The organism is Planktotalea arctica (assembly GCF_002105285.1).
GTDB lineage: Bacteria > Pseudomonadota > Alphaproteobacteria > Rhodobacterales > Rhodobacteraceae > Planktotalea > Planktotalea arctica.
In genome coordinates this window covers 170,528-228,198 of record NZ_MUHR01000006.1, presented here as the reverse complement: position 1 = coordinate 228,198, position 57,671 = coordinate 170,528, and the positions used below count along the sequence as shown (strand labels likewise).

46 protein-coding genes (2 of these 46 running past the window's edge) are annotated in these 57,671 nt (G+C 56.1%); 29 read left to right on the top strand and 17 right to left on the bottom strand.

The annotated features are described in order from the left end of the window. A protein-coding gene (locus B9P63_RS08340; RefSeq protein WP_085308092.1) for an ArdC family protein crosses the window boundary here: on the bottom strand, positions 1-329 show its 5' portion. It extends 550 nt beyond the left edge of the window; only the first 329 of its 879 coding nucleotides appear in the window; it begins with the start codon at positions 327-329; its stop codon lies off the left edge, out of view. Positions 330-932: 603 nt separating this feature from the next. Between B9P63_RS08340 and B9P63_RS08335 the strand changes: the two genes are divergently transcribed. The 9 genes from B9P63_RS08335 (at position 933) to B9P63_RS08295 (ending at position 17,273) form a co-directional block, all read left to right on the top strand. Further along, a complete protein-coding gene (locus B9P63_RS08335) occupies positions 933-1,829 on the top strand; it encodes a BrxR family helix-turn-helix transcriptional regulator (RefSeq protein WP_085308091.1) in 897 nt (298 codons plus the stop codon). Further along, positions 1,826-2,284, top strand: a complete 459-nt coding sequence (brxF, locus tag B9P63_RS08330; RefSeq protein ID WP_085308090.1) for a BREX-3 system P-loop-containing protein BrxF — start codon at positions 1,826-1,828, stop codon at positions 2,282-2,284. Before B9P63_RS08335 ends, brxF begins: the two co-directional genes overlap by 4 nt. Positions 2,285-2,298: 14 nt before the next feature. Further along, positions 2,299-6,030, top strand: coding sequence for a DUF6079 family protein (locus B9P63_RS08325; RefSeq protein WP_217806501.1), 3,732 nt, complete (start codon positions 2,299-2,301; stop codon positions 6,028-6,030). A gap of 127 nt (positions 6,031-6,157) precedes the next feature. Beyond that, complete coding sequence (locus B9P63_RS08320; RefSeq protein WP_139816226.1) at positions 6,158-7,384, top strand: hypothetical protein; 1,227 nt, start codon at positions 6,158-6,160, stop codon at positions 7,382-7,384. A gap of 13 nt (positions 7,385-7,397) precedes the next feature. Continuing rightward, positions 7,398-10,172 carry a DNA methyltransferase gene (locus B9P63_RS08315; protein WP_085308088.1) on the top strand — a complete coding sequence of 925 codons (2,775 nt, stop codon included), beginning with the start codon at positions 7,398-7,400 and terminating at the stop codon, positions 10,170-10,172. Then, complete coding sequence (locus B9P63_RS08310) at positions 10,169-12,982, top strand: DEAD/DEAH box helicase (RefSeq protein ID WP_085308087.1); 2,814 nt, start codon at positions 10,169-10,171, stop codon at positions 12,980-12,982. Before B9P63_RS08315 ends, B9P63_RS08310 begins: the two co-directional genes overlap by 4 nt. After that, on the top strand, positions 12,979-14,964 hold the full coding sequence (pglZ, locus tag B9P63_RS08305) for a BREX-3 system phosphatase PglZ (RefSeq protein WP_085308086.1): 1,986 nt from the start codon (positions 12,979-12,981) through the stop codon (positions 14,962-14,964). Before B9P63_RS08310 ends, pglZ begins: the two co-directional genes overlap by 4 nt. Position 14,965: 1 nt before the next feature. Then, entirely contained in the window at positions 14,966-15,688 is a 723-nt protein-coding gene (locus B9P63_RS08300) for a hypothetical protein (RefSeq protein ID WP_085308085.1), read from the top strand. 175 nt (positions 15,689-15,863) lie between these two features. Next, positions 15,864-17,273, top strand: coding sequence for a DUF6880 family protein (locus tag B9P63_RS08295; RefSeq protein WP_085308084.1), 1,410 nt, complete (start codon positions 15,864-15,866; stop codon positions 17,271-17,273). Positions 17,274-17,427: 154 nt separating this feature from the next. On the opposite strand, the gene B9P63_RS08290 is transcribed toward B9P63_RS08295, so the two are convergent. The 4 genes from B9P63_RS08290 to B9P63_RS08275 all read right to left on the bottom strand — a co-directional run bounded on the left by B9P63_RS08290 (position 17,428) and on the right by B9P63_RS08275 (position 20,493). Further along, complete coding sequence (locus tag B9P63_RS08290) at positions 17,428-17,625, bottom strand: hypothetical protein (protein ID WP_085308083.1); 198 nt, start codon at positions 17,623-17,625, stop codon at positions 17,428-17,430. A 269-nt stretch (positions 17,626-17,894) separates the two neighbouring features. Next, a complete protein-coding gene (locus tag B9P63_RS08285; RefSeq protein ID WP_085308082.1) occupies positions 17,895-19,196 on the bottom strand; it encodes a type II toxin-antitoxin system HipA family toxin in 1,302 nt (433 codons plus the stop codon). Position 19,197: 1 nt separating this feature from the next. After that, positions 19,198-19,449 carry a helix-turn-helix domain-containing protein gene (locus B9P63_RS08280; protein ID WP_085308081.1) on the bottom strand — a complete coding sequence of 84 codons (252 nt, stop codon included), beginning with the start codon at positions 19,447-19,449 and terminating at the stop codon, positions 19,198-19,200. A 180-nt stretch (positions 19,450-19,629) separates the two neighbouring features. Continuing rightward, complete coding sequence (locus tag B9P63_RS08275) at positions 19,630-20,493, bottom strand: hypothetical protein (RefSeq protein ID WP_085308080.1); 864 nt, start codon at positions 20,491-20,493, stop codon at positions 19,630-19,632. A 469-nt stretch (positions 20,494-20,962) separates the two neighbouring features. Between B9P63_RS08275 and B9P63_RS08270 the strand changes: the two genes are divergently transcribed. From B9P63_RS08270 to B9P63_RS08260, 3 genes are all read left to right on the top strand, one after another. Continuing rightward, a complete protein-coding gene (locus tag B9P63_RS08270) occupies positions 20,963-22,402 on the top strand; it encodes a DUF6880 family protein (protein WP_085308079.1) in 1,440 nt (479 codons plus the stop codon). A 202-nt stretch (positions 22,403-22,604) separates the two neighbouring features. Beyond that, positions 22,605-22,820, top strand: coding sequence for a DUF2805 domain-containing protein (locus tag B9P63_RS08265; protein ID WP_085308078.1), 216 nt, complete (start codon positions 22,605-22,607; stop codon positions 22,818-22,820). 8 nt (positions 22,821-22,828) lie between these two features. After that, positions 22,829-24,163: an ABC1 kinase family protein gene (locus B9P63_RS08260; protein WP_085308077.1), complete on the top strand. Its 1,335-nt coding sequence runs from the start codon at positions 22,829-22,831 to the stop codon at positions 24,161-24,163. Between the two features lie 332 nt (positions 24,164-24,495). Here the strand turns inward: B9P63_RS08260 and B9P63_RS08255 are convergent, their stop codons facing one another. Next, positions 24,496-26,025, bottom strand: coding sequence for an Ig-like domain-containing protein (locus B9P63_RS08255; protein ID WP_085308076.1), 1,530 nt, complete (start codon positions 26,023-26,025; stop codon positions 24,496-24,498). Between the two features lie 583 nt (positions 26,026-26,608). Between B9P63_RS08255 and B9P63_RS08250 the strand changes: the two genes are divergently transcribed. Both B9P63_RS08250 and B9P63_RS08245 read left to right on the top strand, forming a co-directional pair. Beyond that, positions 26,609-27,529, top strand: a complete 921-nt coding sequence (locus B9P63_RS08250; RefSeq protein ID WP_085308075.1) for a bifunctional 5,10-methylenetetrahydrofolate dehydrogenase/5,10-methenyltetrahydrofolate cyclohydrolase — start codon at positions 26,609-26,611, stop codon at positions 27,527-27,529. Continuing rightward, positions 27,517-28,524, top strand: coding sequence for a GlxA family transcriptional regulator (locus B9P63_RS08245; RefSeq protein ID WP_245830588.1), 1,008 nt, complete (start codon positions 27,517-27,519; stop codon positions 28,522-28,524). The genes B9P63_RS08250 and B9P63_RS08245 overlap by 13 nt, the downstream gene beginning before the upstream one ends. Here the strand turns inward: B9P63_RS08245 and B9P63_RS08240 are convergent, their stop codons facing one another. Further along, positions 28,525-29,382: a DMT family transporter gene (locus B9P63_RS08240; RefSeq protein ID WP_085308074.1), complete on the bottom strand. Its 858-nt coding sequence runs from the start codon at positions 29,380-29,382 to the stop codon at positions 28,525-28,527. It lies immediately after the preceding gene. Between the two features lie 186 nt (positions 29,383-29,568). On the opposite strand from B9P63_RS08240, the gene B9P63_RS08235 reads away from it, so the two are divergent. The 3 genes from B9P63_RS08235 to B9P63_RS08225 are packed head-to-tail and all read left to right on the top strand — an operon-like array spanning position 29,569 to position 32,821. Beyond that, positions 29,569-31,938 carry a trimethylamine N-oxide demethylase gene (locus B9P63_RS08235; protein ID WP_085308324.1) on the top strand — a complete coding sequence of 790 codons (2,370 nt, stop codon included), beginning with the start codon at positions 29,569-29,571 and terminating at the stop codon, positions 31,936-31,938. Continuing rightward, complete coding sequence (locus B9P63_RS08230) at positions 31,935-32,411, top strand: hypothetical protein (protein WP_085308073.1); 477 nt, start codon at positions 31,935-31,937, stop codon at positions 32,409-32,411. Before B9P63_RS08235 ends, B9P63_RS08230 begins: the two co-directional genes overlap by 4 nt. Continuing rightward, a complete protein-coding gene (locus B9P63_RS08225; RefSeq protein WP_085308072.1) occupies positions 32,408-32,821 on the top strand; it encodes a group II truncated hemoglobin in 414 nt (137 codons plus the stop codon). Before B9P63_RS08230 ends, B9P63_RS08225 begins: the two co-directional genes overlap by 4 nt. A 119-nt stretch (positions 32,822-32,940) precedes the next feature. Here B9P63_RS08225 and B9P63_RS08220 read toward each other — a convergent pair whose 3' ends face one another. Next, positions 32,941-34,275, bottom strand: a complete 1,335-nt coding sequence (locus B9P63_RS08220; RefSeq protein WP_085308071.1) for an NAD(P)-binding domain-containing protein — start codon at positions 34,273-34,275, stop codon at positions 32,941-32,943. 182 nt (positions 34,276-34,457) lie between these two features. Between B9P63_RS08220 and B9P63_RS08215 the strand changes: the two genes are divergently transcribed. Continuing rightward, positions 34,458-34,799 (top strand): RidA family protein, encoded by a 342-nt coding sequence (locus B9P63_RS08215; protein ID WP_085308323.1) that lies wholly within the window; start codon positions 34,458-34,460, stop codon positions 34,797-34,799. A 44-nt stretch (positions 34,800-34,843) separates the two neighbouring features. Here B9P63_RS08215 and glnT read toward each other — a convergent pair whose 3' ends face one another. The 4 genes from glnT to B9P63_RS08195 form a co-directional block, all read right to left on the bottom strand. Then, a complete protein-coding gene (glnT, locus tag B9P63_RS08210; RefSeq protein WP_085308070.1) occupies positions 34,844-36,178 on the bottom strand; it encodes a type III glutamate--ammonia ligase in 1,335 nt (444 codons plus the stop codon). Positions 36,179-36,252: 74 nt separating this feature from the next. Then, a complete protein-coding gene (locus B9P63_RS08205; protein WP_085308069.1) occupies positions 36,253-37,599 on the bottom strand; it encodes an FMN-binding glutamate synthase family protein in 1,347 nt (448 codons plus the stop codon). Between the two features lie 11 nt (positions 37,600-37,610). Next, positions 37,611-38,294 (bottom strand): GltB/FmdC/FwdC-like GXGXG domain-containing protein, encoded by a 684-nt coding sequence (locus tag B9P63_RS08200; protein ID WP_085308068.1) that lies wholly within the window; start codon positions 38,292-38,294, stop codon positions 37,611-37,613. Next, positions 38,295-39,224: a class II glutamine amidotransferase gene (locus B9P63_RS08195; protein ID WP_085308067.1), complete on the bottom strand. Its 930-nt coding sequence runs from the start codon at positions 39,222-39,224 to the stop codon at positions 38,295-38,297. A gap of 208 nt (positions 39,225-39,432) precedes the next feature. On the opposite strand from B9P63_RS08195, the gene B9P63_RS08190 reads away from it, so the two are divergent. The 6 genes from B9P63_RS08190 to B9P63_RS08170 all read left to right on the top strand — a co-directional run bounded on the left by B9P63_RS08190 (position 39,433) and on the right by B9P63_RS08170 (position 45,042). Continuing rightward, positions 39,433-40,839: an ammonium transporter gene (locus B9P63_RS08190; protein WP_085308066.1), complete on the top strand. Its 1,407-nt coding sequence runs from the start codon at positions 39,433-39,435 to the stop codon at positions 40,837-40,839. Positions 40,840-40,860: 21 nt separating this feature from the next. Continuing rightward, positions 40,861-41,031: a hypothetical protein gene (locus tag B9P63_RS19165; RefSeq protein ID WP_176219124.1), complete on the top strand. Its 171-nt coding sequence runs from the start codon at positions 40,861-40,863 to the stop codon at positions 41,029-41,031. 161 nt (positions 41,032-41,192) lie between these two features. Further along, a complete protein-coding gene (locus B9P63_RS08185; RefSeq protein ID WP_085308065.1) occupies positions 41,193-42,341 on the top strand; it encodes an aminomethyl transferase family protein in 1,149 nt (382 codons plus the stop codon). Positions 42,342-42,404: 63 nt separating this feature from the next. Next, a complete protein-coding gene (locus tag B9P63_RS08180; protein ID WP_085308064.1) occupies positions 42,405-43,001 on the top strand; it encodes a dimethylamine monooxygenase subunit DmmA family protein in 597 nt (198 codons plus the stop codon). Next, on the top strand, positions 42,998-43,960 hold the full coding sequence (locus B9P63_RS08175; RefSeq protein WP_085308063.1) for a PDR/VanB family oxidoreductase: 963 nt from the start codon (positions 42,998-43,000) through the stop codon (positions 43,958-43,960). Before B9P63_RS08180 ends, B9P63_RS08175 begins: the two co-directional genes overlap by 4 nt. A gap of 14 nt (positions 43,961-43,974) precedes the next feature. Continuing rightward, on the top strand, positions 43,975-45,042 hold the full coding sequence (locus B9P63_RS08170) for a heme-dependent oxidative N-demethylase family protein (protein ID WP_085308062.1): 1,068 nt from the start codon (positions 43,975-43,977) through the stop codon (positions 45,040-45,042). A 36-nt stretch (positions 45,043-45,078) separates the two neighbouring features. Here B9P63_RS08170 and B9P63_RS08165 read toward each other — a convergent pair whose 3' ends face one another. From B9P63_RS08165 to B9P63_RS08145, 5 genes are all read right to left on the bottom strand, one after another. Continuing rightward, the gene (locus tag B9P63_RS08165; protein WP_425439736.1) at positions 45,079-45,738 is read right to left on the bottom strand and encodes a helix-turn-helix domain-containing protein; all 660 of its coding nucleotides are present in this window, start codon (positions 45,736-45,738) and stop codon (positions 45,079-45,081) included. A 127-nt stretch (positions 45,739-45,865) separates the two neighbouring features. Continuing rightward, on the bottom strand, positions 45,866-46,432 hold the full coding sequence (locus B9P63_RS08160) for a sarcosine oxidase subunit gamma (RefSeq protein ID WP_176219123.1): 567 nt from the start codon (positions 46,430-46,432) through the stop codon (positions 45,866-45,868). Next, complete coding sequence (locus B9P63_RS08155) at positions 46,425-49,364, bottom strand: sarcosine oxidase subunit alpha family protein (protein ID WP_085308061.1); 2,940 nt, start codon at positions 49,362-49,364, stop codon at positions 46,425-46,427. Before B9P63_RS08155 ends, B9P63_RS08160 begins: the two co-directional genes overlap by 8 nt. Next, positions 49,361-49,648 carry a sarcosine oxidase subunit delta gene (locus B9P63_RS08150; RefSeq protein WP_085308060.1) on the bottom strand — a complete coding sequence of 96 codons (288 nt, stop codon included), beginning with the start codon at positions 49,646-49,648 and terminating at the stop codon, positions 49,361-49,363. Before B9P63_RS08150 ends, B9P63_RS08155 begins: the two co-directional genes overlap by 4 nt. Beyond that, positions 49,648-50,898: a sarcosine oxidase subunit beta family protein gene (locus B9P63_RS08145; protein ID WP_085308320.1), complete on the bottom strand. Its 1,251-nt coding sequence runs from the start codon at positions 50,896-50,898 to the stop codon at positions 49,648-49,650. The genes B9P63_RS08150 and B9P63_RS08145 overlap by 1 nt, the downstream gene beginning before the upstream one ends. Positions 50,899-51,190: 292 nt before the next feature. Between B9P63_RS08145 and B9P63_RS08140 the strand changes: the two genes are divergently transcribed. The 5 genes from B9P63_RS08140 to B9P63_RS08120 all read left to right on the top strand — a co-directional run. Then, positions 51,191-52,132 (top strand): ABC transporter substrate-binding protein, encoded by a 942-nt coding sequence (locus B9P63_RS08140; RefSeq protein WP_085308059.1) that lies wholly within the window; start codon positions 51,191-51,193, stop codon positions 52,130-52,132. A gap of 74 nt (positions 52,133-52,206) precedes the next feature. Beyond that, positions 52,207-53,229, top strand: a complete 1,023-nt coding sequence (locus tag B9P63_RS08135; RefSeq protein ID WP_085308058.1) for a quaternary amine ABC transporter ATP-binding protein — start codon at positions 52,207-52,209, stop codon at positions 53,227-53,229. Further along, a complete protein-coding gene (locus B9P63_RS08130) occupies positions 53,226-55,205 on the top strand; it encodes an ABC transporter permease (protein WP_085308057.1) in 1,980 nt (659 codons plus the stop codon). The genes B9P63_RS08135 and B9P63_RS08130 overlap by 4 nt, the downstream gene beginning before the upstream one ends. Positions 55,206-55,455: 250 nt before the next feature. Further along, positions 55,456-57,252, top strand: coding sequence for an IlvD/Edd family dehydratase (locus B9P63_RS08125; protein ID WP_085308056.1), 1,797 nt, complete (start codon positions 55,456-55,458; stop codon positions 57,250-57,252). A gap of 9 nt (positions 57,253-57,261) precedes the next feature. Beyond that, on the top strand, positions 57,262-57,671 hold the 5' portion of the coding sequence (locus B9P63_RS08120; protein WP_085308055.1) for a class I SAM-dependent methyltransferase. 193 nt of this gene lie beyond the right edge of the window; only the first 410 of its 603 coding nucleotides appear in the window; it begins with the start codon at positions 57,262-57,264; its stop codon lies beyond the right edge, outside the window.

Below are 57,671 nucleotides of genomic sequence, written 5' to 3'. Positions count from 1 at the left end.
AGTTCCTCCTCAACGCCCAAATCGTTCTCTCGAGTGAATGTGCCGTATTTGACAACGGTCGAGGATGTCTGTCCCTTGAGAACCTGACCACCCAATTCCTGCGCCTGTTTATAGGTCATCCAGCGGCTGGACACGTACCCGTTCTTTGCCGCCATGATCCAGAGCATCAGAATATTGATCCCGCGATACTCTTCGCCATTGTGACGGGTTGGCAAAGCAATGCCGGACGCGCTACCAGTCCACGGCTCACGCCATGGCGGCGTGCCTGCTTCGATCTCTGCAATAATGGTGTCGGTGACATGGGCATAAACATCAAATTTCGGTGCCATTTGTGGCCTCCTGTTCAAAGTGACGCGGGCAAGGCTTGGTGCCTTCCTTCCGCAGATGGGCTGCGCCTCGGCCACCTGATCTGACCGAATACGCATGTATTCGGCGGAACAGAGTGGGAGAGGGCAAAGCCCGACCCATGGCCCTGAACGGGGCTGTCAATCGGCCACATTTGCGAAGAAAATGTCTGCGCCAAAAACCGACGCCAATTTGCCGCGCGAGGAATGGCTCGCTTGCGAGACAGGGGAAATTGGTGGCTGTTTTTGGGGATGGACTAAGGTTGACCGCCACGGTCAGGGATGTTGGGCGGACAAAGAATTTGATTAACGTCAGCGCTAAGGTGAGCAGACGAAGTGAGCTCACCTTAGTGCTGTCCATTGAATCAATCAGAGCCGCGCGCACGAAGCACAGCTAGGTTAGTTTGCCGGTAGAAAAAATGAAACCTGGCGTTAGAGACGAAGTATTTTTACAAGCAGCATGTCCACTAACCTACCGACAAACTTAGAAAGTTCGCTTGCAAAGGCAACATCACGCAGCTAGCGTTCCACCAGACTAAAAAATGTGCGCGCATACTTTTCATACGTATAGAATACTCGGAGGCCATCTTGAATAACGAAAAGTCGGAACTTCGATGGGGCGTCGAGCAAAGGCTTGAGTTTATTGAGTTTCGTCTATTCTGGGATGGTCATGTGAACCGAAGTGATTTGATGGAGCAGTTCGGGCTGTCGGTGAATCAGTCGTCATCCGACCTTAACCGCTATATCGGCTTCGCTCCGGGTAATATGGTCTATGACAAGAGCGCTCGTAGCTATGTGCGCGGCTCAGCGTTCAAACCTCAGTTTCTGGAACCAGATGCGAGCCGCTATCTGGCACAGTTGAGATCAGTGGCCGAGGAGATTCTTGATTGCGAAGATTCATGGATTGCGGATCTCCCTCCATTTGCTTCTGCGCCAACGCCCGTTCGCGGGGTAAACGCAGCGACGCTTCGGTCAGTGGTTGGCGCAATTCGGCGGTCTGAAGCTATCGAGTTGAAGTACCAATCTCTGTCCAGTCCAGAACCCAGCTGGCGTTGGATTGCGCCGCACGCTATCGCCTTTGATGGCTTTCGCTGGCACTCCAGAGCCTTCTGCCTGACTGATGAATGCTTCAAGGACTTTCTGCTTTCACGTGTTCTCGAGATTCGTGCTGTGCGTGAAAGCCAAGTGACGTCGACCGATGACGAAGACTGGAACTCTGAAGTCACTTTGGAAATTGTGCCCCACCCTGCACTTTCGGAAACGCAGGCAAAGGTCATCGCTCTTGACTACGGTATGCGCGGGGGCAAAGCGAAGATTAAAGTTCGGCGGGCGCTGCTATATTACGCGTTGAGACGGTTAGGACTTGATACAGACCCGGCAGCGCGTCGCCCGCAAGACCAGCAAATTGTCCTTTTGAACTCATCCGAGTTCGGGATTCCAAATACCGGTGCGTCGGGTTTAGGGATCGAGGGGGCCGGTGCATGATTGATTCACTTGAGCGCGTTGTCGAAGACCTTGTCGTGGTAAACAGCAAACTGCTGTTGTTGATCGGCGCACCAAACTCAGGAAAGAGCCGTTTGCTCCGGCAGTTTGCCAAACGCAGGGACCTGCAAATCTTGAACGTGGGCGCTGCTCTAGGGCGCGAATTGCTTACAATTCCAAGTCCGAGGAGGCACCTACAGGCGTCTGATCTGTTGAAGGGATTGGCGGGCGAGTTTACGTCCAACGGTCTCCTGCTGATGGATAACCTAGAGATTTTGTTCGACCAAGGACTGCAGCTTAGTCCCCTCGATTTGCTTAGACGGCACGCGCAGGCGCGACGCGTTATAGCTGCTTGGCCAGGGGCCCTCACGGAAAACAGATTGTCCTACGCGACGACAGGACACCCAGAATATCAGGACTATGGCTGTGATGGCTTGGTCCCGTTCAGAGTTAATTGAAAGGAAACCACGAGATGGCAATGCGCTACGGCGATCTCATTCAATTTGAGCCTATTGAGTCAGTTATTCAGCTTCTCGACGCCGATCGGCCCGATGAAGCCAAGAAGCTGGTATCGACCTATGTCATCTCTGATGACATGGCGGAGCGGATATCAAAGCTCATGATCCCCCAGCTTTCGTTCGATGAAGCCGTCGATCACAAGGGCGTTCTGGTGGTTGGTAACTATGGCACCGGTAAGTCGCACTTGATGTCGGTGCTATCTCTCGTCGCCGAAGACGAGTCATATGTTTCGATGATCCACCATCCGCAGGTTGCTGAGGCGGCAAAGGCAATTGCAGGCCGGTTCAAGGTGCACCGGATCGAGATTTCGAGCCAGATGTCGTTGCGGGATATCATCACCCAACAACTTGAGGTCTTCCTCGAGAAGCATGGCGTGAGTTATTCTTTCCCGCCGGCTGACAAGGTCGTCAATAACAAGGCTGCCTTCGAGGAAATGATGTCGGCCTTTGCGGAAGTTCATCCTGATCAGGGCGTGCTCTTGGTGGTCGACGAATTCCTTGAGTTCTTGCGCTCACGTAAGGATCACGAGCTGGTTCTCGATCTTTCATTCCTGAGAGAAATCGGAGAGGTGACCAAACATCTCCGGTTCCGGTTTGTCGCGGGCGTTCAGGAAGCAATTTTTGACAGCAGTCGCTTCCAGCATGTGGCAGACAGCCTGCGTCGCGTGAAAGACCGCTTCACGCAGGTTTTGCTCGCTCGACAAGACGTGAGCTTCGTTGTCGCTGAGCGCCTTCTGAAGAAGTCTTCTGATCAGCAAGACAAGATCCGTGCCTATCTTGGGCCATTTACAAAATTCTATGGCTCAATGAACGAGCGTATGGACGAATATGTGCGGCTGTTCCCGGTCCATCCTGACTACATAGGGACGTTCGAGCGTCTCGTCTTCACCGAAAAGCGCGGCGCGTTGGTCACGCTGCGTGATCAGATCCAAGCCATCCTTGGCGACGAAGTGCCGTTAGACCGCCCAGGGCTCATCGGTTTCGACAAGTTTTGGGATACTGTTGCTACGAATTCTGTCCTTCGTTCTGATCCGAACATCGGGCCGGTGCTCAAAGTATCCGAAGTATTGTCGGAGCGTGTGTCCAAAGCCTTCACGCGCCCGGCCTACAAGTCGATGGCGCTACGCATTATTGATGGCCTTTCTGTCCATCGACTGACAACGGGTGGCGACATCTATGTGCCCGTTGGCCCGACCGCTGCGGAACTGCGCGATACGTTGTGTCTGTTTCAGCCTGGCATTGAAGACATGGGCGGGGATCCATCTGATGACCTGCTGACAGCGGTCCAAACGACGCTGCGTGAAACTCTGAAGACTGTAAACGGCCAATTCATATCGAAAGCGCCGGACACGGAGCAATACTATCTCGATCTCAAGAAGGACGTGGATTACGACGCCCAAATTGAGAAGCGCGCAGAAGCATTGTCCGAAGATGCTCTCGATCGTGCCTACTATGGGGCAATTCGCCAACTCATGGAGCGGACCGACGATTCCAGCTACGTGACGGGGCACCAGATTTGGCAATACCAGATTGAGTGGCAGGAGCGCCGCGTTGAGCGCATCGGCTATCTGTTCTTTGGGGCTCCCAACGACAGACCGACCGCGCAGCCGGAGCGGGATTTCTATCTATACTTCATTCAGCCGTTCGATCCACCACGTTTCCGTGACGAACAGAAGGCCGACGAGGTGTTTTTCCGCCTGAAAGCCCCGGATGAAACTATCAAGCGATTACTCGGCTTCTACGCTGCGGCGCAGGAGCTCGCGTCTACCGCAAGTGGCGGTGCCAAAGGCGTGTATCTTGACCGCGTTCGCGACACGCTGCGCGAAATGAGCAAATGGCTGCAGGAAAAGCAGCTGGAAGCTTTCGAGGTCACCTTCCAAGGGAAATCCAAAACACTCAGGGACTGGACGAAGGGCATTTCTCTTCGGGACAAAGCTCGTTTGGGGCCTGATGAGCGCATCAACTTCCGTGATGTTGTCAACGTGATCGCGGGGATCGCATTGAGCAGCCGGTTCTCCGATGTATCACCAGAATACCCAACTTTCTCTGCGCTAGTTACTGAATCCAACAAAAAACAACTAATCGGAAACGCTCTTCGTGCTCTTAGCGGCAGCACCCGTACAAAGGACGCTGTGATCGTTCTGGATGGTCTGGAAATGCTCGACGGGGATCGTATCGATCCTGTCCAATCGCGATATGCGCAAGAAGTTCTGACCCGCCTAAAGGCCAAAGGGCACGGACAAGTGCTCAATCGCAGCGAGTTACTGGTTGGCAATGCGGACATCGAATATTTTAGCCCGGACAAGTATCGGCTCGAAACTGATCTTTTGGTCGCGGTACTCGGATCACTGGTCTATTCGGGCGACATCGTCTTGGCGATTACCGGCGACAAGATCGACTCCGGCAAAATCAGCCTGCTTGCTGACCGCTCACTTGAAGAGTTGAAACAGTTCAAACACGTTGAAGCTCCTAAGGAAATCAACGTGGCTGTGCTGCGCTCGTTGTTCGAAATGCTAGAGCTACCCCCGGGACTTGCACAGCAGGCAACTCAGGGATCTGATGAACCCGTTAAGGCACTTCAGGAGGAGGTGAACAAGCTCACAAAGCGTGTTCTTGCGGCATCCACTGATATGGCAAACAGGCTCAGCTTCTGGGGGCAACCTCTTCTGCGCGACGAGGAAATCCGCGACTGGCGCTCAAAGCTCGATGAACTCAAAGCATTCTCGGAAAGCCTGTCGCCCTACAACACTGTCGGCAAGCTGAAGAACCTGCGCATCGGGTCTGACGATATCGCAGCGCAAAAGAAGAATATTGAGGTTCTGAACTCTGTTGACGGGCTTAATGGCTTGATCGGTGAACTTGGGAATACGGCAAGTTACCTAGGCCAGGCCGAGTTGGTGCTTCCGCCGGACCATGCTTGGGTGAAGCAAGCCCAGGACACCCGCAAAAATGTCCTCGAGTCCCTGTCCACCGGCCGCACTAACCAGAATGGTTCTGAACATCGGCAGACCCTCAGCAAGCTCAAGAAGGACTACCTGACGGCTTACGTCAGCCTGCACAGCAAGGCACGTCTTGGGGTTTCTGAAGACAAGACCAAGAATGCACTGCGAAAGGACTCTCGCCTCGTTGCAATGCGGGCATTGGCGAATATCTCCTTGATGGCGACTAGCCAGCTTACAACGTTCGAAGAGAAGCTCGACAAGCTGAAAAGCTGCGCTTCGCTGATTGATTCAGAACTGTCGGTCAGCCCGGTCTGCCCGCACTGCAACTTCCGCCCGGCGAATGAGCAGGGCGACATGCTTCCCGCTGCCAATGTTCTCCAGCAACTGGATGACGAGCTCGATCAGCTGCTGGATGGCTGGGTACAAACGCTTCTCGACAACCTCGAGGATCCGATCATCCAGTCAAACTTCGAACTGCTAAAAGAGGGCTCACGCAAGATCGTTACAGGCTTTGTCGAGACGAAGTCCCTGCCCGAACCTGTCACTCCCGAGTTCATCAGTGCTGTGCAAGAGGCGCTGTCCGGGCTCGATAAAGTTGTCGTCTCGGGCGACGATATCCGCCAAGCCTTGCTTCAAGGTGGCTCGCCCGCGACACCAGAGGATTTGCGTAGGCGATTTGACGCCTTCATGAATGAACGCTGCAAGGGAAAGGACACCACCAAGCTACGCTTTGTGGTGGAGTGACGGCATGTCCAATCAGGCAGTAACTGACATCGACGTTCTTTCGCTTTCTGTCCGCGATCAAGAGTCTCGGCGACTCATCGAGGAGGCCATTACTGCGTACCGGGGGGGGGCCTTAAGGTCTGCAATAATGTCAGCATGGATCGCAGTAGTTCATGATGTTTTCTCGAAAGCCCGGGAGTTGGCCGCGCAAGGCGACGCCGCGTCCATAACATTTGTTTCAAAGATAGATAATGCCATTGAGCACAAGAACATTATTCAAATGCAAGCGCTTGAGCGCGAATTGCTGGATACAGCAAAAGACGAACTTCAACTGGTAACCCCACATGAGCACGAGACGCTTAAAAGGATTCAAGATGATCGGCACATGTGTGCCCATCCGGCTTTTATCACGGAAGATGAACTTTTTCAGCCATCCCCAGACCTAGTCAGATCGCATCTTGTACACGCCCTGCAGTGCCTACTCATTCATGCCCCTTTGCAAGGCAAGAGTGCTCTCAATCGGTTCAAAGCAGACGTGCTCAGCCCGTCTTTTCCATCGACCCAAGACGGCATCAGGACATTCGTTTTTGCCAAGTACCTGAACCGCTCCAAAGATGCTCTCGTGGCAAATCTGATCAAGGTCCTCTTGAAAGCGCCCTTTCTTGAAGGCGAAGATGAACTTCTAAGAAAGAAACGACAGTTAGCTTGGACGTTAAGCGAGGTCGCGGCACGGAAAACCCCCATCTTCGAAGAAATCGCCCGCCCATTTGTCGGCCAATTCTTTGACGGCGTGGCAGACGAAAGGTTGCTGAGCATCTGTACGTTCCTCGGGGCAGAACCACAGCTATGGGCGTGGCTCACCGAACCCGTCAAGCTTCGCTTAGTCCGCCTCATAGAACAATGCCCCATTGAGGATCTTAAAGAACACCTTGTTTTTGATGCGTTTGCGGTCCCCGACCTTGCCGATCCTCTGCTTGCAAAATTTACAAGTTATGGAATGGAAGAACGTATTCAGCTAATCTCGGACAACCCTGGCAAAGAGTTTGTCTCCTTTGGAATTGACATCTACTCCGCAGTTGGAAGCTATCGAGAAGCGGAGTTACTAGGACAGACCGTTGTTATCCCGCTGGCATCGCACTTTGGCGAGGAAGATATCCGCAGATTGCTGAACGCGATCCTGGGCAACAGCCAGATCTCATACGCATCTGGTACCTCTGATGTTCTTGTTGAAGTCTTCAAACTAACCGCATCAATATTTCCTATGTCCCGCGCACATTGGCAGCACTTTGTTGATGAGATGACGGCGCAGCATGGCGGCGAGCCAGACACGCCTTACTCCTATCCCAGCATTCGCGCTAAGCTCGACGCAGCGTAAAAGGTATAATCAAATGAACGACCTATTAGACCAAGCAACAAAAGGTAATCAGTCGAGTGAAGTAGAATGCCTCGGACTTACGTTCTCGAGTGATGACGCGCGACGGGATCATTTTTTGGCCCTACTGGCTGAGAAACTGCAAGATCCCACTTTTCGTGATCAAGAAGGCTTCCCGGTGGGGGCCGATGAGTCGATCCTCGCCATGTCAGATCCGCCCTACTACACCGCTTGCCCTAACCCATGGCTGACAGAGTATGTCGAGCACTATGGCAAGCCATACGATCCTGCCGTTGAATACGCACGCGAACCGATGGCGATCGACGTGTCGGTGGGTAAAACCGATGCGATCTATAAGGCGCATAGCTACCATACGAAGGTGCCCCACCTTGCCATCGTTCCGTCGATCCTACATTTCACCGAGCCGGGCGATGTTGTTCTCGACGGATTTTCCGGGTCTGGTATGACAGGCGTTGCCGCGCAGTGGTGCGGGACCGCCCCTTCTGCGTACCGCCACCAGCTTGAAATGGAATGGAAGAAGGCTGGGACAGCCGCCCCAAAATGGGGGGCGCGACGTGCAGTGCTGAACGATCTGTCGCCTGCTGCAACGTTTATTGGTGCCAATTACAACTTGCCATTCGACGTCGACGCTTTTGCAACGGCAGGTAAACAGCTGCTGCGCGATGTCGAGCGTGAAATCGGTTGGATGTACGGAACTTTGCATTCTGACGGTAAGACTAAAGGCCGCATTGAGTTCACAGTCTGGAGCCAGCTCTACAGTTGCCCTGAATGTGCTGGAGAAGTGAATTTTACTGACGAAGCTCTCGACCCAAAAACGAAGCGCGTTCGAGATAACTTTCCTTGCCCACATTGCGGCTCGGAGCTTACAAAGAAAGCCCTTGATAGACTGAGTATTTCGCAAATTGACCCCTCCACGGGGCAGCCAATTGATGTTCCCAAACGTGCTCCTTCGCTGGTCATCTATAAGGTAGGCAAAACAAGATATGAGAAGAAGCCTGACGCAGCCGACTTTGAGGTCTTAAGGCAGATATCGGAACTCAGTCTTCCCGCTGACATGCCAACTATTGAAATCCCGCCAATGCATATGACGCACGAACGAGCCCGCATGGACCTCGCCGGGGTCACACATCTTCACAATTTCTTTTTACCTCGAGCTGCACAAGCCGTTGGTCTACTCTGGAAGTTGGCCAAATCTCACCCAAACCTACAAACGCGACGGAACTTATTGTTCATGGTTGAACAGTCTATTTGGACAACTTCACTGCTGAACAGATATCGTCCGACAGGTTTTTCTCAGGTAAATCAATTTATGACTGGAGTGTACTACGTCGCCTCACAACACGCAGAACCCAGTCCGTGGTACGTACTAGAAGGCAAGCTAAAGCGCCTTGAAACCACATTTTCGAGATTTAGAACCCAAACGGGGTTTAGTGCCATAAATACTGGAACAGCAGCCAATTTACCTCTTCCAAAATCGAGTGTTGACTACATCTTCACAGACCCACCGTTTGGCGAGAACATTTACTACGCAGACCTAAATTTTTTAGTCGAGTCGTGGCACGGTGTAACAACCGACGCCGAACCAGAAGCCATCATTGATCGTTTCAAAAAGAAGGCGCTGCCAGAATACCAACATCTAATGCAGAGTTGCTTTGCAGAATACTATCGCGTGTTAAAGCCCGGCCGATGGATGACAGTCGTCTTCTCCAACAGCAAGGCGTCTGTATGGAACGCGATCCAAGTTGCGCTGCAACAAGCGGGTTTCGTCGTAGCCGAAGTGACTGCATTGGATAAGGTCCAAGGCAGCTATCGCCAGGTTACCTCAACAACGGCAGTCAAACAAGATCTGGTGATCTCCGCCTACAAGCCCAATGGTGGCCTTGAACAGCGCCTAGCTGAGCGTGGTGCAGCGCCAGACTCAGCATGGGATTTTGTACAGACCCATCTTCGACAGCTTTCCATCTCAAAGACAAAGAACGGCGTGCTGGAGTTTGTTGTCGAACGAGATCCCCGCAGGATTTACGATCACATGGTCGCATGGTTTGTACGCCACGATTTTCCAGTTCCACTTTCTACCGAAGAGTTCCTGGACGGTTTGCGAAGTCGTTTTCCCGAACGTGATGGAATGGTCTTCCTCTCAGAACAGGTTACTGAGTACGACCGCAAACGCGCTCAGTCGGCCCAAGCGCCCCAGATCGAGCTGTTTGTTTCTGACGAACGCTCTGCAATTGACTGGCTGACCGATTTCCTGCGCAAACGGCCTTCCACCTATCAAGAAGTGCACCCTGATTTTACAACTCAGGTCGGAGCTGGATGGAAAAAGCATGAAGAGAAGCCCGAGCTTTCAGCCCTGCTAGATGAAAACTTCCTGCGCTTCGACGGAAACGGCGAGGTGCCAAGCCAGATCCACAGCTACCTTTCGACCAACTTCAAGGACCTCCGTGGCCTTGAGAAGGAAGATCCGCGCCTGAAGGCGAAGGCCAAGGACCGTTGGTTCGTACCCGACCCTAACAAGGCAAAGGATCTTGAGCAAAAGCGCGAGCGCTCGCTGCTGAAGGAGTTTGAGGCTTACAAGACAGCGACAAAGCGTGAGCTAAAGGAATCCCGCCTTGAAGTGCTGCGCGCTGGCTTCAGGACGGCTTGGGGGGCGAAGGACTACAAAACGATTATTGGCATCGCCGAGAAGTTGCCTGACGCGACGCTGCAAGAGGATGAAAAGCTCCTGCTCTGGTATGATCAGGCGCTAACGCGCACAGAGGCTGATGCGTGACACAGGCCCCCCAAGACTATGGCATCGGCGCGTGGTGCTGGCATGAAAGACATGCCGCACCCTGCCGTGTCGTGGACCGGGAGGAAATGTGGGGCGAGACCTCATATCGGGTTTGGCTGCAGGGCAAAGACGCTGTCGTTCGTGCCCGGTCGGGTGAGCTAGGGCCGCTCGACGCAGTCCGACCTACCGTCGACCAAATCTTGCACACGGCTGCAGCGGCAAAGCTCTTGGATGCCCTAGAGGACAACCTGCTTCTGGCACCTATCCAATCGAGCGTCGTGCCACTGCCCCACCAGCTTTACGCTCTGAACCGCGCAATGAGCCGGGACCGGATCCGCTATCTGCTGGCGGATGAAGTTGGGCTTGGCAAGACCATCGAGGCCGGGCTGATCCTGCGCGAGCTCAAGCTTCGCGGCATGGCAAAGCGGATTCTTGTCGTGGCACCGAAAGGGTTGGTGCGGCAATGGCAGGCCGAAATGCGCCTTCACTTTGGTGAGAATTTCCAATTCATCGAGCCGTCCGAGTTTTCCGCATATCGGCAATTTCGCGATGACGAGGAAAATCTTTGGCGGCTGCACGATCAAGCGATTTGTTCGCTGGATTCCGTGAAGCCGCTTGAAGGTCGGCGCGGCTGGAGTGCGGAGCAGCTGAGCACCTATAACCGTGAACGCTTCGAAGACTTGATATCGGCATCCTGGGATCTCGTGATCATAGATGAAGCCCACCGAATGGGCGGGAGCACCGACCAGGTTGCGCGTTACAAACTTGGCGCAGCACTTGCCGAAGCTGCGCCATATCTCTTGCTTCTCTCCGCAACGCCACACCAGGGCAAAACCGACCAATTCCACCGCCTGATGCAGCTCCTCGACCGTGACTCCTTTCCGGATGAGAATAGCATATCCAGTGATCGTGTCCGCCCCTTCGTCGTCCGAACCGAAAAACGATTGGCAATTGATGCCGAAGGTAAACCTTTGTTCAAGCCCCGGGTGACACGTACACAAGCAGTTGCATGGCTGGATCGCCACAGCGCGCAGCAAGGCTTGTACGAAGCAGTCACTGAATACGTTCGTCACGGCTACAATCAGGCCATGGCATCCAAGCAAAGACACATCGGCTTTCTGATGATCCTGATGCAGCGGTTGGTGACATCTAGCACTGCGGCCATCCGTGCAACCTTGGAAAGGCGGCTTCTTGCTCTGGATGATGATCACCGTCAATTGCAGCTTTTTTCTACGGACGGTGTCGGAGATTGGCATGAGCTGACGGGTGATGATCAGATTGATGTCGCCGTGGCATTTGAAGCTTTGGGCGATGAGCGAAAAGACGTAGAGGCACTCCTATTTCTCGCGCAAGAAACCGAGGCACAGGGAACTGATGCCAAAGCCGAAGCGCTCTTGGAGCAGATCTACAAGATTCAGCAGGAAGAAAACGATCCTGAACTGAAGGTCTTGGTCTTCACCGAGTTCGTTCCAACACAGGCTATGCTCGCGGAGTTCCTTGAGAGCAGGGGCTTCTCGGTCACGACGCTCAATGGGAGTATGGATCTGGAAGCACGTGGCCGGGCTCAGCGGGCATTTTCAGGGGACGTACGTATTCTGGTCTCCACGGACGCTGGCGGCGAAGGGCTCAACCTCCAATTCTGCCACATCATCGTCAACTTCGACATGCCGTGGAACCCTATGCGGGTCGAGCAACGCATTGGCCGCGTGGATCGTATCGGTCAGCCTCATATTGTGCGGGCAATTAATTTCGTGCTCGAAGACACGGTCGAGCATCGCGTTCGGGAAGTACTCGAAGCCAAACTTGCGATAATCGCCGAAGAGTTTGGCGTGGATAAAGTTGCTGATGTGATGGATTCGGTCGAGTCGGAGCCTCTCTTCGATGAGCTTTTCGTTCAGGGGCTTCAAGATCCTGCTTCGATCGAAACCGAGTGCGATGCAGTCCTGAAGCAGCTTCGAACCACGCTGACGGAAAGCCGGAAGAGTAGCGATCTTTTAGCTGACGGGCACGATCTGGATGCGGATGACGCGCGAAAGTGGCGTGACCATCCTGCTCAGTTCTGGCTTGAGCGCGCAATTACGACTGGACTGCCAGCCCGTGGAGGAGAAGCTACAAGAGAAGGTGATGCCTGGCGGATACGTTGGGCCGATGGCAGCGAGACAGCCGCCGTATGCTTTGACGCGCGAACCGCAGCAGATCGACCTGAAATCGAATGGGTGACGCTTGAAGACCCTCGGGCACAGGCGTTGATTGCGGATCTGCCTCGATGCATCTCTGGTCAGCCTGTACCTGCCGTGCGCATAGTTGGACTTCCTGAGAGCGTCAGAGGTGTTTGGTCACTTTGGGAAATCAGCCTAGCCGCTGACGATTTCAGCCGTCGCCGCTTTCTATCCGTGTTCGTCAATGACGAGGGTCGTGCCTTCCAGCCCACTGCAAAGCGCATTTGGGACCTCCTTCTCACGGAACAAGTCGAACAGATCAAAACTGATGCAACACAAGACCCACACGACTGGTTTAGGCGGTCGAAATCCGCTGCCATCGCTCAAGGTGAGCGCGTGTTCTCTGATCTTGTTACAGAGCACAAGACAAGGATTGAGGAAGAGCGCGGACGCGCGCTCTACGCTTTCGAAGCTCGCCACCAAGCAATAGGAAGGGTTGGGCTTCAAACGGTTCGTGATTATCGTAGGAAACGTCTCCAGAGCGAGCATGAGGCGCGGATGGCGCAACTAGAGGCAGCGGCATCCTATTCGCCAGATCTGCATGCACTTCTCGTTTTGCGCGTTGGCGAGTTAGCGGATGGTGAGAAATGAGTGTTTGGACCGACCGCATCCTGCAGGAGTTCCCTGCCGATCTTTCACGCTTCTGGATCGCTCGTGATCCGGATGGACTCCTTTTGGATGAACGCATCTTGCACGGCCTTCGTGAACGCGGATTTGAAGTCCTGCCCTTCGAAGACTCTGTTTCGTTCAGGACTGAGTATGAGGAGCGCTACCGGGCGGCATGGGATACTGGCAGGGAAGGAACGGCAAAGGCGCTGGTCTTGCAACTGCGAGGCACAGACCTCAACTCACTCCCCTGGGACTACATCAGATCAGCCCGCACACTTAATCTGAGCCTGGCTGATCTTTTCCCCAAGCTGAGCTATGGTGTCGTCCGGCAAATCGACTCCGAACACCACGAGGCCTTGTTTCAAGCTTGCAAAAAGCATACGGCACAGCCTCTTGGGGAGGGGGCGACCAAAGATTTCATCCTTACCCATATTTTTAGGCTCAGCCCTTATTTACTGAGCAGGCCAGAGGATTTTTGGCGCGAAGTTCTGCGGCTCCACTATCGTGGTACAGGGCTACCCGAACTTCTCGCACAACATGTTGCAGCAGTCTTAAGGGATACGCCTCTAAATGCCTTGCCAATTGATGAACTACTTAAGTCCAAAGCCTTTATGGTTCGCACAGTTCAGGATGCGTGGTCCCGCTTCATTGTGCGGTATGGCGTCGAGACACCCAGTAGCGAGGGGAAGCCAGCTGAAAGCAATACGCCCATAGTACCATTCGATCACCCCGATGTGCGGGTCATCATTGATACCATGTTCCTCGAAGGCGCTCTTCAGCCCATAGAGGCACATATCCAACCTGACGATCTGCCCGATTGGATAAGGGTGGGGCTGATCGATGACCCACAGGCACTTACCCACTTGGTGTCAGAAGGCGCGAAACGGATCGCAACAGATCTGCCTTCGACCGGCGCTTCGCATCGAGACTGGGTGGAAGCGGCCCGTCGTCTGGCTGAGCTCTTATATCGCTTTAATGAGCTGAAAGCTGCGGATGCAGACGGCCTGCAACGGCAGATCGAAACGTTGCAGAAGGAAGCCGACGTACGCCTAAAGGATTGGGTATTTAAGCACTTTGCGGATTTGCCTTCTCTGCCAGTCGCTAAGGCACCCGTGATGGTACATCATGTGCCGCGCTATCTGGCCATGCGCCGAGACTCTGGGGAAGAGCGTATCGCCCTTTTAGTGTTTGACGGTCTAGCACTGGACCAGTGGGTTCAAATTCGGGAGGACTTGGCGGCTAGGTCCCCCGGGTTTTCCGCTGAGGAAGGTGCCTGTTTCGCTTGGTTACCAACGCTGACATCTATCTCTCGTCAGGCGCTTTTTTCTGGACTTAAGCCGCGAGAATTCCAGAAATCGATGGCCACGACTGCTCAAGAGCCTTCACTCTGGGCAAAGTTCTGGCAAGAGAACGGGCTTCGAAAGACCGAAGTCATCTTTCAGAAAGGGCTCAAGCGATCCGAACAACTGGAGGCGCTCGAGGAGGCTCTCTCGAAGCCAACGACAAAAGTGGCCGGTCTGGTAGTCGACATGATCGATGAAATCGTCCACGGAGCAATGCTCGGCAAACGCGGGATCACAGGCCAAATTCGCGAATGGTGCGATACCGGCTTCATCGAAAAGCTCTTTCTCATGCTCAGTAAGCACGGGTATCATATCTATCTGACTGCTGACCACGGCAACGTTGATGCTGAGGGCATTGGACGGCTCAGCCAGGGTGTTGTATCCGAATTGAAGGGTGAGCGAGTCAGAGCCTATCGAAGCGAAGACCTTGCCTCCTCTGTTCCGCCCGGGATTGATGCATTTCAGTTCGGCGGACCTGGGCTTCCAACCGACTTCCTGCCGCTATATGCAAGTGGACGAGGCGCGTTTGTGCCCAAAGGAAACAAGATTGTTGCTCACGGAGGGATGGCGTTAGAGGAACTGATTGTGCCGTTCGTGAAGATTAAAATGAAGAAAGAATGACATGAGATCCACAGCACCTCAGATCGGATTTGACCGCTTTATTCGACTCGACTGGGCGAGAAAAGCGATGGAAGTCAGAGCGGGTCTCGCCGAGACCGACGAACTTGAAGCCATGTTGGATGAAGCGCATTCAGGACTAGCTGCCAAAAAGAAAACAAAAACTGTACTGAACCGACTTTGGCTTGAACCGCGGAAAGAAGTTGAGCCGTTTGCGCAAGGAGCCGTTGAACTTTTTCAATCAGTGCCGTCCACGTCGCCAGCCGCTCTCACATGGGGGATGGCAATCGTGACCTATCCCTTCTTCGCAAAAGTGGCTGAAATCGTCGGGCGATTGACCTCACTTCAAGGCGACTGCACCACGGCTGAGGTGCATCGTCGGATGGCCGAAATCTACGGTGAACGTGAAGGAACGAGAAGAATGACGAACATGGTCATTCAATCTCAAATCGATTGGGGAACACTCGATCGCAGTGATAACCGCAAGACACTCACCCGAAAGAAAATCGTCGCTCTGGAAGGACCGGATCTGGTGCGCTGGATGACCAAGGCGGTACTTAAATCTGTTGGGCGTCCTGTCGGGCTCGGGACGTTGGAGGCGCAACCGGTGATTTATCCATTTGGACTTGGCGAGAACCTTGGTTTTGTCCTGTCTTCCGCACCAGACATCGACTTACGTGCGGATAGCACTGGAAACCAAATTGTTTCGCTGATCACAGAACAGTAGAAGCAGCGATGGTTGCGATAGCAATGTGACCTATGTCAGGCAAAAGTAGATCGAAGGCACTCCCCCCAAATTCAGAAAAGTATTAACCATGTTCCGCGTTGATTTGAACCAGAACCGTTTGTCCCGCCTGTCCCAGAACCGCCAGGTTCGGTCGCAAGAAGAAGTGATCTGAGCTATGCCCCGAAAATCCGCTCTTTCTATCGAAAAACTGGCCGAGCTGCCTGCTGCAAAGCTTGCCCAACTGGTGCTGGATGAAGCCGAGCGCAACGCTGGCTTTCGCCGTCAGGTCAAAGCGGCACTAGCCGCGAAATCCGGGCCTGAAGGGATTGCAAAGCTGATCGACCGACGGCTGTCGGGGCTGGAACGTGCCAAAAGCTTCATTGAATGGGACAAAGCCCGCGCCTTTCGTGATGACCTGCAAAGCCTGACAGACACAATAGAAGCGGAACTGGCACCGGCCGCTCCAGATATGGCGATAGACCGGTTCATTCGTTTCATTGCCACCCATGAACACGTGTTTGAACGGGTCGATGATTCATCGGGCCACGTTCAGGATGTCTATTACCTTGCTATCATCAGCGCCGGGAAATTGACTGCACAGCTGAGCGCGTCCGAAGCAACCTTGCTGCCTGACAAAATAATGGCGCGCCTTGGTGAAACAACCCATGGCTATCTGGCGGATCTTGCCAAAGCCGTCGCACCCCATTTGCCCCAGCCTACACTTGCGCAGTGGGACAAGGACCTGAACGCCACAATTAAAGAGCGCAAGGCTGAAGAGGCCAAGCTTTCGACAGATCGCTGGCATTATTCGATGACCTCGCAGTGGTCAGACATGCGGCAGACGATTGCAGAGGCGCGCGGGGACATTGACCTGCTGATTGCGCTGGAAAGCGCCAAGGAACTGCATTTGCAGGACGTGCAGGGTATTGCCGAACGTCTTCTGGGTGTCGGGCGTGCAACTGAGGCGCTGGACTGGGTGCGCAAGCCCGGATCACGCGCTAGGGGGCAGGATGATGAATTGTCGCCGAGGAAGATCCAACTCGAAGCGCGCATTCTGGAGGCATTGGATAACAAACCTGCTGCGCAAGCCCTGCGCTGGCAATGTTTTGAGAACCGGCTGTCGGCTGACATTCTGCGCGAATATCTGAAAATATTGCCGGATTTTGACGATATCGACGCCGAAACACAGGCCTTAAAACTTGGCCTGTCTCACCCAGTCCCGGAAACGGCACTGCGGTTTTATCTCGATTGGCCACGGCTTGACCTGGCTGCACAGGTCATCCTTCAAAATTACTCAAATTGGGATGGAAGCCATTGGCATAGTTTGCCAAAAACGGCAGGCACACTGGAGCATGAGCATCCTGCTGCTGCAACAATCCTCTATCGCGCATTACTTGACGATATCCTCAAGAGTGCACGATCCAAAGCCTATGGGCACGGCGCGAAGTATTTGGGAAAATTGACCCTATTGGCCCAAATCGCCGACCCCTTGTTGCCAAGAGATGTTATGGGCCATGAGGCATATCTGTCTGAACTCCGCAAAAAACATGGCCGCAAAACCGGATTTTGGGGACGAGTTGAGTAGATGGGTCATCTAGGAAATCGCCCGGAAGTCGGTTGGGTTGGTCATGACCTGAATATTGCGTTTGCCGTTGGCTCGAGACCAGAGTGCATGGAGATCTTGATCCCAAAAACATTGCAAGCCTGCCAGGGCGGGAAACCCGCCCCCGGCGCACTGCTCACTCGGTGACCGGATCATCGATGCGGCGCGGGAAGGCGACCATTTCGGCGTCTGGGAACATGCTATGTTTGACGTTGATCGACGTGATGTTGCCGCTGTCATCGGTGTTGACGAAGAGGACGCCGCAGCGGTCCCAAAAGTTCTTACCGTCTTTTTCGCCGGATTTGACGTTCAGTTTCAGAGTTTGAGTAGCCATTTTTTGATCCTCACTTTGAGTGTTTCGATGAACATGCCCAAAGCGGGCACCAAGGGGATGTCAGCGGGAAAATTGGTTCGCGAGGAATGCGCTAGCGCAGGGGGATTTTCCTGTTGAAGCGGTGCTCACATCGCGTCTTGCACGGCTGCCCACTTATGTTCAGCAATCAGAAACACGACTTTGAGGATCCAGCTATGGCTAAGTGACCTGACCTGATTTTGTTTGATCCGGAAAAGTCGCATCTTCGCATCAGACAAGCGCGATTAAATTCAAATCAACAGGTGCAATCTTGCCTTCAGCGCGCCGTCGATCGAGCCCAGCAACGCCTCTGGGAAACCCTCCGGAAGCTGGTTGAACGTGGCCTCAACGATCGCGTGCGAGGTCTCCTGTAGTTCTTCGAACAGGCCATGCACGACTGCGCGGGATAAGCCAGATTGAACTCCGGTCTCCACGATGTGGCGGCCCACGATATTCGCCACCTTGTAGTGGTTCGAGTTGCCGAAATTCATAGCGAGCTTGAAATATTTTCGCTCTATCTGCCTCGCGTCGACTGTCGGCTGCACCGTCAAAACGTCGTAAAGCGGCGTCATGTGAAAACGCCCTCCGGGCAAAAGACTGACGCTGAAATTCTTGCCATGCCCGTCCGTCGCGCCAAGCAGCCAGAACAGGACGTTGGCTTTGAAAAAATCGTACCGGTCTTTGTTGGGATCGTCGCTACCCAACAAGAGTTCCATGATGTCCGAGATACCTGGGCCGCCTTCGTTCTGGTACTTTTGCGTGGGCACAACAGATAGCGCTTGGCAGCAATCTTCCTGCGGCAGACGGATCAAGCGACCATCTGACGTCCAGCGCCGATCAAAACGCTCAACAACCAAGGCTTTCTTGTCGCCAAATTTCGCCATCTCGACATTCGCAGCCCGAAGCCCAAACGCCTCCATTAGCTTGAGGCACAAGTATTCATTTTCAACGCTGTCGGACAGGTCCATCCCGTTGGGCAGCCTGCCGATTTGCGGCTTGATGATGTGGGTGGTTGGCGTTGTGCCGGTTGGCTCAATCCACTGGCCGTCTTTGCGAAGAAGGGCCGTTTTTTCCTGTGCGCCAGCGACAGAAATTCGGAAGTCATTCTCGCGGCGAATACCAAGAGGCGCGAGATCGAGGTCGCTCAAGATTGCTCCGATCTGATCCTCGTCAACAGGTTCCCCAGTCAACTCAGACATCGGTTGTGGCTCTTGCCCATCGGGTAGAAACTGAAGCGCTCCAACACAGTCGCGTCCAATTTGTGACAGCAAGCTGAAGGCATCTACGCCCTCGGCTCCAACACGTTCCGCGACCCTTCGGCGGATGAGGTCACTGTCGGGCAACAGGTTGTCAAAGACGGCCATCACAGGTGCGCCGCTGTAGCGGGTCTCTTGCAATGGCAACGACAACGACACCGGCATCCGGTGTTCCCAGTCGAGCCAAGCTGGTGAATAGCTGAAACTGACGCCGCCAGACGGCTCACGGACCAACTGGCCCACGAGCCGCGAGTTCAGAAATACGTTCAGAGGTGTGTAGCTGCGCTTGCGGCCCATGTCAGAATATGTCCTCAAGCCCGTCTGATGCGCCCTTGCTGCGCTCGGTCACCGTGATCTCTAGGTCCAGGGCCGCGATCAAATCAAATAGCGTTTCTAGCTTGGTGCCACCGCTGCCGTTCTCGATCTTGGAGATCGTCTCCTGCCAGACCCCGCTCATCGAGGCGAGCTCCTTCTGGGTCATGTTCTTGGCCTTCCGAGCCTCGCGAATAGCGTGGCCCAAATTTTTTGACGTGCGAACGAGGTGCTTCATGACTGTTCTCCCGTCAATCAATATGACCTTTAGATCATAACGTGTCAATATGATCCACAAGTCATAGCTTAGATATATGATCCGAAGACCATATCTGATAACTTCAACATGAGCCGTATCTCAGAAAACAATAGAGTTTCTGACATAACGACAACCCTATCTCGAATTGAGCCACAACTCTCATGCCTGCAGCCCCGCCGCACGCACCTTCTCAGGCGTCACTAGCTTTACAGAGATCAAATCCTCAATCTGCCGGTTGGTGATATGGCGGCACATAGGATGACGCTCATGGATCCAGCTAGCGAGCCGGGTACGGCCGTTGACTTCGGCCTCTCGAGCATTCTCGCGATCCGCCTGTATCTGGGTAAGCCCCTTCTCCCATCGACGCATCTTGAACCAGTTGTCCGAGAAACAGACCTTGCTGCGCGTGTAGCCCTCGCTTTCCTTGGCATAGGCTTTGACCGCCTGAAGCAGGTCATCGGGCTCAACGCCTGCCTTCAAGGCCGCTGCGACCAGACGCAGACTGGTCCGTCGATCTCGGATCCTGTCCTCAGGATAGGCCGCCAGGATCTTCTCAGATTCAAGATCTTCAACCTCCTCCGCCGCCTCGCGCCTGCGCGTAGGTGGTTTATGGATGGTTTTAGGATGGTTTGGGGTCCGCCGTGAACCCCGTACCCCGTTCACCGTGGACCCCGTACCGGGTTCAGGCTGGACGGGGTTCACAGTGACCCCCGTCAAAATATCGGGTTCCGCAGTGGTTTCCATCGAAGCCACGCGTTCGAGAACAATGCGGTAAATGACCGTGTAACCGTTCTTGCAGTGCCGCCGCCCTGTCTCGATCAAAATGCCTTCCCGCAGGAAGTCGATGATGGTGCGTTTGACGGTGCTTTCGCTAAGCTCTGTGTGGCGCTGGATCGTTCCTTTGGAGCACCATATGCCCGAGCCGTCATCGCTCGCCTTGTCGGCCAGGAACATGATGATCTGCTTGCGCGCGGCGCTGCCAAAGCGACGCTCTGCGCATTCATTTGCGATACGCCAACTCATCGGGCCACCTCACCATCTACAGAGGCGACGAAAGCCAATCGAACAATTGCGATGCGGCCTGAAATCGTGCTATGAATCTCTGAAAGCTGACAGGCTTTTTCTAACAGGCCCCGGTTCACAGTTGCCGCTGTGACGGGGTCTTTTTTGTTTTGAAATAGCGAAATCAGATTTGAAACTTTCGCCTTCTGTTCCCTGCTTGTCAGAGCGTATTTTGAACCCCTAAGTCCTTGTTTTCGGTTAACTTCCTTCCGGATTGCAAATCCGCGTACACCGGTTCGATTCCGGTACTCGCCTCCAGTGTTTTCAATGACTTCGATTCAAGGTGCCGCCAGTTCAATAAGATTGAAAGCCGTCACTTTGCGTGACCACCCTAGCGAGCATGCTGCTAAAACAGTGATTTATCTAATTTCTGAGTTGCCGCTGCGGCCAACCTCTTTCCTTCACTGCGCTCGGGTGCGAAACTGTCGAGATGTCCAAGAAAACATTGAACCAAGCGAATCTCAGCGCGCTCGGGGCAAATCGCCTTGCAGATCTGTTGTTAGAAGTAAGCGGCGGTAGCGCAGATATAAAACGGCGGTTGCGACTGGAGTTGAGCCACGTGCTTGGTCCGGCAGAACTTGGCCGTGACGTGCGCAAGAGGCTGGTCTCGCTGCGGCGCTCCACCAGCTTTGTTGGATGGCGTAAGCGCAAGGCTCTCATCAAGGATTTGCAGACCCAAGTCGATATGATCACGGACAAAATCGGACCAACGGATCCAACACTGGCATTCGATCTGCTTTGGCAGTTTTGTGAACTCGCACCGTCTATCTATGAACGCACGGATGATAGCCGCGGCGATATCGGCGACGTGTTTCGTGCCGCCATATTAGCCTTTGACGACATTGCAGAGAATGCCGTGCTTGATCCAGCGACCCTTGCCAATCGCGTTTGGGAAGCAGTTTCTGAAAACAGTTATGGCGAGTTTGATGGAATAATTGGGCATGTTGCCCCTGCACTGGGCGAAACGGGATTTAGCCACCTCAAATCATTGGTTGCGGCCTATGCTGACGCACCAATTGATCAGCTCGATAATGAGCATGAAGCAATCCATTTTATCCGCGAATTACGGAGCAATAACAGCAGTTACCTCGCCGATCAAAAGGCGATGCGGGTTAAGACCGTCCTGCAAGACATTGCCATCGCAGAAGGTGACATCAACGCATATGTCGCGCAGTATTCTCAGCATGATCTGACCCGCCCTGACATCGCAGCCGAAGTCGCTCAGCTCTTGCTTGCCGAGGGTAAATCACAAGAGGCGCTCGGATTGCTTGAGGCCGCTGATTTTGATGGGATCGTCTATCGGCAAGAAGCATGGGACGACGCGTTTATCGCCTGCCTGATGGCGCTTGATCGATTGAATGACGCCCAAACTCATCGCTGGGGACGGTTTTGCAAGACACTGAAAAGCAGCTATCTGCGCTCCTACATAAAAGCCCTACCTGACTTTGAGGACATAGAGGCCGAGGATAACGCCCGCGCCCACGCGCTCCAATTCACCGATGCAACGTCGGCTTTGTGGTTTTTCCTGGAATGGCCAGACCATGCGAGTGCAGCCGCACTGATACTGGAACGCGTTAACGAATTGGACGGCAACCACTACGAGATACTCACACCCGCAGCTGAAGCCCTGCGCGAACGTTATCCGCTGGCCTCGGTTCTTCTTTGGCGTGCCATGATCAATTATACGCTACGTGAAGGTCTCGCGGCGCGCTATGTCCACGCGGCAGAACATCTGCTAGATTGCGGGTTGCTTGATGCACAGATTGCAGATTACGGGCACTACCAAACACATCAGAGCTATTTCCATGCGTTGGAAATCCGTCATGATAGAAAATCTTCATTCTGGAGCAAAATCTCGTCTGCCCGCTAGAGCCGAGGCTTCTCGATCAAGTGACAGATACCCTTGCCAAGGCCACGTTGTCCAAGGAGGGCATCGAGTTGCAACAGACACGGCGAGCCTACGATAATCCTACTAGGACATATGCAACTGCTGGCGCCATCAAGCTAAGGAAGAAAATCCCACAAATCCTGCCTGACCTTGATTTGGGGTGGTGCGCTGCTACTTCCCTCCCATGACTAAAACATCACAATTAGGCCCTGAACACATCAGTGACATCGTGCAGATGGCGCTGTCCGATCACGTCAGCTTTGCAACAATTCAGGCTGAATACGGGATCGGCGAAAAGGACGTGAAAGCATTGATGCGCAACACCCTAAAACGCGGGAGCTACCAAACTTGGCGCAAACGTGTGCGCGATTTTGGGGACCGCAGGGAAACCTATAAATAACCTCCCGCATGGATAGAAAACCGCATCATAATAAATCAGTCATGATCCCTTCAGGGCGGATTGCACGTTTGGGTCATATTGGCTCTATGGCAAGCAATGTGGCCGGAAACATGATGCTGGGAAGCCTGATGCAGCTCGGTCGCGGCCAGCGTCCCGTTATGAAAGATCTATTGCTGACGCCACGAAACATCGAACGCGTGACAGAACAACTTTCGAAAATGCGCGGCGCGGCGATGAAGATTGGCCAACTCGTCTCAATGGATACTGGTGACATTTTACCGCCAGAGCTTGCACAAATCATGTCTCGATTACGCGATGCCGCCTACGCAATGCCGCCCAAACAGCTAAAGCAGGTTTTGAATGAACATCTGCCAGATGGCTGGGCGAGGCTTTTTCGTACATTCGACGTAAATCCGATTGCAGCGGCATCAATTGGGCAGGTCCACCGCGTACACCTGAAAGACGGACGCGATTTGGCGTTAAAAATCCAGTACCCCGGGGTGGCAAATAGCATCGGGAGTGACGTCGCAAACGTCGGTGTCTTGATCAAGATGTCGGGCCTGCTCCCCGACGGGTTTGAACTGGCCCCCTACCTTGAAGCCGCACGCCAACAACTTCACGATGAAACCGATTATATCCAAGAGGCACGCCAGCTAATCCGGTTTGGACAGCTGTTAAAGGATGAACCCCAGTTTGCCGTTCCCGCCGTTCATACCGATTGGTCCAATTCAAAAATACTCGCAATGGATTATATGGCCGGGGGTGCGATCGAGGATGTCGCAGCGGAACCCCAAGCCATTCGCAACCAGGTGATGACTGATCTTATCAGTCTTGCCTTGTCCGAATTATTCGAGTTTGGCGTGATGCAGACCGATCCGAATTTCGCAAACTATTTATATGCCCCCCAAACCCGCAAAATTGTCCTGCTCGATTTTGGGGCAGTGCTCAAAATTGATCCGAGGACCGCAGATAAATACCGCCGGTTGATTTGCGCTGGGCTTCAAGGCGATACCGATGACCTGATGATCGCAGCTCAAGACATGGGGGTGATAGATGCCACCACAGGCGGCGCACATCGCGCACGCATTGTTCAAATGATCCACCAAGTCTTTGATATGATCCGCGATGGGGGTGCGATTGATTTCACCGATCAAACGCTTTCAAAACAACTGCAAGCCGAAGGTCTCGCACTATATAAAGACGGGTTTCTTCCACCAGTATTGCCCGTTGAAATCTTGCTGATACAGCGCAAGTTTGCAGGGTTATTCTTGCTCGGCGCTCGACTTGGTGCCGAGGTAGATGTCGCAGATATTTTACGTGCTCATAGCGGTATTATACGATGACCCAAGATGTTAAAATCGCCTGTTTCAAGAGGGATTTACACATTAACGACCGTTGCCCTAACTGTCCGCATCGCGGCATGAAGGGCCACTCGTCACGCTCTACATTGGGACACCTCACGACTGGTGACTTCGGGTAGCAGCTTTTTACGGCGCGGCGACATAGGCACTACATCAGCAACAGCCTAACCGTTCTCAACACCGCGCTGACAGGTTTGGGCCAGCCGCTGGTTAGCGAATTAGGTCAGGCCTGTGATTTACCTAAGCAGCTCTGTCAAACGCCAACAAAAAAGGCGACCGAAGGGCCGCCTTTTCAACTCTGCACAGAGAATAGCTTAGAAGCGATGCTCTACGTTGAGCACAACGCTCGAGCGCGTGCGATCGCCCACCCGGTCCATGATGACCTTGACGTTTGCAGAGCTAAAGCTGTCCTTGGACGTGCTCGTAAAACCAAGCTCAGCGCCGCCACCGCAGTGCTGGACCACCGCACTTGTTATTGTGCGCTCACAAATCAGGCGCGGCGCAAACGAGATATACGAATTGCTCTCGCTTACACTGTCACCGTCAAGACCAAACACCACTTCGGGGCGCAGCGCCAGATTTGCGATGGCAACGGTGCCCGCATCAAGCCTTAGCGTGTCGTCTGTCAGACCATAGGCCGTGCCCTTAAAATCGACATCACCAAGCCAGGTTTTGCCATAGCTGAAGGCAAGTTCGGGGCGAAACTCGGAGCGGCCAAGCGCATAAACGCCGCTGAATGCGCCGCCAATTGTTGCGGTGCGCGTCAAGTAATCGCTTTCAAGCGCAAGCACATTATCGGCCATTTCAAGGTTGTTCTTGCCAACACCGAACGACACGAAACCGTCGGCAAAAACGTTCGCGCCAAGCGCGTGGACGGCGTAGCCACCAGCGGTCAGACCGAACCGGGATTGAGTGCCGGTAAAGCTGCCGTTGATGTTGCTATGCGCAATATCACCGCCAACAAAGCGGCCCAGCAATGTATTCGCAGACACCATACGCTCCCATGCGACACGCGCGGTCAAGGTCGCGGTGCTAGAACCCGTATCACTATCGCGTTGCACGCTGAAATTACCAAAGAACAGGCGGCAATATGTGCCTTCAAGGTTGCCAACCTGCTGGAAAAATTCGCCCTGCGTGCTGATTGCTCCACCACTCGCCTGTGCGGAGCCATCCACATCAAAGGGAACAACATTGCAGCTAGCCAAACCTGATCCGCAGGTGCCCGGGGTTTGTCCACACACAGCACTCGGCTGGGCCTGATCAGCAAACCGAAGCCGCGCATTGCGCACAAGGTTTTGGTTGGCACTGACAGTGCTTCGCAGGCCACGGATGGCATCATCAACAAGCACAGCTTTGATATCAGCTTTGCGTTCGTCAAAAGCCGACGCAGGAGAGCCCGCTTGCACATCAAGCACATTCGACAACAGGTTCCCATTCCCAACCGCATCTGCTGCTTTGTCGGCAGCGACGGATATGGACACCGTTTTGCCCACCTCTGGGGTAATGAGCATCGTGTAGCTGGCGCCAGAGCCTGCAAAGACGCCTTTGGTTCCATTGACGACGACGATGTCCTCAGGCGCAAATCCTGTCACGGTTTCTGAGAACTCGAAACTGACCGTGAAGTCGCCGGTGACAGCATTTTTTGGGCCACTAAGCACGACCGTCGGCGCGGTTGTGTCCAGCGCCGCAGGGTCCAGGGTTCCACTTCCGATAATGAATTCCACCCAAGTGCCAGTGGTCGTGCGGTAGCCAAAGCCCATGAAGTCCTGATCAGCGAAAGACACCGCATCCGCACCTTTTTGCACCAATGAAAATGCAGAATAATCAGCAAAGCACACGTTCATTTGTGCTTCCGTAATCGGTGACCCAAAGTTCACAGACCCATTTTGCCACGAACTCCCCCCCGAATATGGCACATTACTATTTTCAAAAAGCCTAACCTCCGCTTGAGGTGCGATAAATCCCGTTACGTCCACAGTTTTAATAACCGAACACGGTGCACCACTTATGTTCTGGGATGTCTGCACCACGTCTGAACTATCAAGGGCTAGTCCAGCGGACCCGACTGCGCAGGTCGGCCTTCACGCCCTTATGCGCCAGAGCTCCTGCTCTCTCGGTCATTCTCATAAGGTGCCCGAGATCAGCGCGCTTACCCCGATTTCGGGTAAACAGGTTCAGTTCCGCAAAGCGCATTTAGCGCCTTAAACGAAAGATGTCCGGAGCTTCCGCGGCGCTTGGCCCTGCCCCGCCCCTCGGCCTGTACCTCGCTTGTTGCGTTTCCAGACGCGGTGCGTTTAACACAGAATTGCCCCTACCGCGTGAGTGCCACGGTCGGCGGGGACACCAATGCAGCCTGCGTGAAATAAGTTTCATTATAGGAATATTTATTGCACTTTATGAAATAATGTGCCTTGAATACCTTTGCTTATGTGCGCGCAAACCGACACCTCCGGAGACCAGAACTTGACGAGCAACCCACATCACCACAAGGCTATTGATGGCCGCAAAACGGCCGCAAGAATACTTCTTGAATGCCGCGATTACACCACTGCGCAACCGCGCCTTGGCCGCTTGCTTTCAATCTGCATCGGAGATGTGCCGGAAACGGCCGTCTACGTGCGCAATCAGGCGCGCGGCGCTGAGCGCGCGGGCATCCCCTTCGAGCAAGCAACCTGGGATCAAAACATCACCCAGGACGAGGCAAAACAGAAAATCCACGCAATGAACGATGATCCTGATATCCTTGGCGTCATCCTGCAACGTCCTGTGCCGGATCACATCAACATCCGCTCGCTGCAATCTGCGGTGCATCCGCTCAAGGACGTGGAGGGGATGAACCCGGCCTCCATCGGCAATATCGTCTATTCTGATGTGGCTCTGGCACCCTGCACGGCCGCCGCGAGTGTCGAGTTGATCAAGGAAACAGGTCTATCGCTTGAAGGGCTCGAAATTGTGATGATCGGCCATTCGGAAATCGTCGGCAAACCGGCGGCGATGATGCTCATGGCCGAGGGGGCCACAGTGACCGTGTGCCATCATCTCACCCGCTCGGTCGCCATGCACTCGCGGCGCGCTGATGTGGTCGTGGTGGCCGTGGGCATCGCCCATTTCCTTGGCCCCGACATGATCAAACCAGGCGCTGCGGTCATTGATATCGGCATCAATCAAATCACTGATGCGGATGGTACGCACAAGATTGTCGGCGATGTGGATACTGACGCCGTGCGCGACATTGCAGGCTGGATCACGCCTGTACCCGGCGGCGTCGGTCCGGTCACTGTTGCGATTCTGATGCGCAATGCGATCGTTGCGCACAAGCGGCAGATTGCAGCAGGATGGATGGCCTGAACCGAGCGCCGCAGATGGGCACAGGCTCTAGCGGCGCGCCCTCTAACCTCGCAGTGATGCGCGCCAGCATTGCCCAAATCGACATTTTCGTCGGCAAAGGGTTTTGCGGCCATGAAGTCTCTACGATCGCGCGCACGCTGGACTGTGCGAATGATGTGCTGGGGATCCGCGCCTTTCGCTGGCGCTATATTTCCGAAACGCCCGGGCTTTTGAATGGCGCGCACGGCATGATCGTGCGCGCAGAACCAGCGGTGAAAGATCACCACCTTGCAGATGTGCTATTTGTCGTCGGTGGGCGCAGCGGGCGCGATGCGCAATGGTTGGCCCGCATGCGCCAGATGACACGGCTGGCGCGGCCTTGCGTTTTGCTCTCGGACGCCGCAACCAGCTATATCAAGCGCACCAAATCGCCCAGCGGCAATGTGACGACCCATTGGCGCGACGCCGCCGCGCTGGCCGAAGCGCAAACGCATCCGCGCCTGACCAACCGCCTTGCGGAGCGCTCGGGCAATGTGATCACCGCCGCAGGCGGCGGCGCGACGGCCGAGCTTGTCATCGAGCTAATCGGCCCACAGCTAAAACCTGCGGACCTTGCGGAACTGGGCAACCGGCTGTTGCTGCCGGTCATGCGCAAGGCTTACGCAGATCAACCCAAAGACATCACATCCCTGCCCGCCCTGTCCGACACACGTCTGAAAGCCGCAGTCACGGCGATGGAAGAATCGCTGGATGCGCCATTCAACATCAACGAGCTTTCGCGCAAGATCGGCGTTTCGACCCGCCATCTGGAGCGTTTGTTCAAAAACGTTTTCGAACTGACGCCTGCGCGCTTTTACAAACAACTGCGCACCAAACGCGCGCGTGCCTTGATCGAGGAAACCCAAATGCCAATGATCGAGGTTGCGATTGCCACGGGCTTTGGCTCGGGCAGCTCGCTCAATGAGGCAATCAAGCAGGAATACGGTCTCACCGCTTCCCAAATGCGCAAACGCTGATCACAGCGCAAGATAGCCGATCCCGCAAAATGCGGCGGCGCAGCCCAGCCATTGCAGCGCGCTCATCCGCTCTTTCAGAAAGGCCCAGGCCAGCACGATCGTAAGCAGGCCAAAGGTCGAACTGGCCACAGCCGCATATTGCGCATCCGCCAAATGCCCCGCCGTCATCACACACAAAAGCGCAATTCCATCTGCAAGCCCCATGAGCGCGAGGATCGGCAGGGCTTGGACACCTGGCCAAAAGGGCAGCCTAAACGCCAACATTCCCGCGCACAGCAGGCCAATGGCGACCAGACGTGTCACCAAAGTCACAGGCATCTCGCCCGCAGCCGCGCTCGCCATTTGGCCCAGCGCGAAGGTGCCCGCAAAGCCCAAGGCCGCTATGCTCGCATAAAGGATCGTACGCCCCTTTGGCACCGCCTCGAGCGTGTTGTCACCTGCGCTGTCATCAGCCAGCGCCGCAACAGTGGACACGCCGATGATGATCAACGCAACCGCGCCCCACTGCACAAGCGATATCTGCGCCCCGCCAAGAGCAGCCCAGCCTACCGACAGAATTGGAAAGCTGGCAATAATCGGCGCGACCAGCCGCACGGGTCCACGCTGGAAAGCGCCATATAGGCCAAGGCTGGCAACCAGAAAGAACACACCGGACAAAGCAGACACGCCCACAACAGGCGCCGGCAGCGCAGCAAAACTGCCCTGCGCGAGCATGAGCGTCAGATGAAACGCCGTCCCCACGAACAAGACCGTCATCAACGACGCCATCAGCGGCACTTTTTGACTGACAAAGCGCACGCAAATATCGTGAAACCCCCACATCAAGGCCGCGATCAATCCCAGCGTCAGCGCGCTCATGAGGGCGCACCGCCCGAAAAACGTTTGACGCGCAGGCCGCTGCCGGCAGTGATCCGTGAATTACTCAATCAAAGGCTCCGATTTCATTTGCCGACTCTGCAGCTTTACGATTATTCTTTTAATTAAACAATTATTCCACAGATGCAAATTGGTGGTTGATTTGAAAGATCACCAAGGGAGATGATGATGCTTGATGACTATCCTCAGGTAAGACCGGGACCGCCAAGACCCAGCACAATTATTCAGCCCAATATCTTTTCGTTGCCGCCCGGCAGCGAACGCTATGTGGTCGAGGGCGCGGGTGCAATCTTGGTTCCTATCCACGCGGGCGACAGGATTGCGATCACCAATGACGAAGGTGGCCAGCCCTGCGAGATTGTCGCCGTCAATAAATTGGGCCGCCTCTCGCCAGAGATTTTAGGCCAAAGCAGCAGCGCCTCGGCGGATGGCCTCAAAGCGCTGCTCACCAGCTCTGATCAGTCCTTGCGCGGTCTGCGCATGGGGATTGAGGCGCGCGGTATCGACCTCGCTCAAACTGGGGCGATTACCTTGTTTGGCGCTGCTACGCCTGCGGGCACGCAAGAAAGCTTCACCGCCAATGCCGAGGGCACAGTGATCATCGCCGCCCCCGGCGGCCCAATGGATTTCGAGGCGCAGAACACCGCCACACCACTCACGGTGATGGTGACGCGCTCCAAGCTGAACCAGCATGTGCGCTTCGAGTTGCCAACGCCGCTGGCCAACCCATTGGCAGACATTCGCGTGCACACGCAAACCGCAGAAGCCTATTTCGTCAAAGCAGGAGATTACATCCAGATCATTGACGTGGATGGCCGTCAGTGCACGGATTTTGAATGTTTCTCTGCGCGCAAACTCGACAAGGGGATCGAGCACGCGCTGGACGTGACAACCACGCGCACGCTGATGGGGCACGCCTACCCGATGCCGGGGCTGCACGCAAAATACTACGATCAGGAAATGGTACCGCTGGTCGAGGTCGTGCAGGATACCTGCGGGCGACATGATGCCTTCGCGCTAGCCTGCTCTGCGAAATACTACGATGACATCGGCTATCCGGGGCATGTGAATTGCTCGGATAATTTCAACGCGGCGCTGAGCCAGTACAATATTGCCGCGCGCAAAGGCTGGATGGCGATCAACTTCTTCTTCAACACCTCGCTGGACGATCACGGCGTAATGTATGCGGATGAACCCTGGTCACGCCCCGGCGATTACGTTCTATTGCGCGCGCTGACGGATATCGTCTGCGTCAGCTCTGCCTGCCCCGACGATACCAGCGCCGCGAACGGCTGGAACCCCACAGATATCCATGTGCGCACATACTCTGGCAAAGAGACGTTTCAACGCTCGCTCGCGTATCGCCCAACCCCAGATGCGGAATACAAGATGACCAAACAGACCGGCTTTCACGACAGCTTTGCCAAGCACACACGCAATTTTGTTGAATACAACGGATACTGGCTAGCCAATTGCTTTGCAGCTGCTGGCCCGATCGAGGAATATCATGCGTGCCGCCAGAAATGCGTCATCATGGACCTCTCGCCTCTGCGCAAATTCGAGATCACCGGCCCCGATGCCGAGGCCCTGTGCCAATACGTGTTCACCCGCAATATGAAGACGTTGGCGATTGGCGGCGTGGTCTATACGGCCATGTGTTACGCGCACGGCGGGATGATCGACGATGGCACTGTGTTCCGACTTGGACGCGATAATTTCCGCTGGATCGGCGGGAATGATTACGGCGGGGAATGGCTGCGCGAGCAGGCGGAGAAACTGGGCCTCAAGGCCATGGTGCGCTCCTCTTCCGACCAATTGCACAACGTGGCAGTGCAAGGTCCCGAGAGCCGCGATCTGCTGAAGAAACTGGTCTGGACTGCGCCGCACAATCCCGAATTCGAGCAACTCGAGTGGTTCCGCTTCACTCCCGCGCGCCTGCATGATGAAAGCGGCACGCCTTTCATCGTTTCGCGCACGGGCTACACGGGCGAGCTTGGTTATGAGGTGATGTGCCACCCCAAGGATTGCGCCGAGATTTGGCAAGCGATCTGGGACGCAGGCCAAGCGCATGGCATCAAACCCATGGGCCTTGAGGCACTGGATATGGTGCGCATCGAGGCAGGGTTGATCTTTGCCGATTACGATTTTTCCGATCAGACCGACCCGTTCGAGGCGGGTATCGGCTTTACCGTTCCGCTCAAATCCAAGACCGATGATTTCATCGGCCGCGATGCGCTAATCCGGCGCAAGGAAACCCCTGCGCGCAAACTGGTCGGGCTGGAAATCGACAGCAACGTCGATGTATCGCACGGCGATTGCATCCATGTGGGGCGCGCACAGATTGGCGAAGTCACATCTTCGATGCGCTCGCCGCTGCTGGGCAAAAACATCGCCCTTGCGCGCGTGGACGTGGCGCATTCCGCGCCCGGCACGCAGCTGGAGATCGGCAAGCTCGATGGTCATCAAAAGCGTCTGCCTGCGGTGATCACTGAGGCCACCGCCGCCTATGATCCCAAGAAGACCCGCCCGCGTTCATGAAACATGTCCTCGCAGCTTGCGCCCTGCTCCTCCTTGCAAACATGGCCAGCGCGCAGGCTACGAAATCCAGCGAACGCTGCACCGCCCTTGCATCGCGTCTCAGCGACTTGGCGGGCCTTCAATCCTATCTCGAAGAGGTGACGTTGAAACCTGCAACCTGCGGCACCGCCCTGCAAAGCGGCGCAGCGCGCGCCGCCCATTGCTACATCGGCTTTGAGCATCGCGCGGATCATGCCGCCGATACCATGGCCCGATTAAGCGCGCAGCTTCGCGTATGTTTCGCGGCGTCCAAGTCAGAGGGCACCGACCCGGCCGTCAACCATCCCGACAGCTTTGATCAAAGGCAGTTCTGCACGCCATACGCTGCGCTCAGCCTGTCCTTGAAAGACAAGGCGGGCCCTGGCAAAAGCTTGATTTTCCTGCGCTCCGCTCAATCAAAAAATCAAACGCCCTCCTCCGCTTGCCAATCATGAGCATGCTCGACGATATCGGCGGCGAAAGCCGTCTGCGCGATCTGGTCGAGCATTTCTACGACCTCGTCGAAACCCTGCCCGAGGGATCGAACCTGCGCCGTCTGCATGCGCGCGGCCACGGGCTTGCACATGCGCGCGTCGAGCAATTCAATTTCCTCTGTGGCTTTATGGGCGGGCGGCACCACTACAAGGAAAAACATGGTCATATGGACGTCAAACTCATGCACGCGCATGTGCCTATCAGGCAGATCGACGCCGACACCTGGGTCGCGCTGATGCACCAAGCCCTCGCCGATAAGGGCCACACTGGCCCGAACGCGGATCGCTTGCACAGGGCATTCCGCCACGTCGCCGATCTTTTGGTCAACAACGTTGCAGATTGGGAAGACACAGCCACACGCCGCCCTTGACTTCATCTTGCCCGATAAACTCCGGGGGGGAGTCGATCTTTGATCGACGGGGGGCCGGCCCCCCTTCATACCTCATTGTCGATCTGTGATCGACGGGGGGCCGGCCCCCGCCCTTGCGCTTAATTCTGCAAATAGACGTCCAGACTATCATCAAGCGCGTCTTTCCAAGGCGTATGATGCAACGGCGCCATCGTGCCCGTTATGACCGAGGCATAGGCATTGTCGCGGAACGTCATAATATCTCTCATCTTATGGCCCTTCCACGCTTTGAAGGCTTGGCACGCCCCCTCCACATCAAAGCTGGGATAGTCCGTCTCCTCGATCAGCTCTTTGGTGTAATCGCCCTGATACCAGATGCAGGCGTAGTCATCCTCCAGCGCCGCCTCTGCTGCTTGGCGCGCCGCGACATCGGCCACCATCGCCGCGTGATCCGGCAGGGCGATCCGCTCTAAAATCACATCGCGCACCCACCAGGCCTGCGCGTCGAACATGTTGAAGGTGAACCACTGATCCTGCATGCCAAGATAGAACAGCCCCGGTTCATGCACAAAGGTTGTTCCTTTGTACAGGTCATTGCTCGCCAGCACATTCGGCGTTGTCAGGCGCAAGTCATCGGGCAGGAAGGGAAAGTGGTGTTTATATCCTGTGCACAGGATCACCGCATCGACATCCGCCGTGCTACCATCCTTGAACTGGGCTGTGTGGCCTTCCACCTTCATCAACAGCGGCACTTCTTTCCAATTGTCCGGCCATTTGTAGCCCATGGGCGCGGTGCGGTGGCTCACTGTGATGCTCTTGGCTCCGTATTTCCAAAGCTGCGAGCCGATGTCCTCTGCAGAATAAGAAGTTCCAACAATCAGGATATCCTTGCCCGCGAATTCCATCGCGTCGCGGAAGTCATGGGCATGCAATACACGGCCCTTGAAGCTGTCGAAACCATCGAAATGCGGCACATTGGGCGTGCTGAAGTGGCCGGAGGCAACGATCACCTGATCGAAATGCTCCGTATAGGTGCGATCATTCGGCAAATCGCAGACGGTTACGTCAAAGCCTGCACCGCTTTTTTCAATCCAGCGCACGGCAGTCTCGAAACGGATCAGATCGCGCACGCCCGCCTTCTTGACGCGGCCCTCGATGTAATCGAACAGCACTGCGCGCGGCGGGTAGGATGCGATCTGCTTGCCGAAATGCTCCTCAAAGGAATAATCGGCGAATTCCAGACCCTCCTTGGGACCGTTGGACCACAGATAGCGATACATGGAGCCATGTACAGGTTCGCCATATTGATCCAATCCCGTGCGCCATGTGTAGTTCCACAAACCACCCCAGTTGGCCTGCTTTTCAAAGCAGACGATTTCAGGGATATCAGAACCTTTTTCCTTGGCCGACTGAAAGGCGCGCAGTTGCGCGAGGCCCGATGGCCCGGCTCCGATAATGGCGATGCGTTTGGTCATGTAATGCTCTCCTCGAACCTGAAACTCTCCGGTTTCATTCAATCAAAACTATTTACCTTAAGTCAACAAAATTTCCCTTTATGAAAGTATTCGAAACAATTGGCCGTGCCCGCGCGGGTTTGATACGCCCCATGAACACCGCGACAAACAGCCCATACCGATTCACCCAGAAAGGACTACACATGATCGAACGTATAGACACCGGCGAGCGCTCCTCGAAGATCGTCAAGCACAATGGCGTCGCTTACCTCACCGGCCAAGTGGCCGAGGGCGAGACGATCCAGGATCAGGTGCGCACATGCCTGAGCAAGATTGACGCGCTGCTTTTGCAAGCAGGCTCATCACGCGAAAACATGCTGCGCGTAACGATCTGGCTTGCGGATATGAAGGATTTTGCAGGCCTGAACGAGGTCTGGAACGAATGGATTCCCAGCGGCCACGCCCCCGCGCGTGCCTGCGGCGAAGCCAAACTGGCCCGCGCCGAGCTAAAGGTCGAGTTCATCGTCGATGCCGCCTACGATTAAGGCACTAAGGGCGGGGGGCGTGATATCACGCTCTCCCCTTTGGCCTAGATATCCAGCGTATTCGCGCGTTCCCACTCGGAGAAATACGAGACGAAGGAATCCCATTCTTGCATCTTCATCTTGAGGTAGCTGCGCGAGAAATCCGCGCCCATCGCCGCCTTGAGGCCCTCGTCCTTGTCATACGCGCGCAAGGCATCCAGCATATTGAGCGGCAGCAAAGGCGCCCCCGTCACCGTGTGACCCTCAGCATACATATCAATATCATGACGCTGGCCCGGATCCGCCTTTGAGCGCACGCCCGACAGACCCGCCGCGATGATCACCGCTTGCAGCAAATACGGGTTCACCGCCCCGTCGGGCAAACGGAGCTCGAAACGCCCCGGCCCCGGAACGCGCACCATATGGGTGCGGTTGTTGCCCGTCCACGTCACAGTATTGGGTGCCCAAGTCGCCCCCGACATGGTGCGCGGCGCATTAATGCGCTTGTAGCTGTTCACTGTCGGATTGGTGATCGCCGCCAGCGCAGACGCGTGTTTCATAATACCGCCAAGGAAGTGACGCCCCTTTTCGGACAAGCCCAGTTCTGCGGTTTGGTTGCTGCTATTGGCCTCCATCGCGAAGACGTTGGTCTTGGCCGCTTTGCCCGGCGCGTCCCAGACGGAAACATGCGCGTGGCAACCGTTTCCCGTGAGGCCCTCGATAGGTTTGGGCATGAATGTCGCGCGATAGCCGTGCTTTTCAGCGACGCATTTTGTCATGAACTTGAAAAAGCTATGCTTGTCCGCCGTCTTCAAAGCATCATCGAAATCCCAGTTCATTTCCCACTGCCCGTTCGCATCCTCGTGGTCGTTCTGATAGGCACCCCACTCCATTTCCAACATGTAATCGGAAATCTCGCGGATCACATCGAGGCGGCGCATGAAGGCTTGCTGGTCATAGCACGGCTTGGCCGCCGTATCATAGGGATCGCTGATCTGCGTGCCCTCGGGCGTGAGCAAAAAGAACTCCGCCTCGATCCCCGTTTTGACGTGCATGCCCTCTGCGGCAGCCTCTGCGATCAGTTTACGCAGCACGTTGCGCGGGGCTTGCTCCACAGGCTGGCCCTCCATCACGCAATCTGCGGGCACCCATGCGATTTCCTTGTTCCAGGGTAGAATAATCACCGCTTCGGGGTCCGGCACAGCCAACATATCAGGATGCGCAGGCGTGAGATCGAGCCATGTGGCGAAACCTGCAAATCCTGCGCCGTCCTCCTGCATATCCGCAATCGCGCGCGCAGGCACCAGTTTGGCGCGCTGTCCACCGAACAGATCGGTGAAAGAGATCATGAAGTATTTTACGCCGTTCTCTTCGGCAAATTTTGCCAGATCAACTGTCATTTTTTTCGTCCCTGTCGTCTTATTTTATAACAAAAAGGCGCGTGCCGTTGTTGGCCGCGCCTTTGGTAGAAGTACTAGAAACCTGTGCCGGGCTTGCCCGGATACCAGTCGGTCCCGGCAAGCGGCACCTTCGCCATCGCCGCCGCTTCCATCGTCAGCGCGACGAGGTCCTCAGGCTCCAGATTGTGCAGGTGGTTCTTGCCGCAGGCCCGCGCGATCGTTTGCGCCTCCAGCGTCATCACCTTGAGGTAGTTCTTGAGTCGGCGCCCCCCCTCGATCGGGTCAAACCGCTTCATCAACTCGGGATCTTGCGTTGTAATGCCCGCGGGGTCCTTGCCCTCGTGCCAGTCATCATAAGCGCCCGCTGTGGTGCCAAGCGCGTTATACTCCGCCTCCCACTTGGGGTCATTATCCCCAAGCGCGATCAGCGCCGCCGTGCCAATCGCAACCGCATCAGCCCCCAGCGCCATGGCTTTTGCCACATCCGCGCCAGAGCGGATGCCGCCCGAGAGGATCAGTTGCACTTTGCGGTGCATGCCAAGGTCTTGCAGCGCCTGAACCGCAGGACGCACGATAGCCAATGTCGGCTGGCCCACATGTTCGATGAACACATCCTGCGTCGCGGCTGTGCCGCCTTGCATCCCGTCCAGCACGACCGCATCCGCGCCCGCTTTGATTGCGAGGGTCGTGTCGTAATATGGGCGCGCGCCCGCGACTTTCACGTAGATCGGCACTTTCCAACCGGTGATTTCGCGCAGCTCCAAAATCTTGATCTCAAGATCATCCGGCCCCGTCCAATCAGGGTGACGACAGGCAGAGCGCTGGTCGATCCCTTTAGGAAGATTACGCATATGCGCGACGCGATCCGAGATTTTCTGGCCCAGCAACATGCCGCCACCGCCGGGTTTCGCACCTTGACCAACCACGATTTCAATCGCATCGGCTTTGCGCAAATCATCAGGATTCATCCCGTAGCGCGAGGGCAGATATTGATAGACCAGCTTGTTGGAATGGCCACGTTCTTCTGGCGTCATGCCGCCATCGCCTGTCGTAGTGGACGTGCCAGCGGCAGAAGCACCGCGACCAAGCGCCTCTTTCGCAGGACCGGACAAGGCACCGAACGACATGCCCGCAATTGTGATCGGGATATCCAGATGAATGGGGTTTTCAGCGTGCAGGCCACCGATGGTCACGGAGGTCTCGCATTTCTCGCGATACCCCTCCAGCGGGTAGCGAGAGATGGACGCGCCCATGAACAAAAGGTCGTCAAAGCTGGGCACCTTGCGTTTCGCACCGCCGCCCCGAATATCATAGATGCCCGTCGCTGCCGCGCGGCGGATGTCGGAATTTACGTCTTGTGTGAAGGTCGCAGACTGTCGCGGTGACGTGTGCGGGATACCTTTATCGTCATGTGATTTCATCAGTGGTATCCTTAATAAGCGCCAGCATTATCGACGTCGAAATTATAGAGGTTGCGGGCGGAGCCATAGCGCGTGAACTCTTCCGCTTTGAAATCAAAACCCGCCTCATCCAGCAGGCCTTGCAGCAATGTCAGATGCTCTTCGCGCATTTCCTTTTTCTCGCAATCCGCGCCAAGGCTTTTCACCTCGCCGCGCACGAAAAAGCGTGCCTCGTAACAGCTATCGCCCAGCGCGTCGCCTGCATCGCCGCAAACCACCAGATTGCCGGACTGGCCCATGAAAGCGGACATATGGCCGATGTTGCCCTGAACCACGATGTTCACGCCCTTCATCGAAATGCCGCAGCGCGAGGAGGCATTTCCCTTGACCACAATCATCCCGCCATGGGCTGTCGCGCCAAGATACTGGCTCGCGTCGCCTTCAATAATGATCTTGCCGGACATCATGTTTTCGCCCGTTCCCGGCCCCGCAGAGCCGTGAATGTTGATCGTCGCCTGCTGATTCATCCCGCCGCAATAATAGCCAGTCGATCCTTTAACAGTGACTTCGATCGGCGCATCAAGGCCACAGGCAATCGCGTGCGAGCCCTTCGCGTTCTCGATCGTCCATACGGTCTGGTTCGTATCAGCGGCTTGGGCGTGCAGCGCAGCATTCACACCGCGCAGGCCCAATTCTTGTAGGTCAACTGTCTGCATTTATGCTGCTTTCTCTTTGTGCGTAGGGGACGCGTTATGGCTCCAGAAATAGACGGTTGCCGGCTCTGGCTCCCAGACGCGGGCGCTCTCGATGCCCGGCAGATCTACGAGCGCGCGGTACTCCGAGCCAAAGGCGACATATTGATCGGTTTCGGCCATTACCGCAGGCTTGCAGGCGATGGGATCCCGCACGACGCCAAAGCCGTCCTTGGTCCCCACAAGGAAAGTAAAGAACCCGTCCAGATCATCCAGCGCACTTTCCAGCGCTTCGCCAAGGCTTGCCCCCTCGCGCATTTTCCACGTCAGGTAGGCCGCGCCCACCTCCGTGTCGTTCTCGGTCTCGATATGAATGCCCTCGCGGCGCAGCTTACGGCGCAGCGAATTATGATTGGAGAGCGAGCCGTTGTGCACCAAGCACTGATCATCGCCTGTGTTGAACGGATGCGCGCCCATCGTTGTCACGGCCGATTCCGTGGCCATACGCGTATGACCAATGCCATGCGTGCCGGACATTTCCGAAACATTAAAGCGCGCGGCAACATCCTTGGGCAGACCGACTTCTTTATAGATTTCAAGCGTATCACCCCGGCTCATAATGCGCACGTTCGGGCGCAGATCGCCGAGCAGCGCACGCGCGCGCTCAAACGATCCCGCTGGAATGGACAGAACCGCGTGGGTGCTTAGAACCTTCATCGACACAGAGCCGCCCAGCGTTTCGCCCAATGCGCTATCGAGGCCCGCGAAGTCCAGATCGGGCTGATCCGACTGGATCGTCATCTTCGAGCGTCCCTCGGTTTCAGCGCCGTAGATCGCAATGCCGGCGCTATCAGGACCGCGATCCGTCATCGTGATGAGCATAGATGTGAGCATTTTGCCCAACTCCGGTTCAAGACTTTTGTCCTTCAGGAAAAGCCCGACAATTCCGCACATATCAATATCCTCAAAAATTCACCGCTGCACTGACGGCGCTCGACTCAGACGCTAGCACCAAAAAATTTCACGCTCAACTGTTAGGAAACTTTTTTTCACTTAAGGCAAAAAATACTTGGGAAAATCCACGACTCATGTTTTTGTCGCCCTCAGGGCCGGGCGAAACACGACCTGAGCACGCTAAAAAACGACAACCGGAGGGACTACCGTGGAAGAACAAATCGCAGCGCTCGTGGCCAAAGTGGCAGAGCTAGAGGCGGCAAGCGTGGGTGCGAAAATCACCAACGCGATGTTTGCCGAGACTTTTTACTATCTGACAATCCCGCTGATGATCATCATCCACGCGGGATTTCTTGCCTATGAAATGGGCGCATCGCGCATGAAAAACGTACTAAGCTCCGGCGTTAAGAACATTCTCGCCTTCGCGTTCATGATCCCGACCTTTTATTTCTTTGGCTGGTGGGTCTATTGGGGTTTTCCAACTGGCCTCACCTTCTCCGAAGGCCCCGCTGGCATCTCCGGCGCAGCTTACGCCAGCTCGATCGCGCTTGGCTGGGGCGAGAGCGCCCAGTACATGGGTCCGAATATTGCGGATCAAGCCTCCGGCGTGTTCTTTGGCGCGTTCGCCCTTTTCGCAGCGACGACCGCCTCCATCATGTCCGGTGCAGTCATCGAGCGCATCCAGACCGTCGGTTTCATCGTCCTCGCAATCGTTCTTGGCTCTTTCGCTTGGGTCGTTGCGGCGGCGTGGGGCTGGCACGCAGATGGCTGGCTGGTCACCAAGTTTGGCGTACATGACTTTGGCGCGGCAGGACTTGTGCACGCGGTCGCTGGTTTCTTTGCGCTGGGTGTCTTGATCAACCTCGGACCAAGGATCGGCAAGTTCAACGCGGACGGCTCGGCCAACCATATACCGGGCCACAACATGCCACTGACAGTCACAGGCCTGATGCTGATCATCGTCGGTTTCTGGGGCTTCCTCATGGCCTGTGTGATCGTTCCGGGCGAAGCCTGGAGCTGGTTCGCCGATAAACCTTCCACGATCTACGGCACGCCCATCACCCTATCGGCCCTGTCGTTCAACATCCTTATGGCAATCGCAGGCGGTATCATCGGAGCATGGCTGTTAACGCGCGATCCGTTCTGGATGATGTCTGGCGCGCTTGCCGGGATCATCTCGGTCGCGTCCGGCCTTGATATCTACTTCCCTGCCCATGCGTTCCTGATTGCATTCTCTGCGGGTCTTATCCTGAAGCCCTGCGCAGATTGGCTGGAACGGCGCGGCATCGACGATGCGGTGGGCGCGGTAACAGTTCATGGCACCATCGGTCTTTATGGCGTGGTGATGCTGGGTGTCTGGGCATCGGGCTATCCTGCCCTTCAAGGCGCGGCAGGCGACACGCCGACGATCAATCTGATGGGTCAAATCATCGGCGCTGTCGTCTTCTTTCTGTGCGGTTTCGTTCCGGGCTACATCGTGTCCTACATCCTCAAGATGCTTGGCATGTTGCGTATTCCCAAAGGCGCCGAACTTGCCGGCATGGATCATGTGAAGGTTCCCGCCGAGAGCTATCCTGAATGGGGTGCGGACGCGCCCATTACACCTGCTGAATAATCAAACACTAAGGAGAAACACATGTTTCCATATTCTGAAGCCTCTTGGGATGTCGTGGACGGTGCCATGTTCATCGGCTGGGGCACCGCATTGCCCGGGATCACGACCTTTCTTGCGATCGTCGTCTGCATCGCAGTGCTGGTGATCGGAGGGCGCACCGAAGCGGCAAAGACCAAAAAGTTCGACAGTTAAGTCTGCGAAGACACACGAGGGGGGGGGAGCCGCGATTGGCTCCCCCCTTTTTTGGCTTCACCACCTGACAGGAAAAAAAGTTTCACAAGAATGTTGCTTTTTGAAACGCGGTCGGGCTGAATAAGCTCAACAAGACTCACTACAACAAACAGGGGAATCCGATGGCGATCATTTGGAGACATTCGGCACTGGCGCAGCGCCACGCAGCAATCGGCGGCGAGCTTGAGGACTGGAACGGCATGGGAACCGCTTGGTTCTACGATCATACCCCCGAGCGCGCGAAGGCCGATTATGAAGCCGTGCGCACCAAGGCTGGCCTCATGGACGTCTCTGGCCTCAAAAAAGTGCATGTCACCGGACCGGACGCTGCCTATGTCATCGACCGCGTGACGACGCGCAATGTCGAGAAGATCGCGCCGGGGCGCTCGACATACGCGTCCATTTTGAACGCAGATGGCAAGTTCATCGATGATTGCATCATATATCACCTCGCGGTGAATTCATGGCTGGTTGTGCATGGCACCGGTACGGGCATGGAGCAGTTGACCTCCGTCGCAGCGGCCAAGAACTGCACAGTTCTGATGGACGACGATCTGCACGATATGTCGCTGCAAGGTCCGGTCTCTGTCGATCTGCTCGCCAAAGAAATCCCCGGCATTCGCGATCTGGCCTATTTCGGGTTGATGCAAACACGCCTTTATGGCCGCGACGTGATGATCTCGCGCACGGGCTATACCGGCGAGCGGGGCTATGAAATCTTCTGCCGCGCCAAGGATGCCGTGCATCTTTGGGACAGCATTTTAGAGGCAGGCAAGGACATGGGCGTGCGCCCTGTCCAGTTCTCCACCCTCGATATGCTGCGCATCGAGAGCTATCTGCTGTTCTACCCCGGCGATAACTCCGAGACCTTCCCCTTCGACGACGAACCCTGCGGCGACACGCTTTGGGAGCTTGGCCTCGACTTTACGGTCTCGCCCGACAAAATCGGATTTATTGGCGCAGAGAACCATTATGCGACCAAGGGCAAAGAGCGCTTCAAGATTTACGGCGTTCAATTGTCCGACAGCATGGAGCAGATGGAAATGTTTGCCCGCGTGATGCAAGGCGGCAAGGATGTGGGCGTGATTACCTATGGTCTCTCGTCAGATTTGAACGATTATTCCGTCGCCATTGCGCGCCTCTCGCCAGAGGTGGCAAAGGCCGGCACCAAGCTAACGGTGGTACAGCCTGATGGCACGGAACTCGCGGCGACAGCCGAAGAAATGCCGTTTTATGACAAGGACAAGTCAATCCGCACCGCCAAGGGTTGATCGATCAATAACGGGGCGCAAAGCACAGACATGCGCCCCATGACTTACACCGCAGGGTTTTCCATGTCGAAATTCGAATTTCCAAAATCCATCCTGAGCCGCCCCGTCTGGGGCACGCTGGAGCCGCGCAGAGGCCTTCATCACCTGATGATCGCCGACGCCGAGGGCGCAGAAGCGATATTGGATGTTGCGACGCCTGAAATGATGGAAAGCGCGCATATCATCTTTATCCCCAAAGGCACGGACTATGCGAAACGACTGCGCGCGTTGAACCCCGCCCAATTCTATGACGGCCCGTCCTACGCCGCCTCTGTCACGCGCATCCAGCGCGTGTTGCTCGGCGCGAAGATGAGCACGCAGGTCTACCTGTCCGGCACCGAAAGCCTGATGGGCCAAGCCATGCTGGAGTGCACCAATGCAGGTATTCCCCATACCGCAATCCAGACCGAGCATCGCGGTTCTACCGCGCGCCGCATGCAATGCGTGCATTGCAAGGGCTTCACCGAGGACGTGGCGATTGACCCGTTTGTGTGTTCGCACTGCGGGTTAAACCTATTCGTGCGCGATCACTATTCGCGCCGCTATGCGGCCTATCAGGGTGTCTGCGTTGACGCGGAAGATCCCGGAAATGTCCCTCCATCGAAGGGGATATACCCATGAGCGGCGCAGAGAAAATCGACGTCACCGTTACCGAAATTGTTCCCGTGAACGCGCTTGTCAAACGCTTCAAGTTCGAGCGCAGAGATGGTGGCCTTCTGCCAACGTTTTCGGGCGGCGCGCATACGGTTGTTGAAATGAAGGACGGCGATATTACCCGCCTGAACCCCTACTCGCTCATGTCCGATCCGATGGATCAAAGCGCCTACACAATTTCCGTGCGCCGTGATGACGAGGGGCGTGGCGGCTCGCTCTTCATGCACAATAAGGTCAGTGTTGGCGATGAAATGGTTATCAGCTATCCTGTGAACCTGTTCAGCCTCGATTTGCGGGCCAAAAAACATCTGTTCCTAGCAGGCGGTATCGGCATCACGCCCTTCCTCAGCCAGATCAAACAATGCGAGCGCTTGGGCGATGCGTGGGAGTTGCACTATGCCTGCCGCAACGCGGCGCTTGGCTCTTACGTCGATGAACTCACCGCCGCGCACCCCTTTGAGGCGCATGTCTATTATGACGATGAAAAGCAGGTGATCGCGCTTGAGAACCTGCTGAACGGGCAACCCATTGGCACGCATGTTTATGTGTGCGGTCCCAAGGGGATGATCACTTGGGTGCGCGCCACGGCTGAAAAACTCGGCTGGCCGCGCGAGGCGGTGCACTACGAGGAATTCCTCGCGCCGCAACCGGGCAAACCTTTCGAGGTGAGGCTGGCCGTTTCAAACAAGACCATCCAAGTGGGCAAGGACGAAAGCCTGCTGGAAGCGATGGAACGCAGCGGTGTTGATGCGCCCTATCTGTGCCGCGGGGGTGCCTGCGGGCAATGCGAGACGCGGGTGATCGACTATGCGGGTGCCTTTATCCACCGCGATCATTGGCTGGAGGACGATGAACATGCCTCTGGCGAGAAAATCATGCCCTGCGTGAGCCGGTTCGAGGGTAAGACCCTCGTGCTGGACCGATAGGGGGGGACCAAAACATGACAATACAATTCAACGATGAAACCTTTCGCGGCGATTACTCGTTCAAGAACTCCGATTGGGCGATCCAGCGCTTCCCCTTTCCGTTCCATGAGGACAGCTACATGTACTCCGTGAACATGGAGCAGCATCGCGGTGGACCGAAAGGCTCGATCTACGAAAAACGCTTTGACGTGGATGAACACTACCTCGCCGAAATGCGCGACCGCGCGATGGTGCTGGACGATGATCCCCTGCGCTGCCAGTCCCTGCCGCATATGACGCTGGCGGGCTGGGATTTACTGGAACTGATCATGGTCTCCAAATCCGAGGACTATCCCGACCTGTTCGAGTTGCACCGCAATGGCGATCAATGGCGCTGGATCAACAAGCCCATGGGCATTGATGACAGCTTCACTTTCCTTGACGCAGCCACCCTGCCCTATGGTCCAATGGAATACATCACCCGCCAAGCGCAAGGCGATTTCGCCGTTCTGGACCAGCGCGATGACAACTTGTGGATGGACGCAGGCATGATCACCACGCAGGCCGATTGGTCGCTGGATTTCGACATCGGCATGAACTTCTTTGAGTGGCACGCGCCTGTGCCGCTGGCACATGAAAAGGGCATCTTTGTGCGCGCTCTGAAATTCCTTTTGAACATCCAGCAAGGTGCGCCCGCGCGGCGGCTCAACTGGACGATGACAGTCAATCCGCTGCTCGATACATCGCCAGAAAACTACCACAAATGGGGCGTGCAAAAGACTGAAATTACACCGGAGAACATCGGCTCGAAACAGCATTTGCGTGTGGAATTGCAAACCTTCTTCCGTCTGCCGCGCTCCAATGCGCTGGTATTCCCGATCCGCTGCTATCTGTGCAACTTTCAAGACCTGATGAGTATGCCCAAATGGGGGCGCCGTCTGCACCGTGTAATCCGCGATTTACCCGAAGAACTGGCCACTTACAAAGGCTTCATCGACAACCGCCCGATGATGCTGGATTATTTGGAAAAATTCGATGACGGCTTGCCGACCAGCCCCGGCATTTGGCCCGAGTTCGAAACCGAGCCACCTTTGCAGAAATAACGTTCGTAGCCGCCGCGCCGCCGCGACAGGGCCCCTTTAGCCGAGCGATTGCGGATAGCTGATAATGGACAGATAGCGCGCTGGCAGTTCGACCAGACGCTCAGGGCCATGCGGCGCATCCGCGTCAAAAAACAAAGTATCCCCTGGCAAGAGCGCATGCACCTCATCGCCGTGGCGATAATCCACTTTACCCTCAAGCATATAGATCGTCTCAATCCCGCCGTGCTGAAACACTGGAAATACATCCGATTCTTTGGATAAGGTAATCAAATACGGCTCTACGATCACCCCGCTGGTGTTCGCGCCGATGTGTCCAAGCAGATTGTACTGATGTCCTGCGCGTGTGCCATCACGCTCCAGCTCGACGCCTTCGCCCGATCTCGTATGCACCGCCGCGCGCTGCTCTTCAAAGCGGCGGAAAAAGCTGGTCAGCGGCACAGAGAGCGCGTTGGCAAGTGTCTGCAACGTGCTGAGCGAGGGCGACGTATTGCCATTCTCGATCTTGGAGAGCATGCCGATAGAAAGGCCCGTTTGCGACGATAACTCGGCAACGGTGATCTCTTTTTGCTTGCGAAAGGCACGCACCTCGCGCCCGATCGCAATCTCGAGAACCTTTTCTCGATCTTGCGTGCTGGTGCGGTGAGGGTCCTGGCTTAGCTTCACGGCCATCTCGGGTAATATTTTTTCGATATTCATAATATCACCCTTAGCTCCCAATTGCACACTGAAACAAGGCCTCCACATCGCCGCATACGCGACTTAAAGCCCACCCTTATCACAATAGGATAAAAAAATTCCTAAGGATAAACATTTTTAGCCTTGCTCAAAGCGCAGAGCGCATTGCGCTTAACACCGCGTGATGCAGCGACGTCGCCGAAGCGCGCGGTCCAAGGATGCGCACCCAGTCGCTCGGATCACGGCGAAGGACAAAACACCCCAAGTGATGAATGGATGTGCGCTGCGCATCACCCGTTTGCATCTGGCGGATATTGATCGGACACAGCAGTTCTATCACCGCCGCCATCCCCGGCCCGCGCAGATCAAAGCAAGCCCAGGCATCGGTTTGTTCACTCACAGACGCGGTATCGCCAAAGCGCGCTTTAAGCTCTGCCGCCAGATCCTCGTGCGTGTCGAACGGCGCGCCGACCATCCATTGATCCGGCCCCGTCCAGAACGCCGCTTCGGGATCGCGCAGAACGGTGCGGCCAACCTCGGGCACTTGCCCGTCTAGCAAATCTGCCAAATGCGCGCGGCACGCGTCCTCGTGCCCCATGCGCGCATGAACGGAGGCCAGCGCAAGCCCCGGGTTTTCGCTCAGTATCGTACCCGCAACGGTATCGACGCGTGGCTCAAGCCCGCCAAGCGCGGTAATGGCGATAAGATCATGCACGTTGGCGCCCCCCTTCTGGATCAACGAAATGGGCAGAAGTGACTTCCACCTCAACCTCGCTTTTAGTCAAGGGCGAGACCAGTCGCATTTTCTCGCCCATGCGTGCGTCCCCCGATTTGATAAACGCAAGACCGATCATCGAGCCAACCTCGGGCGAGTAGGCCGCAGATGTCACATAGCCCTGATCATGCGCCGCATCGACGGGGCTAGCGGCGGCCATCAAATGCCCGCCTGCGGTGATCTTTTCCGCGCGGTTCAACGGCTTCACACCAACCAGTTTCAACGCATCCTCCTCGTTGAGGCCCGCACGCTCGGACAAAACCGTGCCGATGCTATCCTTCTTCTTGGACACCATCCGCCCCATGCCAAGATTGTTCGCCGTCGTCGTGCCATTCAGCTCATTGCCCGCCGCATGCCCCTTTTCGATCCGCATCACGCCAAGCGCTTCGGTGCCGTATGGAACCACATCGAATTCTTCGCCCGCGGCCATAAGACGGCGCATCAGCGCATCACCGTAGCGCGACGGCACCGCAATCTCGAACGCCATTTCGCCAGAGAAGGAAATCCGAAACAGGCGCGCACGCAGGCCGCCGCAGACGGTGATATTGGCGCAGGCCATGAACTCGAACGCCTCGTTGGATATGTCGAATTCGGGGTCCACGATCTTTTGCAGCAGCGCGCGCGAATTGGGGCCAGCCACCGCATATTGCGCCCAAGCCTCGGTCGTAGATATCAACTGAACATCCGCATCCGGCATCAGGCACTGACGCACAAATTCCATGTGCTGATACACAGGCCCCGCCTTGGCCGTGGTCGTTGTGACGACGAAATGATCCTCGGCAAGGCGCGCGGCGGTGCCGTCATCCATCGCGATCCCGTCCTCGCGCAGCATCAATCCATATCGGACCTTGCCGACCGCCAGTTTCGCAAAAGGGTTACAGTAGAGCTTATTGAGAAAATGTGCTGCATCCGCCCCCTGCACGTCGATCTTGCCCAATGTGGTGCAATCGCACACGCCCACAGAGGCGCGGGTTTGCGCAACCTCGCGGTCCACCGATTGACGCCAATGTGTCTCGCCCGCAATCGGGAACCACTGCGCGCGCAGCCAGTTGCCCACCTCGACAAAGACCGCGCCGCGCTCTTTCGCCCAGACATGCGAAGGGGTCAGACGGGTCGGATGAAACTCCATGCCGCGCATACGCCCCGCAAGCGCGCCAATCGCAACAGGCGTATAGGGCGGGCGGAAAATGGTAGTGCCGACCTCGGGAATGGCTTTGCCCGCAAGCTCTGCCATGATCGCAAGGCCGCCCATGTTGGAGGTCTTGCCCTGATCGGTCGCCATGCCAAGCGTCGTGTAGCGTTTGAGGTGCTCGACAGAGCGGAACCCCTCCTGATGTGCAAGCACTACGTCTTTCACAGTCACATCGTTCTGTTGATCGAGCCATGCGCGTTTGGCCCCCTCAACGAACCAGAATGCCGCCTGTTTGGGCGGTGCATCTTCTGCCATTGGCACATCTGCGGTCTTGATCCCCAGTGCATCGGCTGCACCCTTCGCACCAGAGAGCAATGCACCGTGGGTGGTGAAATCGCCCATTGCAGCGCCAGCAACGCTCATCCCCTGCGGCAAAGATCCACCCGGAACAAAAGCTGAAAGCACACTATCCCACGCCGGGCGTCCGCGTTGATGACAGGTCAGATGCACATTCGGGTTCCACCCGCCCGACATGCCAAGCGCGCTGCATTCAACCGTGCGGCTGCTGCCGTCGGCTAGCTTGACCTCAACAAATGTAAGGCCAAGCCGCCCTTTGGTGTTGCTCACTTCAGCGCCTGCCAGAACCTCATAGTCAAAGGACTGCGGAGCCTGCGCGCGCGTATCAATTACCGCTGCAATCTTTACGCCTTTGGCATGCAGGTCCGCCGCCGTGCGGTGGCCATCATCGCATGAGGTAAAGATCGCCACGCGATGCGCAGGCGTTGCGGCCCAGCGGTTCACATAAGAGCGCATGGCAGAGGCCAGCATAATGCCGGGGCGGTCGTTGTTCTCGAACGCGATAGGACGCTCTGTCGCGCCCGCGCAAAGCAGGGTTTTATCCGCGTAGATGCGCCACAGGATTTGACGTGGCTTGCCCTTGGCGGGCACAGCCAGATGGTCAGACACCCGCTCCACGGCACCGTAAATGCCATGATCGAACGCGCCGATGATGGTCGTGCGCGGCATCAAGCGCACGTTGGGCATGGAGGAAAGCTCGGCAACCGTTTGCGCGGTCCAATCCAGCGCAGACGCACCGCCAATCTCAAGCCGCTCGCTCAGCAACCGCCCCCCAAGCGCGAAATCCTCATCGGCAAGGATCACTTCCTTGCCAGCGCGCCCCGCGCTCAAAGCCGCCATCAGGCCAGACGGCCCTGCCCCGATGATCAGCAGATCGCAGTGACGAAAACCCTTGTCGTACTCATCTGGGTCTTCCTTCATCGACAAAGCACCAAGGCCAGCGGCGCGGCGAATGATCGGCTCGTAGACCTTTTCCCAGAAGGGCGCGGGCCACATAAAAGTCTTGTAATAGAATCCCGCAGCAAGGAAATCAGAGGCGGCATCGTTCACCGCCATCATATCGAATTTCACCGAAGGCCAGCAATTTTGCGAACGCGCGGTGAGACCATGGAACAGCTCTGCCGTCGTCGCCCGCGTGTTCGGCTCTGCGCGCGCGCCGTCTCGCAAGGTGACAAGCGCGTTCGGCTCTTCACTGCCCGCCGTCAATGGACCGCGCGGGCGGTGATATTTGAACGAACGCCCCATAAGGCGCACACCATTGGCGAGCAAGGCAGAGGCCAGCGTGTCGCCGGGGTGGCCAAAGAAGTCCTTACCGTCGAATTTGAATTTGAAACTTGCCGCGCGATCAATCTGGCCGCCGTCCAACCGGTTCACTTGGCTCATTTTGACCGCCCCTTGCTGCGCGCAACATCGCGGGCCATTTCAACCTGTGAAATTTCATGCGTCACCGTGTTGCGCGTAACGACAAGCCAAGAGCGATCGCCCCCCTCATGAAACCACAACTCGCGCAGCCAGCTCGCAGGGTTGTCGCGCAGGTAAGCGTACTCAACAAAATCGCTTGCGGCGGTTTCCGCTTCGGGATCTGGCCGCTCGATCAGGCTGGCATCGCCCATATAAACAAACTCGGAACTGTCGCGCGGGCCAAGGAGGGGGTGATTGATAATCATCAGTGTAAATTGGGCTGATTGCCCATCCCTTTTTCGTCGATCATGTGACCTGTCTTAAAACGGTCGAGGCGATAGGCCGTCGCCGTCTCGTGCGGCGCGTCTTTGGCGAGTAAATGCGCAAAGGTGTAGCCCGAAGCTGGCGTCGCCTTGAAGCCGCCGTAGCACCAGCCGCCATTGAAATAGAGCCCTTCGATATGCGTGCGGTCGATATAGGGCGAGCCGTCCATCGACATATCCATGATGCCGCCCCACATGCGCAAAAGCCGCGCGCGTCCGATCATCGGCATGATCGCCATGCCGCCCTCGCAGACATCCTCAACCACCGGCAAGTTGCCACGCTGCGCATAGGAATTATAGCCGTCCAGATCGCCGCCAAAGACAAGGCCCCCTTTGTCAGACTGGCTCACATAGAAATGTCCCGCACCGAAGGTGATGACGCCGGGCAGCACTGGTTTGAGGCCCTCGGACACGAACGCCTGCAACACATGGCTCTCGATCGGCAGACGCATGCCCGCCATAGCCATCACGCGGCTGGAGTTTCCCGCGACCGCGCAGCCCACCTTGCCCGCGCCAATAAAGCCGCGCGAAGTTTCAACGCCTTTGCACACACCGCCCTCGATGCGAAATCCGGTGACTTCGCAGTTCTGGATAATATCGACCCCGTGGCTGTCAGCGCTGCGCGCATAGCCCCAAGCGACCGCATCATGGCGCACGGTGCCGCCGCGCCGCTGGGCAAGGCCGCCCTTTATCGGGAAGCGTTGATCATCAAATTTCAGGAACGGGTATTCGCGCCGGATCTGTGCCTCGTCCAGATATTCCGCGTCTGCGCCGTTTAGCATCATCGCGTTGCCGCGCCGCACAAACGCGTCGCGCTGCGCATCGGAATGGATGAGGTTCATAATACCGCGCTGGGACACCATTGCGTTGTAGTTCAGGTCTTGCTCCAAGCCCTCCCAGAGCTTGAGCGAGAACTCATAGAACGGCTCGTTCCCGTCCAACAGGTAATTCGAGCGGATAATCGTAGTGTTACGGCCCACATTGCCCCCGCCAATCCAGCCCTTTTCGATCACCGCGATATTTTTCTGACCGTACACCTTTGCAAGGTAGTGCGCGGTGGCAAGACCATGGCCACCGCCGCCAATGATGACGACGTCATAGTGGGGCTTTGGATCAGGCTCGCGCCACGCAGGTTTCCAACCTTTGTGACCGCTTAGGGCCTCTTTGATCACCTTGAATCCAGAATATCGCATGTGCCTCGGGCCTCCAGCGCCCACAGTCCTCAAAACGCGCACCCAGAGGATGCTGAAATGCGACAAAGCTTGCGCCCATTTGGACAAATTTTGTGCAATTCCAACAAACCAAACCATTTGAAATCGCTACACACAAGAAAAAAACTTGATTGAGAGGAAAAAAGAGGGACACTGACAAATATTGCCATACCGTCGCATGCAGATTCGCAAAAAGCACAGATGCGACGATCCATAGCCAAAGTGGCATCAGACATTCGCGGCGACGAGATCGCGAAGCACAGGGAGAAAAAAAATGAAAAAAACAACAACAGCGCTGGTTGCAGGCGTTCTTGCAGCATTGCCTTTCGCAGGCTTCGCACAAGACAGTAGCGATCCGATCGTGATTCCGATCCACAATTGGTCCAGCCAGATCGTCATGTCCAACGTGGTCGGCCAGATTTTCGAAGCCAACGGCAACAACGTCGAATTCGTCACAACAGACAGCCAGGCGGTCTATGAATCGGTGCGCCTTGGCGATGTGACCCTTGAGATGGAAGTCTGGGAAGGCGCGTTCGGCGCATCCTTCCGCGCGGCCATGGAAAAAGGCGGCATCGTCGATGTCGGGGATCACGACGCAGTAACGCGCGAGGACTGGTGGTATCCGATGTGGACCAAAGACGCCTGTCCCGGCCTGCCGGACTGGAAAGCGCTGAACGAATGCGCCGCGCTGTTTACGACGGCAGAAACCGGCGACAAGGGCCGCTATCTGGACGGTCCTGTCGATTGGCTCAAGCATGGCGCTGAGCGGGTCGAAGCGCTTGATATGAACTTCACCGTAGTCAACGCCGGCTCTGCAGCGGCGCTTTGGGCCGCCATCGGCGCAGCCGAAGCAGACAAGACGCCAATCGTTGTATTCAACTGGACACCAAACTTTGCCGAAGCGGTCTGGCCCGGTGAATTCGTCGAATTCCCCGAGTGGGTCGAGGGCTGCGACAAAGATCCAGCGGTCGGTCCAAACCCGAATGCACTTTATGACTGCGGCAACCCTGCGAAGGGCTACATGAAGAAAGCGGCATGGGAGGGCATGCAAGAGAAATGGCCATCCGCCTACAGCATTCTGGAGCAAATCTCCTTCACCAACCCTCAGATCGCGCAGATGGCCAAGATGGTAGACATCGACGAGATGGAGCCGGAAGAAGCGGCGGAAGTTTGGCTGGAAGAGAATAAAGACGTCTGGTCCGCCTGGGTCAACTAAAACCTAAAGCCGACCATTCTTTCAAAAGCCCCGTTCGATCAAATTCGCGCGGGGCTTCCTATACAGGATTTCCCATGACCGACAGTGCCCCCGTTATTTCCGCCAAGAATGTTTGGAAGATTTTTGGTAATGACCCCGAGGGCTACCTCAAGAAAATGCCCGCGGGACGCAGTTTTGATGACATTCGCAGCGATGGCTATATCGCGGGCGTCAAGGATGTGTCGATCGAGGTTTCGCGCGGCGAGATGTTAGTGATTATGGGCCTTTCGGGTTCTGGCAAATCTACTTTGGTGCGCTGTTTCTCGCGCCTTCACGAAATCACCGGCGGCACCATCGAGGTCGAGGGACAGGACATCATGTCCCTCTCCGAGAAAGAACTGATCGAGCTGCGCCGCAAAAAGATGGGTATGGTGTTCCAGAGTTTCGGCCTGCTTCCGCACCGCACAGTGCTAGAGAATGTGGCCTTTCCACTGGAAATGCGTGGCCAGGACAAACACGAGCGCCGCGAACGCGCACTTGAAGTGATCAAACTGGTCGGCCTTGAGGGGCGCGAGGAGTATTTCCCACGTGAGCTCTCTGGTGGCCAACAACAGCGCGTCGGTATTGCGCGATCCTTGGCGATCGAGCCGGACATCTGGTTCCTGGACGAACCTTTCTCTGCACTCGACCCGCTGATCCGGCGCGAAATGCAGGATGAATTCCTGCGTCTTCAGCAACTTTTGAACAAAACAATCGTCTTTATCACGCACGATTTTGACGAAGCCCTGCGCCTTGCCGATCGCATCGCGATCATGAAGGACGGCGCAGTAGAGCAATGCGGCACCCCCGATCAAATCGTGCTGCACCCAGCCACTGAATATGTGCGCAAATTCACCGAAGAGATCGACAAGGCCCGCGTCGTGCTTGCCGGAACACTGGCCGAGGACGGGTTGGTGGGCGACGGCGCGCCAATCGATGCTGGCGCGTCTGTGCACTCCCTTGCCAAACTGCTTGTTCAGGACACGCGCGACGCCATTCCCGTGCACAAGGATGGCGCGCTCATCGGGGCGATGCGCCGCGAGACGGCTTTGGGCATTCTGGTCGGGGCCGATTTATGAGCGACGCAACGACGCAAGCCCCCGCTGAAATCGCAACTCTCTCGCGCCCTCGCGGCGCAGTACTGCTCGTGTGCATCGCAATCTTTCTGACCGCTCTGCAATACACTGGCCTTTTGCCCGCAGCCCTGCATCGCCTGCCCGAAGCCTTGGTCCCCAACTTTGCCGACTGGCTCGATGCGATCTTCAACTTCGTAAAGGACGATCTGGGGCTTTTGGTGCTCACGCGCTGGCTTACCGAAATCCTGCAATGGTTCCTCGATGTCACTGGCAATCTGTTTTACGGCAAACGCCGCTGGCCCAATATCGGCCCGATCCCTTGGACCGCAATTGCGGCTGCGGCGGCTGTGCTCGGCTACTATCTGGGGGGCTGGAAAATGGCGAGCCTTGCGGCAGCCACATTCATCTGGACCGCCTTGGTCGGCCAGTGGAGCATCGCTATGCAGACCATGTCCGTGCTGGTGATCGCCGCACCAAGCGCCTTCGTGATCGGCCTGTCCCTAGGCATAGCCGCGTGGAAATCCCCCGCGTTTGACAGAGGGCTCAAGCCGGTACTCTCGGTGCTGCAAACCCTGCCCTTCTTCACCTATCTTTTGCCAGCGGTGATCTTTTTCAAGGTCGGCCCAACGGCTGGCGCAGTGGCGACGACGATCTACGCGATCCCGCCGATGATCCTGATGACGACGCTCGGCTTGCAAAAAGTCAGCCCCGAAGTGGTCGAGGCCGGCCATATGAGCGGCTGCACCAAGCTACAACTCTTGCGCCATGTCTACCTGCCCTCTGCGCGCACCGAAATTCTTGTGGGCGTCAATCAGGTGATCATGCTCTGTCTTGCCATGGTGGTTCTGACCGCCTTTATCGGCATGCCTGGCCTTGGCGCGAAACTGCTTGCGATGATGGGCAGTTTCAAACTTGGCCGCTCCTTCGAGATTGGCATCACTATTGTCTTGCTCGCGGTGACGCTGGATCGCATGTCAAAGGCTTGGGTTGCGAAACAACCCGAACATTTCGAGCGCGGCACGCCGTGGTGGCAGCGGCATTTCATGCTGGTGATTGGCACGGCAGCCTTCGTTTTCTTCTGTATCGTGGCGCAGTTTTTTGAACTTGCCTCGGAGATTGGCCGCCGCCAAAGCCTGTCCATGGGTAAAGAAATGGACGTGGCGATCAAGTGGTTCCTCAATATCGAATGGGTCAAAGCCTCGACCCATTTCATGCGCGCCTTCGTGAATGTGCAGATCCTGATCCCGTTCCGCAACTTCCTGCTCTCGATCCCGACGCCTGCGGTCATCCTTTTGGTCACTGCCTTTGCGCTTTGGCTGGGGGGCCGCCGCCAAGCGATCACGGCTGCGATCTTCTTCTCGCTGGTGGCGCTTTCGGGCTGGTGGGACCGCTCGATGATCACGCTCTATTCGGTGATCTCTGCCGTATCCCTCGCGATGCTGCTGGGCCTGCCCATCGCCATCCTCGCTGCGCGCTCGGAAAAATGGTCCAAGCGGATGCTACTGGTTTGCGACACCGCGCAAACCTTTCCCAGCTTCATCTACTTGATCCCTGCGATTATGCTCTTTGGCATCACAGATATCGCGGTGATCTTCTCGATCCTGATCTTCGCCATGGTGCCGCTGATCCGCTACACGATCGAGGGGCTGCGCACGGTTCCACTGGAAGTCATCGAGGCCGCTGAAATGTCTGGTGCAACGCGGATGCAAAGGTTGATCAAGGTCGAGCTTCCCCTCGCGCTACCGACCATGGCCGTGGGCTTCAATCAGGCGATCATGTTCGCCTTCTTCATGGTCATCATCGCGGCCTTCATTGGCACGCAAGACTTGGGCCAAGAGTTGCAACGCACCCTTGCTGGCACCGATCTGGGCAAAAACTTTGTTCTGGGCATCTGCGTGTCATTGATGGCTTTGACCTTCGATCTCACGATCCTGAAATGGTCATCGGATCGCAAACGGCTGTTAGGACTTGGCGAATAGAGAGCTGATTTAACGTGGCCGGGCCAATCTCGGTTTGGGATAGATCAGACTAGCTGTAGCCCCTGCTGAGCCGGCAGCCAGCAGGGGAGGCTGACACCGCGCAATCGGCCTCTTTTGAGCGCTGTTTTGTGTTAGCGCAATCACTTCAATCTCGACAAATCACCGCGCACATGGTCAATAGGCAACAACGCGCACGCAGGTGACAGCATAGGGCTTTGCAGCGCAACCAACCGCTTTGAAGGATCCAGATATGACCAAAATGCCCCCAGAAAACCTTCGTTCGCGTCAGTGGTTCAACAATCCCGAAAATCGCGAAATGACGGCGCTGTATCTAGAGCGCTACCTGAATTACGGGCTGACCCGCGAAGAGCTGCAAGGGGGCAAGCCGATCATCGCGATTGCCCAGACCGGCAGCGATCTATCGCCCTGCAACCGCCATCATATCGAGCTGGCCAAGCGCGTGCGCGACGGCATTATCGCGAGCGGCGGCGTGCCTTTGGAAATGCCTGTGCATCCGATCCAAGAAACGGGCAAACGCCCCACGGCTTCGCTAGATCGCAACCTCGCCTATCTTGGTTTGGTCGAGACGCTTTATGGCTATCCCGTCGATGGCGTCGTGTTGACGATTGGCTGTGACAAGACGACCCCTGCCCTGCTGATGGCCGCCGCAACGGTTAATATTCCAGCGATTGCATTGTCCGTTGGACCCATGCTGAACGGCTGGTGGGACGGTGAGCGCGCGGGCTCTGGCACGGTGATATGGAAAGCGCGTGAAAAGTTGGCCTCAGGCGAAATTGACGAAGACGGTTTCATGGAAATCGCGGCGGCCTCTGCCCCCTCTGTGGGCTATTGCAACACCATGGGCACAGCCACGACGATGAATTCTCTGGCCGAAGCACTTGGCATGCAATTGCCGGGAAGCGCCGCGATTCCAGCGCCTTATCGCGAACGTGGGCAGATCAGCTATGAAACGGGCAAACGCATCGTGGATATGGTCTGGGACGATCTGCGCCCTTCGGACATCATGACACGCGACGCCTTCGAGAATGCAGTCGTGGTCAATTCAGCCATTGGCGGCTCGACCAACGCGCCGATCCATCTCAACGCGATTGCACGGCATTTGGGCGTGGCTCTGGACAATGACGACTGGCAAACCCTGGGCCACAAAATTCCGCTTCTGGTTAACCTTCAGCCTGCGGGCAAATATCTTGGCGAGGACTTTCACCGCGCGGGCGGCGTGCCTGCCGTGATCAGCGCGCTCCTGTCCGAGGGCCTGCTACCGCATCCCGATGCGGTTACAGCGAACGGCAAGAGCATCGCCGAGAACTGCGCGCTGCGCCCCTCTACCAATGACGATGTGATCCTGCCCATTGCGGCCCCGCTCAAGGCCGATGCGGGCTTCATCAACCTCAAGGGCAATCTGTTTGACAGCGCTATCATGAAGACCTCCGTCATCAGCCCCGCGTTTCGCGCGGCCTACCTCAGCAATCCGGATGACCCCAACGCCTTTGAAGGTCGCGCGGTCGTGTTCGACGGGCCTGAGGATTATCACCACCGCATCGACGATCCCGCCGAAGCGATTGACGCGCGCTGCATTCTCGTGATGCGCGGCGCAGGTCCCAAGGGCTATCCGGGCGGCGCGGAAGTGGTGAACATGCGCGCGCCTGCGTATCTTTTGAAGGCGGGCGTCGAAGCCCTTCCTTGCATAGGCGACGGGCGTCAATCGGGCACGTCAGGCTCTCCTTCAATCCTGAACGCAGCGCCCGAAGCACCTGATAACGGCGGATTAGCCGTGCTGCGCACCGGCGATATGATCCGCATCGACCTTAATGAGTTCAGCGCCAACATCATGATTTCAGATGAAGAATTCAACGCACGGCGCGATACGCTGGTTGCGAACGGCGGTTTTCCAATCCCTGCAAGCCAGACTCCATGGCAGCAGTATTTCCGCGAATTGGTCGAACCTTTCGACAAGGGGATGACATTGCGCGGCGCGGACGATTACAAAGATGTGGCGCGCAAAGGCATGCCGCGCGACAATCACTAAGGCCACCCCATGCCAGCAACACCCGAGCCTTTGCGCGTCGATTTCGTCAGCGGCGCTGTCGCGCATCGCCTGCGCTTTGGCGGTGGGCGCGGTCAGGCCATCGCCAAGGCGATGGGTCTGCGCGCGGGCAAGACGCCGCACATCACCGATGCAACGGCGGGGCTTGGGCGCGACGCCTTCTTGCTGGCCTCGCTCGGAGCACAAGTGACCTTGATCGAGCGCAGTGAAAAGATGCACGCGCTGCTCGCGGACGGCATGGCGCGCGCGCATGATGCGGGGGGCGATTTTCGCGATATCATCGCCCGCATGACGCTTTTGCACGGTGATGCAAAAGACCTGCTGCCCACATTGTCCCCCGAAGCGGTGCTGATTGATCCGATGCACCCGCCGCGCAAAAACTCTGCGCTTGTGAAGCGCGA

Bases quoted from the DNA above. Each gene is read 5' to 3' on its own strand.
- B9P63_RS08165 (WP_425439736.1), bottom strand. From the start codon at position 45,738: ATGAATATCGAAAAAATATTACCCGAGATGGCCGTGAAGCTAAGCCAG.
- B9P63_RS08320 (WP_139816226.1), top strand. From the start codon at position 6,158: ATGTCAGCATGGATCGCAGTAGTTCATGATGTTTTCTCGAAAGCCCGG.
- B9P63_RS08145 (WP_085308320.1), bottom strand. From the start codon at position 50,898: ATGCGATATTCTGGATTCAAGGTGATCAAAGAGGCCCTAAGCGGTCAC.
- B9P63_RS08220 (WP_085308071.1), bottom strand. From the start codon at position 34,275: ATGACCAAACGCATCGCCATTATCGGAGCCGGGCCATCGGGCCTCGCG.
- B9P63_RS08270 (WP_085308079.1), top strand. From the start codon at position 20,963: ATGTCCAAGAAAACATTGAACCAAGCGAATCTCAGCGCGCTCGGGGCA.
- B9P63_RS08130 (WP_085308057.1), top strand. From the start codon at position 53,226: ATGAGCGACGCAACGACGCAAGCCCCCGCTGAAATCGCAACTCTCTCG.
- B9P63_RS08245 (WP_245830588.1), top strand. From the start codon at position 27,517: ATGGATGGCCTGAACCGAGCGCCGCAGATGGGCACAGGCTCTAGCGGC.
- B9P63_RS08255 (WP_085308076.1), bottom strand. From the start codon at position 26,025: ATGAACGTGTGCTTTGCTGATTATTCTGCATTTTCATTGGTGCAAAAA.
- B9P63_RS08300 (WP_085308085.1), top strand. From the start codon at position 14,966: ATGAGATCCACAGCACCTCAGATCGGATTTGACCGCTTTATTCGACTC.
- B9P63_RS08200 (WP_085308068.1), bottom strand. From the start codon at position 38,294: ATGCAGACAGTTGACCTACAAGAATTGGGCCTGCGCGGTGTGAATGCT.
- B9P63_RS08325 (WP_217806501.1), top strand. From the start codon at position 2,299: ATGGCAATGCGCTACGGCGATCTCATTCAATTTGAGCCTATTGAGTCA.
- B9P63_RS08230 (WP_085308073.1), top strand. From the start codon at position 31,935: ATGAAACATGTCCTCGCAGCTTGCGCCCTGCTCCTCCTTGCAAACATG.
- B9P63_RS08180 (WP_085308064.1), top strand. From the start codon at position 42,405: ATGTCGAAATTCGAATTTCCAAAATCCATCCTGAGCCGCCCCGTCTGG.
- B9P63_RS08295 (WP_085308084.1), top strand. From the start codon at position 15,864: ATGCCCCGAAAATCCGCTCTTTCTATCGAAAAACTGGCCGAGCTGCCT.
- B9P63_RS08170 (WP_085308062.1), top strand. From the start codon at position 43,975: ATGACAATACAATTCAACGATGAAACCTTTCGCGGCGATTACTCGTTC.
- B9P63_RS08195 (WP_085308067.1), bottom strand. From the start codon at position 39,224: ATGTGCGGAATTGTCGGGCTTTTCCTGAAGGACAAAAGTCTTGAACCG.
- B9P63_RS08290 (WP_085308083.1), bottom strand. From the start codon at position 17,625: ATGGCTACTCAAACTCTGAAACTGAACGTCAAATCCGGCGAAAAAGAC.
- brxF (WP_085308090.1), top strand. From the start codon at position 1,826: ATGATTGATTCACTTGAGCGCGTTGTCGAAGACCTTGTCGTGGTAAAC.
- B9P63_RS08260 (WP_085308077.1), top strand. From the start codon at position 22,829: ATGGATAGAAAACCGCATCATAATAAATCAGTCATGATCCCTTCAGGG.
- B9P63_RS08185 (WP_085308065.1), top strand. From the start codon at position 41,193: ATGGCGATCATTTGGAGACATTCGGCACTGGCGCAGCGCCACGCAGCA.
- B9P63_RS19165 (WP_176219124.1), top strand. From the start codon at position 40,861: ATGTTTCCATATTCTGAAGCCTCTTGGGATGTCGTGGACGGTGCCATG.
- pglZ (WP_085308086.1), top strand. From the start codon at position 12,979: ATGAGTGTTTGGACCGACCGCATCCTGCAGGAGTTCCCTGCCGATCTT.
- B9P63_RS08125 (WP_085308056.1), top strand. From the start codon at position 55,456: ATGACCAAAATGCCCCCAGAAAACCTTCGTTCGCGTCAGTGGTTCAAC.
- B9P63_RS08175 (WP_085308063.1), top strand. From the start codon at position 42,998: ATGAGCGGCGCAGAGAAAATCGACGTCACCGTTACCGAAATTGTTCCC.
- B9P63_RS08135 (WP_085308058.1), top strand. From the start codon at position 52,207: ATGACCGACAGTGCCCCCGTTATTTCCGCCAAGAATGTTTGGAAGATT.
- B9P63_RS08315 (WP_085308088.1), top strand. From the start codon at position 7,398: ATGAACGACCTATTAGACCAAGCAACAAAAGGTAATCAGTCGAGTGAA.
- B9P63_RS08250 (WP_085308075.1), top strand. From the start codon at position 26,609: ATGTGCGCGCAAACCGACACCTCCGGAGACCAGAACTTGACGAGCAAC.
- B9P63_RS08215 (WP_085308323.1), top strand. From the start codon at position 34,458: ATGATCGAACGTATAGACACCGGCGAGCGCTCCTCGAAGATCGTCAAG.
- B9P63_RS08280 (WP_085308081.1), bottom strand. From the start codon at position 19,449: ATGAAGCACCTCGTTCGCACGTCAAAAAATTTGGGCCACGCTATTCGC.
- B9P63_RS08275 (WP_085308080.1), bottom strand. From the start codon at position 20,493: ATGAGTTGGCGTATCGCAAATGAATGCGCAGAGCGTCGCTTTGGCAGC.
- B9P63_RS08265 (WP_085308078.1), top strand. From the start codon at position 22,605: ATGACTAAAACATCACAATTAGGCCCTGAACACATCAGTGACATCGTG.
- B9P63_RS08205 (WP_085308069.1), bottom strand. From the start codon at position 37,599: ATGAAATCACATGACGATAAAGGTATCCCGCACACGTCACCGCGACAG.
- B9P63_RS08140 (WP_085308059.1), top strand. From the start codon at position 51,191: ATGAAAAAAACAACAACAGCGCTGGTTGCAGGCGTTCTTGCAGCATTG.
- B9P63_RS08285 (WP_085308082.1), bottom strand. From the start codon at position 19,196: ATGGGCCGCAAGCGCAGCTACACACCTCTGAACGTATTTCTGAACTCG.
- B9P63_RS08225 (WP_085308072.1), top strand. From the start codon at position 32,408: ATGAGCATGCTCGACGATATCGGCGGCGAAAGCCGTCTGCGCGATCTG.
- B9P63_RS08235 (WP_085308324.1), top strand. From the start codon at position 29,569: ATGCTTGATGACTATCCTCAGGTAAGACCGGGACCGCCAAGACCCAGC.
- B9P63_RS08155 (WP_085308061.1), bottom strand. From the start codon at position 49,364: ATGAGCCAAGTGAACCGGTTGGACGGCGGCCAGATTGATCGCGCGGCA.
- B9P63_RS08150 (WP_085308060.1), bottom strand. From the start codon at position 49,648: ATGATTATCAATCACCCCCTCCTTGGCCCGCGCGACAGTTCCGAGTTT.
- B9P63_RS08240 (WP_085308074.1), bottom strand. From the start codon at position 29,382: ATGAGCGCGCTGACGCTGGGATTGATCGCGGCCTTGATGTGGGGGTTT.
- glnT (WP_085308070.1), bottom strand. From the start codon at position 36,178: ATGACAGTTGATCTGGCAAAATTTGCCGAAGAGAACGGCGTAAAATAC.